At 74.7% G+C, this 55,884-nt stretch carries 52 protein-coding genes and 2 tRNA genes; 25 read left to right on the plus strand and 29 right to left on the minus strand.

Annotated features, from left to right (window positions below):
• Positions 1-154: 154 nt before the first annotated feature.
• Positions 155-568 carry an acyl-CoA thioesterase gene (locus ACI798_RS18485; protein ID WP_456940778.1) on the plus strand — a complete coding sequence of 138 codons (414 nt, stop codon included), beginning with the start codon at positions 155-157 and terminating at the stop codon, positions 566-568.
• Positions 569-577: 9 nt separating this feature from the next.
• On the opposite strand, the gene ACI798_RS18490 is transcribed toward ACI798_RS18485, so the two are convergent.
• The 5 genes from ACI798_RS18490 to ACI798_RS18510 all read right to left on the minus strand — a co-directional run bounded on the left by ACI798_RS18490 (position 578) and on the right by ACI798_RS18510 (position 3,617).
• Positions 578-1,021 (minus strand): YccF domain-containing protein, encoded by a 444-nt coding sequence (locus ACI798_RS18490; protein ID WP_456940777.1) that lies wholly within the window; start codon positions 1,019-1,021, stop codon positions 578-580.
• 109 nt (positions 1,022-1,130) lie between these two features.
• Positions 1,131-1,658: an MOSC domain-containing protein gene (locus ACI798_RS18495; protein ID WP_457048610.1), complete on the minus strand. Its 528-nt coding sequence runs from the start codon at positions 1,656-1,658 to the stop codon at positions 1,131-1,133.
• The gene (locus ACI798_RS18500) at positions 1,655-2,320 is read right to left on the minus strand and encodes an energy-coupling factor transporter transmembrane component T family protein (RefSeq protein WP_457048611.1); all 666 of its coding nucleotides are present in this window, start codon (positions 2,318-2,320) and stop codon (positions 1,655-1,657) included. Before ACI798_RS18500 ends, ACI798_RS18495 begins: the two co-directional genes overlap by 4 nt.
• The gene (locus tag ACI798_RS18505; protein WP_457048612.1) at positions 2,317-3,057 is read right to left on the minus strand and encodes an energy-coupling factor ABC transporter ATP-binding protein; all 741 of its coding nucleotides are present in this window, start codon (positions 3,055-3,057) and stop codon (positions 2,317-2,319) included. The genes ACI798_RS18500 and ACI798_RS18505 overlap by 4 nt, the downstream gene beginning before the upstream one ends.
• Positions 3,054-3,617, minus strand: a complete 564-nt coding sequence (locus ACI798_RS18510) for a biotin transporter BioY (protein ID WP_457048613.1) — start codon at positions 3,615-3,617, stop codon at positions 3,054-3,056. Before ACI798_RS18510 ends, ACI798_RS18505 begins: the two co-directional genes overlap by 4 nt.
• Positions 3,618-4,242: 625 nt before the next feature.
• Here ACI798_RS18510 and ACI798_RS18515 point away from each other — a divergent pair.
• Entirely contained in the window at positions 4,243-4,611 is a 369-nt protein-coding gene (locus ACI798_RS18515; RefSeq protein WP_456940772.1) for a hypothetical protein, read from the plus strand.
• A gap of 66 nt (positions 4,612-4,677) precedes the next feature.
• On the opposite strand, the gene ACI798_RS18520 is transcribed toward ACI798_RS18515, so the two are convergent.
• The 6 genes from ACI798_RS18520 to ACI798_RS18545 all read right to left on the minus strand — a co-directional run bounded on the left by ACI798_RS18520 (position 4,678) and on the right by ACI798_RS18545 (position 12,901).
• Positions 4,678-6,216: an ATP-binding cassette domain-containing protein gene (locus ACI798_RS18520; protein WP_457048614.1), complete on the minus strand. Its 1,539-nt coding sequence runs from the start codon at positions 6,214-6,216 to the stop codon at positions 4,678-4,680.
• Between the two features lie 151 nt (positions 6,217-6,367).
• The gene (locus tag ACI798_RS18525; protein ID WP_457048615.1) at positions 6,368-7,960 is read right to left on the minus strand and encodes a glycoside hydrolase family 13 protein; all 1,593 of its coding nucleotides are present in this window, start codon (positions 7,958-7,960) and stop codon (positions 6,368-6,370) included.
• Between the two features lie 54 nt (positions 7,961-8,014).
• Entirely contained in the window at positions 8,015-8,446 is a 432-nt protein-coding gene (locus ACI798_RS18530) for a globin (RefSeq protein WP_456940769.1), read from the minus strand.
• Entirely contained in the window at positions 8,443-9,753 is a 1,311-nt protein-coding gene (locus tag ACI798_RS18535) for an MFS transporter (protein ID WP_456940768.1), read from the minus strand. Before ACI798_RS18535 ends, ACI798_RS18530 begins: the two co-directional genes overlap by 4 nt.
• On the minus strand, positions 9,750-10,760 hold the full coding sequence (locus ACI798_RS18540) for a mechanosensitive ion channel family protein (RefSeq protein ID WP_456940767.1): 1,011 nt from the start codon (positions 10,758-10,760) through the stop codon (positions 9,750-9,752). Before ACI798_RS18540 ends, ACI798_RS18535 begins: the two co-directional genes overlap by 4 nt.
• Positions 10,761-10,813: 53 nt before the next feature.
• Positions 10,814-12,901, minus strand: coding sequence for a prolyl oligopeptidase family serine peptidase (locus ACI798_RS18545; RefSeq protein ID WP_457048616.1), 2,088 nt, complete (start codon positions 12,899-12,901; stop codon positions 10,814-10,816).
• Positions 12,902-13,128: 227 nt separating this feature from the next.
• On the opposite strand from ACI798_RS18545, the gene ACI798_RS18550 reads away from it, so the two are divergent.
• Both ACI798_RS18550 and ACI798_RS18555 read left to right on the plus strand, forming a co-directional pair.
• Positions 13,129-13,656 carry an HNH endonuclease gene (locus ACI798_RS18550; RefSeq protein ID WP_456940765.1) on the plus strand — a complete coding sequence of 176 codons (528 nt, stop codon included), beginning with the start codon at positions 13,129-13,131 and terminating at the stop codon, positions 13,654-13,656.
• Positions 13,653-14,531, plus strand: coding sequence for an SCO6745 family protein (locus ACI798_RS18555; RefSeq protein ID WP_457048617.1), 879 nt, complete (start codon positions 13,653-13,655; stop codon positions 14,529-14,531). Before ACI798_RS18550 ends, ACI798_RS18555 begins: the two co-directional genes overlap by 4 nt.
• A gap of 37 nt (positions 14,532-14,568) precedes the next feature.
• Here the strand turns inward: ACI798_RS18555 and kynU are convergent, their stop codons facing one another.
• A complete protein-coding gene (gene kynU, locus ACI798_RS18560; RefSeq protein WP_457048618.1) occupies positions 14,569-15,822 on the minus strand; it encodes a kynureninase in 1,254 nt (417 codons plus the stop codon).
• 38 nt (positions 15,823-15,860) lie between these two features.
• Between kynU and ACI798_RS18565 the strand changes: the two genes are divergently transcribed.
• Genes ACI798_RS18565 through ACI798_RS18575 form a run of 3 tightly spaced genes read left to right on the plus strand, consistent with a single transcriptional unit; the run spans position 15,861 to position 18,214 of the window.
• Positions 15,861-17,333: an amidase gene (locus ACI798_RS18565; protein WP_456940762.1), complete on the plus strand. Its 1,473-nt coding sequence runs from the start codon at positions 15,861-15,863 to the stop codon at positions 17,331-17,333.
• The gene (ctaJ, locus tag ACI798_RS18570) at positions 17,330-17,713 is read left to right on the plus strand and encodes an aa3-type cytochrome oxidase subunit CtaJ (protein WP_457048619.1); all 384 of its coding nucleotides are present in this window, start codon (positions 17,330-17,332) and stop codon (positions 17,711-17,713) included. Before ACI798_RS18565 ends, ctaJ begins: the two co-directional genes overlap by 4 nt.
• A gap of 48 nt (positions 17,714-17,761) precedes the next feature.
• Positions 17,762-18,214: a DUF5130 family protein gene (locus ACI798_RS18575; protein ID WP_456940760.1), complete on the plus strand. Its 453-nt coding sequence runs from the start codon at positions 17,762-17,764 to the stop codon at positions 18,212-18,214.
• Between the two features lie 78 nt (positions 18,215-18,292).
• Here the strand turns inward: ACI798_RS18575 and pepN are convergent, their stop codons facing one another.
• Positions 18,293-20,845, minus strand: coding sequence for an aminopeptidase N (gene pepN, locus ACI798_RS18580; protein WP_457048620.1), 2,553 nt, complete (start codon positions 20,843-20,845; stop codon positions 18,293-18,295).
• Positions 20,846-20,980: 135 nt separating this feature from the next.
• Between pepN and ACI798_RS18585 the strand changes: the two genes are divergently transcribed.
• A complete protein-coding gene (locus tag ACI798_RS18585; RefSeq protein ID WP_456940758.1) occupies positions 20,981-21,643 on the plus strand; it encodes a mycothiol-dependent nitroreductase Rv2466c family protein in 663 nt (220 codons plus the stop codon).
• A 60-nt stretch (positions 21,644-21,703) separates the two neighbouring features.
• On the opposite strand, the gene ACI798_RS18590 is transcribed toward ACI798_RS18585, so the two are convergent.
• Positions 21,704-22,189, minus strand: a complete 486-nt coding sequence (locus ACI798_RS18590) for an ester cyclase (protein WP_457048621.1) — start codon at positions 22,187-22,189, stop codon at positions 21,704-21,706.
• Between the two features lie 204 nt (positions 22,190-22,393).
• On the opposite strand from ACI798_RS18590, the gene ACI798_RS18595 reads away from it, so the two are divergent.
• Positions 22,394-23,149, plus strand: coding sequence for an SDR family oxidoreductase (locus tag ACI798_RS18595; protein ID WP_456940756.1), 756 nt, complete (start codon positions 22,394-22,396; stop codon positions 23,147-23,149).
• Between the two features lie 28 nt (positions 23,150-23,177).
• On the opposite strand, the gene ACI798_RS18600 is transcribed toward ACI798_RS18595, so the two are convergent.
• The gene (locus tag ACI798_RS18600; RefSeq protein ID WP_457048622.1) at positions 23,178-23,939 is read right to left on the minus strand and encodes an MBL fold metallo-hydrolase; all 762 of its coding nucleotides are present in this window, start codon (positions 23,937-23,939) and stop codon (positions 23,178-23,180) included.
• Positions 23,936-24,604, minus strand: coding sequence for a DUF429 domain-containing protein (locus ACI798_RS18605; RefSeq protein WP_456940754.1), 669 nt, complete (start codon positions 24,602-24,604; stop codon positions 23,936-23,938). Before ACI798_RS18605 ends, ACI798_RS18600 begins: the two co-directional genes overlap by 4 nt.
• Before the next feature lie 25 nt (positions 24,605-24,629).
• On the opposite strand from ACI798_RS18605, the gene ACI798_RS18610 reads away from it, so the two are divergent.
• On the plus strand, positions 24,630-25,121 hold the full coding sequence (locus tag ACI798_RS18610; RefSeq protein ID WP_456940753.1) for a ribose-5-phosphate isomerase: 492 nt from the start codon (positions 24,630-24,632) through the stop codon (positions 25,119-25,121).
• 3 nt (positions 25,122-25,124) lie between these two features.
• Here ACI798_RS18610 and ACI798_RS18615 read toward each other — a convergent pair whose 3' ends face one another.
• From ACI798_RS18615 to ACI798_RS18625, 3 genes are read right to left on the minus strand one after another with little or no spacing between them, the layout of a single operon-like run.
• Positions 25,125-26,366: a GNAT family N-acetyltransferase gene (locus ACI798_RS18615; RefSeq protein WP_457048623.1), complete on the minus strand. Its 1,242-nt coding sequence runs from the start codon at positions 26,364-26,366 to the stop codon at positions 25,125-25,127.
• Positions 26,367-26,408: 42 nt separating this feature from the next.
• Positions 26,409-27,080 carry a LuxR C-terminal-related transcriptional regulator gene (locus ACI798_RS18620; protein WP_457048624.1) on the minus strand — a complete coding sequence of 224 codons (672 nt, stop codon included), beginning with the start codon at positions 27,078-27,080 and terminating at the stop codon, positions 26,409-26,411.
• Positions 27,071-28,360 (minus strand): sensor histidine kinase, encoded by a 1,290-nt coding sequence (locus ACI798_RS18625; RefSeq protein WP_456940750.1) that lies wholly within the window; start codon positions 28,358-28,360, stop codon positions 27,071-27,073. Before ACI798_RS18625 ends, ACI798_RS18620 begins: the two co-directional genes overlap by 10 nt.
• 222 nt (positions 28,361-28,582) lie before the next feature.
• On the opposite strand from ACI798_RS18625, the gene ACI798_RS18630 reads away from it, so the two are divergent.
• The 4 genes from ACI798_RS18630 to ACI798_RS18645 all read left to right on the plus strand — a co-directional run bounded on the left by ACI798_RS18630 (position 28,583) and on the right by ACI798_RS18645 (position 33,867).
• The gene (locus tag ACI798_RS18630) at positions 28,583-30,220 is read left to right on the plus strand and encodes a hypothetical protein (RefSeq protein ID WP_457048625.1); all 1,638 of its coding nucleotides are present in this window, start codon (positions 28,583-28,585) and stop codon (positions 30,218-30,220) included.
• Between the two features lie 93 nt (positions 30,221-30,313).
• A complete protein-coding gene (locus ACI798_RS18635) occupies positions 30,314-32,089 on the plus strand; it encodes a bifunctional metallophosphatase/5'-nucleotidase (protein ID WP_457048626.1) in 1,776 nt (591 codons plus the stop codon).
• 160 nt (positions 32,090-32,249) lie between these two features.
• Positions 32,250-33,251: a sigma-70 family RNA polymerase sigma factor gene (locus ACI798_RS18640; RefSeq protein WP_456940747.1), complete on the plus strand. Its 1,002-nt coding sequence runs from the start codon at positions 32,250-32,252 to the stop codon at positions 33,249-33,251.
• 118 nt (positions 33,252-33,369) lie between these two features.
• A complete protein-coding gene (locus ACI798_RS18645) occupies positions 33,370-33,867 on the plus strand; it encodes a DUF4396 domain-containing protein (protein ID WP_456940746.1) in 498 nt (165 codons plus the stop codon).
• 9 nt (positions 33,868-33,876) lie between these two features.
• Here the strand turns inward: ACI798_RS18645 and ACI798_RS18650 are convergent, their stop codons facing one another.
• Both ACI798_RS18650 and ACI798_RS18655 read right to left on the minus strand, forming a co-directional pair.
• Positions 33,877-34,743, minus strand: coding sequence for a YhjD/YihY/BrkB family envelope integrity protein (locus ACI798_RS18650; RefSeq protein ID WP_456940745.1), 867 nt, complete (start codon positions 34,741-34,743; stop codon positions 33,877-33,879).
• 7 nt (positions 34,744-34,750) lie between these two features.
• On the minus strand, positions 34,751-36,406 hold the full coding sequence (locus ACI798_RS18655; RefSeq protein ID WP_456940744.1) for an MFS transporter: 1,656 nt from the start codon (positions 36,404-36,406) through the stop codon (positions 34,751-34,753).
• A gap of 87 nt (positions 36,407-36,493) precedes the next feature.
• Here ACI798_RS18655 and ACI798_RS18660 point away from each other — a divergent pair, with 87 nt between their 5' ends.
• Positions 36,494-37,318, plus strand: a complete 825-nt coding sequence (locus ACI798_RS18660) for a M55 family metallopeptidase (RefSeq protein WP_457048627.1) — start codon at positions 36,494-36,496, stop codon at positions 37,316-37,318.
• A 16-nt stretch (positions 37,319-37,334) separates the two neighbouring features.
• Here the strand turns inward: ACI798_RS18660 and ACI798_RS18665 are convergent, their stop codons facing one another.
• The 5 genes from ACI798_RS18665 to ACI798_RS18685 all read right to left on the minus strand — a co-directional run bounded on the left by ACI798_RS18665 (position 37,335) and on the right by ACI798_RS18685 (position 40,294).
• Positions 37,335-37,523, minus strand: a complete 189-nt coding sequence (locus tag ACI798_RS18665) for a hypothetical protein (protein ID WP_456940742.1) — start codon at positions 37,521-37,523, stop codon at positions 37,335-37,337.
• Positions 37,524-37,789: 266 nt separating this feature from the next.
• Entirely contained in the window at positions 37,790-38,170 is a 381-nt protein-coding gene (locus tag ACI798_RS18670; protein WP_457048628.1) for a hypothetical protein, read from the minus strand.
• Between the two features lie 258 nt (positions 38,171-38,428).
• Entirely contained in the window at positions 38,429-39,157 is a 729-nt protein-coding gene (locus tag ACI798_RS18675; protein WP_457048629.1) for a Crp/Fnr family transcriptional regulator, read from the minus strand.
• A gap of 70 nt (positions 39,158-39,227) precedes the next feature.
• Positions 39,228-39,881 (minus strand): chemotaxis protein CheB, encoded by a 654-nt coding sequence (locus tag ACI798_RS18680; RefSeq protein WP_456940739.1) that lies wholly within the window; start codon positions 39,879-39,881, stop codon positions 39,228-39,230.
• 104 nt (positions 39,882-39,985) lie between these two features.
• Positions 39,986-40,294 (minus strand): ANTAR domain-containing protein, encoded by a 309-nt coding sequence (locus ACI798_RS18685; RefSeq protein WP_457048630.1) that lies wholly within the window; start codon positions 40,292-40,294, stop codon positions 39,986-39,988.
• 618 nt (positions 40,295-40,912) lie between these two features.
• Between ACI798_RS18685 and ACI798_RS18690 the strand changes: the two genes are divergently transcribed.
• Genes ACI798_RS18690 through ACI798_RS18700 form a run of 3 tightly spaced genes read left to right on the plus strand, consistent with a single transcriptional unit; the run spans position 40,913 to position 44,522 of the window.
• Positions 40,913-43,366, plus strand: coding sequence for a molybdopterin oxidoreductase family protein (locus ACI798_RS18690; protein ID WP_457048631.1), 2,454 nt, complete (start codon positions 40,913-40,915; stop codon positions 43,364-43,366).
• Entirely contained in the window at positions 43,363-43,845 is a 483-nt protein-coding gene (locus ACI798_RS18695) for a hypothetical protein (protein WP_456940737.1), read from the plus strand. The genes ACI798_RS18690 and ACI798_RS18695 overlap by 4 nt, the downstream gene beginning before the upstream one ends.
• Positions 43,845-44,522, plus strand: coding sequence for a hypothetical protein (locus ACI798_RS18700; protein ID WP_456940736.1), 678 nt, complete (start codon positions 43,845-43,847; stop codon positions 44,520-44,522). The genes ACI798_RS18695 and ACI798_RS18700 overlap by 1 nt, the downstream gene beginning before the upstream one ends.
• A 15-nt stretch (positions 44,523-44,537) precedes the next feature.
• On the opposite strand, the gene ACI798_RS18705 is transcribed toward ACI798_RS18700, so the two are convergent.
• Complete coding sequence (locus ACI798_RS18705) at positions 44,538-44,684, minus strand: hypothetical protein (RefSeq protein WP_456940735.1); 147 nt, start codon at positions 44,682-44,684, stop codon at positions 44,538-44,540.
• Between the two features lie 3,072 nt (positions 44,685-47,756).
• Positions 47,757-47,830, minus strand: a tRNA-Gly gene (locus tag ACI798_RS18710).
• A 45-nt stretch (positions 47,831-47,875) separates the two neighbouring features.
• Here ACI798_RS18710 and ACI798_RS18715 point away from each other — a divergent pair.
• From ACI798_RS18715 to clpX, 7 genes are all read left to right on the plus strand, one after another.
• Positions 47,876-49,321, plus strand: a complete 1,446-nt coding sequence (locus ACI798_RS18715; RefSeq protein ID WP_456940734.1) for an amidase — start codon at positions 47,876-47,878, stop codon at positions 49,319-49,321.
• Positions 49,322-49,405: 84 nt separating this feature from the next.
• A complete protein-coding gene (locus ACI798_RS18720; protein ID WP_456940733.1) occupies positions 49,406-49,852 on the plus strand; it encodes a hypothetical protein in 447 nt (148 codons plus the stop codon).
• 76 nt (positions 49,853-49,928) lie between these two features.
• Positions 49,929-50,002, plus strand: a tRNA-Pro gene (locus ACI798_RS18725).
• Between the two features lie 86 nt (positions 50,003-50,088).
• On the plus strand, positions 50,089-51,558 hold the full coding sequence (gene tig, locus ACI798_RS18730; RefSeq protein ID WP_457048632.1) for a trigger factor: 1,470 nt from the start codon (positions 50,089-50,091) through the stop codon (positions 51,556-51,558).
• Positions 51,559-51,863: 305 nt separating this feature from the next.
• Positions 51,864-52,499, plus strand: coding sequence for an ATP-dependent Clp protease proteolytic subunit (locus ACI798_RS18735; RefSeq protein ID WP_456940731.1), 636 nt, complete (start codon positions 51,864-51,866; stop codon positions 52,497-52,499).
• Between the two features lie 20 nt (positions 52,500-52,519).
• Entirely contained in the window at positions 52,520-53,149 is a 630-nt protein-coding gene (locus ACI798_RS18740) for an ATP-dependent Clp protease proteolytic subunit (protein ID WP_387985431.1), read from the plus strand.
• Between the two features lie 304 nt (positions 53,150-53,453).
• Positions 53,454-54,728 carry an ATP-dependent Clp protease ATP-binding subunit ClpX gene (gene clpX / locus ACI798_RS18745; RefSeq protein ID WP_456940730.1) on the plus strand — a complete coding sequence of 425 codons (1,275 nt, stop codon included), beginning with the start codon at positions 53,454-53,456 and terminating at the stop codon, positions 54,726-54,728.
• 65 nt (positions 54,729-54,793) lie between these two features.
• On the opposite strand, the gene ACI798_RS18750 is transcribed toward clpX, so the two are convergent.
• Positions 54,794-55,714, minus strand: coding sequence for a DUF559 domain-containing protein (locus ACI798_RS18750; protein ID WP_457048633.1), 921 nt, complete (start codon positions 55,712-55,714; stop codon positions 54,794-54,796).
• Positions 55,715-55,884: the final 170 nt, after the last annotated feature.

Below are 55,884 nucleotides of genomic sequence, written 5' to 3' on the forward strand. Positions count from 1 at the left end.
GGCCCGCCGGAGCACCTGCTCCGGCCGGCCGTCGGCGTCTCGGGTGCGGTGTGCACCCGGCGTGGGTGGACGGCGGTCCAGGGCGCGGCACGTGCACACGGCGCGGGCAGCCGCGGTCGACGGGCGCGGCAGGCGTGCGGCAGGGTGTCGGACCGTGCGGTTCACGGTGCAGGTCCCCATGCGCTGGTCGGACATGGACGCCTACGGCCACGTCAACAACGTCGTCTACCTGCAGTACTTCGAGATGGCGCGGGTCGCGCTGTTCTTCGAGCGGGCGTCGCTGGAGGAGCGCACCGGACTGCGCCGCGGCACCGTCGTCGCGGCGCACGAGATCGCCTACAAGCGGCCGGTCGTCTACTCCGCCCGGCCGCTGGACGTGCAGATCTGGGTGTCGGGCGTCCGCGCGGCCGCCTTCACCTGCCACTACGAGGTCTTCGACCACGAGCGGCTCGCCGTCACCGGCAGCACGCTGCTGGTGCCCTTCGACTTCTCCATCGACCGGCCGCGCCGGCTCACGCCGGACGAGAAGGAGTTCCTCGCCCGCTGGGCCGACGAGCCGGAGGGCTGAGCCCCGGCGTCAGCGGCCGGCCGGCGCGGCCTGCACCACGCCGCTGCCGGCGTGCATCCAGTCGCGCGGGGGAGCGGTCTCGACCACCCGCTTGCCCAGCGGGAACAGCCCGACGCCGGCCAGCTTGAACGACGCGATCCCGAACGGGATCCCGATGACCGTCACGCAGAAGGCGATCCCGGCGAGCACGTGGATCAGTGCCAGCCACCACCCGGCGACGAGGAACCACAGCAGGTTCCCGATCGCCGACGCGGCGCCGGCGCCCGGCGCCCGCACCGTCGTGCGGCCGAACGGCCACAGCACGAAGCCGGCGAGCCGGAACGAGGCGATGCCGAACGGGATGGTCACCACCAGGAGGCAGGCCACCACGCCGGCGAAGGCGTAGGCCAGGGCGAGCAGCCAGCCCTGCAGGACCAGCCAGACCAGGTTCAGCAGCGTGCGGAGGGTGTCCACACACAGACGACGGACCGCGGGCGCGCCGGGTTCCGCGCCGGCGGGACGGCTCGGGGGCGGCCGACCGGCCGGGACGAGGTCCTCCGCTCCTGCCGGCTGGTCCGAGCGCTCAGCCGGCCACGATCCGCGGCACCGGCCGGTCCGCCCCGGTCGGCGCCCCGCGGCGGGCGGCCTCCTCCTCCGGCACCGGCCGGAGGACGGCGCCCTCGGCGACCTCCGCCCCCGCGAACACCGCCGCGTTGATCCCGCCGCGGTGCACCATCGCCTTCACCAGCCGGGCGCCGGTGAGCCGCTCGAGGTGCGCGCACGGCGGGCAGCGCTTCACCCCGAACAGCAGCGCGTCCCCGACGGCGAACCAGCGGCCCACCAGCGAGGGCAGGTCGACCCCGGTGGTGACCAGGTTGCGGCGGGTGTCGCCCGGCGTCAGCGGCACACCCACCTCCGCCGCGACCGCCGCGACGTCGTCGGCGTCGATCAGGGTCAGCTGCTTCTCCAGGTCCGGGTAGCGCGCCCAGGTGCCGCCGCCGAGGGCGTAGCGGTCGCCCTCCAGCCCGCGCCCGGCCAGCAGCCGCGCGGAGGGGACCCGCCGCATGGGCGCGGCGGCGGCCGGGGTCGTCCAGATCTCGAGGACGGTCATCGGGAGACCTCCGGGGCGGGGGAGCGCCGGCGGCGGCGCGGGGGCGGGACGTCGTCGGCGCCGCGGGCGTCCAGCGCCTCGCTCACGTCGTGGGCCATCTGCAGGACCTGCACCAGCAGCGGGGCGACCGTCGTCCGCAGCGCGCGCAGGCCGCGGGGGGAGCCGCCGCGGGCCGCCTGCGCCTCGCGGATGCGGTCGGCGCGCTCGACGAGGACCGGGATGAACCGCAGCGCCATGGTGACCACCAGCCCGACCCGCGCCGGCCGCACGCCGACCAGCCGCAGCGGGGTCGCCAGCCGCTCGACCACGGCCACCATCGCGCTCACCCGCGTCGTCGCCGTCACCACGGCCGCGGCCAGCACCAGCGTGAGCAGGCGCAGCGCGACGTGCGCGCCGGTCCGGAGGTCGGTGGTCAGCGCGTGCACGACCAGCAGGGCCAGCACCCACCACGTCATCGCCCGCGCCTGCCGGGCCAGCACGGCCACCGGCAGCCGGGCGACGAGCAGGCCGAGGACCAGCACCCCCGCCAGGGCCGCGCCGGCCGCGGACAGCGTGGGCAGCCAGAACAGCGCGACGGCGAGGACGGCGAGGGCGAGCAGCTTGACCCCGGCCGGCAGCCGGTGGACGACGCTGGCCCGCGGGACGTACAGCGCGAGGGTCACCGGCCGGCCATCAGCGCGCGGTAGGCGGCCACGGCCGGGCCGGGGGCGGCGTCCTCCACCACCCGGCCGCGGTCGACGACGAGCACCCGGTCGAAGCCGTCGAGCAGCTCCAGGTGGTGGGTGACGACGACGACCTGCTGCTCCAGCCCGGCGACCAGCTCGGCCACCCGCCGGGCGTTGACCAGGTCCAGCAGCGTCGTCGGCTCGTCGAACACGATGCGGGCGGGGCGCATGACCAGTACGCCGGCGATCGCCAGCAGCTGCTTCTGCCCGCCCGAGAGCAGGTGCGCGGGGTGGTCGGCGTGCCCGGCCAGGCCGTAGCGGGCCAGCACCTCGGCGACGCGGGCGGCCCGCTCGTCGGGCGGGACGCCCTGGTTCTCCAGCCCGTAGGCGACGTCCTCGGCCACCGTCGGGTGCACGATCTGCGCGTCGGGGTCCTGGAAGACGAACCCGACGCGGCGCCGCACCGCGCGCACCTGGGTGCGGGTGTCCAGCCCGTCGACCAGCACCCGCCCCTCGGTGGGCACCACCAGGCCGTTGAGCAGCCGGGCGAAGGTGCTCTTGCCCGAGCCGTTGGCGCCGATGACGCCGACCCGCGGCTCGGTCAGGGTGAGGTCGAGGCCCTCGAGCACCACCCGGTCGCCGTACCGGTGCCCGACGCCGCGCAGCTCGATGCCGCGCCCCGGCTCCGCGAGCTCGTCCGCGGCGGGCGCCGGACCGGGACGGCGGAGCCTCACCGGGTGCCGGCGGCCCGGCGGGGACGGTCGATGACGGGGTAGCTGCGCCGGACGACGTCGGCGATGGCCGCGGCGACGAAGGCCTTGAACAGGTCGCCCGGGACGAAGATGGCGGCGCCCGTCCAGAACGCCTCGGCCCACGGCAGCCCGGTCACGGCCTTGAGCACCGGGACGCCGACGGCATAGACCACGACGATGCCGCCGACCACGTTGACCGCCGTGCCGACCAGGACGTTGTAGCGGTCCCAGGTGCGCTCGGTCAGCCAGCCGATCACGAACGCGGCCACCGGCCAGCTGAACAGGTAGCCCGCCGTCGGGCCGGCGAAGGGCGCCAGGCCGCCCGCGCCGCTGGCCAGCAGCGGCAGCCCGATCGCCACCAGCACCAGGAACAGCAGGACCGCGAGGGAGCCGCGGCGGGCGCCCAGCACGCTGCCGGCGAGCATGACGCCGAGGGTCTGCGCGGTGATGGGCACCGGTCCGACGTTGATCGCCGGCAGGGTCCCCAGCACGGCGATGATCGCGGCGAACAGGGCGACGTAGGCGAGGTCCCGGGTCTTCACTGTGTCTCCTCCACAGGCAGCGGGACGGGCCCGCGCGGTCCCCGCGGAAGGTACCCGAGAGCCGGGCGGGAGCCGCCCGGCGGGCGTCCCGGGGTCCTCCCGATCCCGTCGCCGTCGGTGTCCGCGCGCTCACCTGCAGATACGTCCGCCGGTTTGCCCGGGCCGCCCGGCACGTGTTGTCTGGGGTCGCTGAGGCCTTCGGCGGAGGCGGGGACGGGGCGGTATCTGCATGGCAACCGGGTGGTGGGCGTCGCTGTGGTCGCGGGGACGTCACGAGCCACGCGGAGCCACCTCGGCTGCCACCTCGGCTGCCACCCCGGACGCCGGCCCAGAGCCGCGTCGGGACCCGTGGCCCGGGCGCGCCGGGGCCACCCGGCTCACCGCGCCGGTGCCCCTGCCGCCGCCCCCACCGCCCGCCGTCGAGGAGCCGGCGCGCCGCCCGGAGTCCCAGCACCCACCGCCCCCGGCCCCGGCCGGTGCGGCGCACGACGTCCCGCCGGCCGTGCCGCCGGAGGACGCCGTGCCTCCCCAGACGCCCGGCCCGTCCGGTCGACCCGGGTCGCCTCCCGGCCCGGTGCGCAGCCCGTCGCTGCGTCCCCCTCTCGAGACGACAGGAGCCCTTTCCGTGGCATCACTCGACAACGTCATCGCCGACCTGCTCGCGATCGAGGGCGCCAACGGCGCAGCGATCGTGGACATCGACAGCGGCATGGCCCTCGCGGCGGGCGGCACGCCCGGCTTCGACCTCAACGTGGCGGCCGCCGGCAACTCCAACGTCGTGCGCGCCAAGCTGCGCACGATCAACGACCTCGAGCTCAAGGACGAGGTCGAGGACATCCTCATCACGCTGCAGAGCCAGTACCACCTGATCAACGTGCTCAAGGGGCAGGGCAACGCCGGCCTGTTCATCTACCTCGTGCTCAACCGCGTGACCGCCAACCTGGCGCTGGCGCGGCACAAGCTGCGCGCGGTCGCGGCGACCGTCAGCGTCTGAGCCGGCGGCGTCGGCACCCGACCCGGACGGGGGCCGGGTCGGGTGCCGGCGCAGCAGCACCCGGCTTCAGGCGGCTGCGGTGGCGGCCTCGACGATGCGGTCGCGCACCGCGTCGACGGCGAGCTCACCGGTGTCGATCCACCGGGCGACGCGGCCGCCGGCGACGATGCCGACCCGGTCGCAGCACTCGGCCAGCTCGTCGGGGTCCACCGACACGACGACGACCGACGTCCCGTGCGCGGTCGCCTCGTCGAGCAGCTGGCGGACCTGCCGCCGGGCCCGCACGTCCAGGCCGCGGGTGGGCTCGTGGAGGACGACGACGTCGCGCGCGCACTCCGACATCCACCGGGCGAGCGCGAGCTTGTGCTGGTCGCCGCCGGACAGCGCGCCGAACACCGTGCGGATGCTCAGCGTCTTCACGTCCATCCGGTGCACGGTCCGGATGACCCCGCGCAGCTGGGCGATCTCCTTGCGCAGGTCCGACAGCGAGCCCCACGCCTCCTGGGTCATCGTCCGGGCGATCGTCTCGCCGGGGTCCACGCCGTAGGCGTCCTCGTCCGGGCGGTACACCGGCAGCTCCAGCCCGGGGCCGTCCCCGGAGGACCCGAGCGAGCGCTGCTCGCCGAGCAGCTGCAGCTCGTCGGTGACCGCCGGCAGCTCCCCGGACAGCGCCTCGGCGATCTCGCGGACGCCGGAGGACCGGTGCCCGGTCAGCCCGATCACCTCGCCGCGGCGCAGCAGCAGGTCGACGCCCTCGACCGCGCCGGGCACCCGCAGGTTGCGGACCCGCAGCACCACCTCGTCGGAGGGCACCAGCCGCGGGGACACGCGCACGGGGGCCTCCTCGGCCGGCGCCGGCTCCGGCGCCGAGGCCACCCGGGGCTCCGGCGGCGTCACCGGCTCGCCGACGGTCTCCGCGGCCAGCCGCGCCGGGTCCAGCGTCGCGGCCGGCGCGTCGAGGGCGATCCTCCCGTCGCGCAGGACGAGCACCCGGTCGACCACCTCGAGCATCTCGGGCAGCCGGTGGCTGATGTAGAGGACGCCGCGGCCCTGCCGGCCCAGCCGGGCGGCGACGGCGTGCAGGCGGCCGACCTCCGAGGGCAGCAGCGGCGCCGACACCTCGTCGAGCACCACCAGGCGGGTGTCCTCGGCGAGCACGCGGGCGACCTCGACGAGGCCGTGCACGAAGTGCGGCAGGTCCCCGACGGGGGTGTCGGGGTCGACGTCGAGGGCGACCTCGGCGAGCAGCACCTGGGCCTGCCGGCGCAGCTCGCGCGGCGGCAGCCCCGTCTGGGTCGTGCCGCGGAAGACCGCCTGGGCGACGGTGAGCCCGGGGTCGATGTGGACCAGCTGCTGGACGACGCCGACGCCGAGGTGGCGGGCGTCGTCGGCCGACAGCGGCGCGTAGGGGTGGCCCTGCAGCGTCATGGAGCCGGCGTCGGCGGGGGTGATGCCGGCGATGACGTCGCCGAGGGTCGACTTGCCCGCCCCGTTGGTGCCGACGAGCCCGACGATCTCGCCCTCGCCGAGGGTGAAGGAGACGTCCCGCAGGACACGGCGGGCCCCGAAGGACTTCACCAGGCCCTGGACCTGCAACAACGTCATCGGTGGGCGCGCCTCCCCCGGCACAGGGCCGCCGACACGGGTCGGTCGACCGCGGCGTCAGCGTCCCCCCGTGACGCTCTGTTCCGATACCGATGCTACCCGCGCGCGGGCGCGGCGCCTCCCGAGACGGGGAGCGCCGCGCCCACGCCGGTCAGGCGTGCAGCCAGACCGCGGCGTCGACCGGCAGGGCGCCGCCGGCGACATCGGCGCTGGCCAGCAGGACCCGGCCCTCGGGCAGCGGCACCGCCTCCGCGGACAGGTTCACCAGGCACACCAGGCCGCCGGGCCGGCGGAAGGCGAGGCACCCCTCGGGCGCGGGCAGCCACTCCAGCGACTCGCCGGAGAAGGCCGGCGACGACGCCCGCAACGCCAGCGCCGCCCGGTACAGCGACAGCACCGACGACGGGTCCGCGGCCTGCGCCTCGGCGGTCAGCGGCCCCCAGCCCTCGGGCATCGGCAGCCAGGTCTCCCGCTGCGCGGAGAAGCCGTAGGAGGGCTCGGTGCCCGACCACGGCACCGGGACGCGGCAGGCGTCGCGGCCGCGCTCGGTGTGCCCGGACCGCTCCCAGATCGGGTCCTGCAGCACCTCGTCGGGCAGGTCGACGTCGGGCATGCCGAGCTCGTCGCCGTTGTAGACGTAGGCCGCGCCGGGGAGCGCCAGCTGCAGCAGCGCCGCCGCCCGCGCCCGCCGGGTGCCGGTCTCGCCGCCGCCGTAGCGGGTCACGTGCCGGGGCCGGTCGTGGTTGGACAGCACCCAGCAGGCCGGCGCCGGGGTCCCGTCGACGGTGGCCAGCGAGTGGACGACGGCGTCGCGCAGGTCCTCGGGCGTCCAGTCGGCGGTCAGCAGCTTGAAGTTGAACGCCAGTTGCAGCTCGTCGGCGCGCAGGTAGTCGGCCAGCCGGTCGTCGTCGGAGACCCACACCTCGCCGACGGCCATGGTGCAGGGGTACTCGTCGAGGACGGCGCGGATGCGCCGGTGCACCTCGTGCACCCCGTCGTTGTCGAACCGGTGGTCGCCCGGGCCGTGGTCGTCGAGCAGCCCGGTGTCCTCCATGGGCTCCATGTCGGGCAGGCCGGCGGGCTTGGCCATGCCGTGGGCGACGTCGATGCGGAAGCCGTCGACGCCGCGGTCGAGCCAGAACCGCATGGTCTCCTCGAGGTCGGCGAGCACCTCGGGGTTGGTGAAGTCCAGGTCGGGCTGCTCGGGCGCGAAGATGTGCAGGTACCACTGGCCGTCGGGCACCCGCGACCAGGCCGGCCCGCCGAAGACCGACGGCCAGTTGTTCGGCGGCTCGGCGCCGTCGGGCCCGCGGCCGTCCCGGAACAGGTAACGCGCCCGCTCCGGCGAGCCGGGGCCGGCGGCCAGCGCCGCCTGGAACCACTCGTGCTGGTGCGAGCTGTGGTTGGGCACCAGGTCGACGGTCACCCGGATGCCGGCCGCGTGCGCCTCGGCCAGCAGCGCGTCGAACTCGGCGAGGTCACCGAACACCGGCTCCACGTCGCGCGGGTCGGCGACGTCGTAGCCGTGGTCGGCCATCGGCGAGGGGTAGAAGGGCGTGATCCACAGCGCGTCGACGCCGAGGTCGACCAGGTGCGGCAGCCGGGCGCGGATGCCGGCGAGGTCGCCGACGCCGTCGCCGCTGCCGTCGGCGAAGCTGCGGATGTAGACCTGGTAGAAGACCGCGTCCCGCCACCAGCCGGCGTCGGTGCGGCGGAACGGTCGGGCAGGGGTGAGGGAACTCACCGGGCTCCTAGGGGTGTGCGGGCGTGCGCCTCCGCCGACGGCGGGAGGACGGGCTCAGATGGAGAGGGTGCCGGGCGCGTCGTCGGGCCAGCGGTTCTGCATGCTGCGGGCGGCCATCTGCAGGTAGCCCCACAGGGTGGCGTCCTGCTCCTCGGTCAGGTCGAGGGTGTCGACGGCGTCCCGCATGTGCCGCAGCCACGCGTCGCGCTCGGCCGGGCCGATCGCGAACGGGGCGTGCCGCATGCGCAGGCGCGGGTGCCCGCGCTCCTGCGAGTAGGTGGTGGGGCCGCCCCAGTACTGCTCGAGGAAGCGGCGCAGGCGGGTCTCGGCGCCCTCCCAGTCGTCCTGGGGGTAGAGCGGCGCGAGCACCGGGTCGGCCTTGACGCCGGCGTAGAAGCGGGCGACGAGCCGCCGGAAGGTCGGCTCTCCGCCGACCTCCTCGTAGAAGGTCCGCGCCGACGGCAGGGACCGGCTCGCCTCGCTCATGACACCGATGGTCCCGCAGCCGGGCGGTCCTCTGCCACGAGGGCCCGGGTGCGCCCGTAGGCGAGCAGCGGCGGCACGACCGCGACCAGCCCGATCCCGCCGGCCAGCGCGACGACGGCGCTCGGCGGCAGCCCCTCCGCGGCCAGGCCGGCGGCCAGCGCGCCGACGCCCTGGATGCCGTAGAGCCCGCTGACCGCGACCCCGAAGGCGCGGCCCCGGTAGGCCGGCGGCACCGCCTGCACGAAGGCGACGTTGAGCGGGATGGCCCAGGACGCGCCGAGCCCGGCGACGAACACCAGCCCGACGACGACCGCGAACGCGCCCCGCCCCGGGCCCGCGGTCATGGCGACCAGGCCGGCCAGCAGCACCGGGGCCAGCGACAGGCCCACCAGCACCGGCATCAGCCGGTCGCTGCGCGCCGTCCCGAGGAAGCGGGCGACCACCAGGCCGCCGACGGTGACCCCGAGCGGGTTGGCCGCCAGCAGCACGCCCACCTGGACCGCGCCCTCGCCGAGCTCGTCGGTCAGCGGGGCGGCGATGCCCTCGGCGGCGTTGGCGAACAGGGTGCCGACCCACAGCAGCGCGATGATCGCCACCAGCCGCGGGCTGCCGCCGATCAGCCGCAGCCCCTCGCCGGCCTCCCGCCACACCGACGACGGCGCCGCGAGCTCGTCCCCCGGCGCCGGCCGCCGGTGCAGCCCGAGGGTCAGCCACACGGCGGACACGGCGAAGGTGGCGGCGTCCAGCAGCAGCACCACCGAGGGGCTGAGCACGGTGACCAGCCCGCCGGCGGCGAGGAACCCGACCACCTGGGCCACCTGGAGGCTGACGTTGGTCAGCGAGGTGGCGACGGCGTAGCGCTCGCCCTCCAGGACGTCGGCCATCAGCGCCGAGCGCGCCGACTCGAACGGCGGCGCGCACAGCGCGACCAGGAAGAGCAGGACCAGCAGCAGCGGCAGCGGCGTCCCGGGGACCGCCATGCCGGCGACCAGGACCGCGCGGACGACGTCGCTGGCGATGAGCACCCGGTGCCGCGGGAAGCGGTCGGCGATCGTCGCCAGCACCGGGCCGCCGAGCGCCCACGGCAGGAAGCCCAGCGCGAAGGTGAACGCCGACAGCAGCGGCGAGTCGGTGCGCTGGTAGACGAGGACGGTCAGGGCGACCCGCGCGAGCTCGTCGCCGATGGTCGACAGCGTGTAGGTGCCGAACAGCGGCCGGAACTCGCGGACGGCGAAGACCTCACTGAACGTGGCCCGCTGGGTGGCCTCTCCCTCGGAGGTGGCCCGCCGACCGTCCCCGGTGCTCATCGGGCGCCGGCGGCCGCGGCGCTGGAGGACGCGCCGATCAGCGGGGGCGGGGTCTTGATGCCCTCGGCGACGAACCGCTCCTTGAGCCGCATGCGCAGCTCGCGGCCGACCCGCCACTGGTCGGCGTTGGTGGAGCGCACCTGCACCCGCATGAAGACGCCCTCCGAGAGGATCTGCTCGACGCCGAGGGACTCGGGCTCGGCCAGCAGCACCGCGGCCCACTCGTCCTCGGCGTACATCGCGTCGGCGACCTCCTGCATGACGGTGCGGCACCGCTCGAGGTCGGTGTCGTGCGCGACGGGCATGTCGATGACCACCTGCGCGTAGCCCTGGCTCTTGTTGCCCACGCGCAGGATCTCCCCGTTGCGGGCGTACCAGACGACGCCGTTGACGTCGCGCAGCCGGGTGATCCGCAGGCCCACCGCCTCGACCGTCCCGCTGGCCTCGCCGAGGTCGACGACGTCGCCGACGCCGTACTGGTCCTCCAGGATGATCCCGATCCCGGCGATGAAGTCCTTGATCAGGTTCTGCGCGCCGAAGCCGAGCGCGACGCCGACGACACCCGCGCTGGCCACGATCGGTGCCAGGTTGATGCCGAGCTCGCCGAGCACGAGGACGACGGCGATGCCCATGACCACGAACGAGGCGAAGCTGCGCAGCACCGACCCGATCGCCTCGGCGCGCTGGGTGCGCCGGGCGGCCACCTGCTCGAGCGGGTCGCCGCCGCCGGCGGCCGTGCGGTTGCGCAGCGGCCGCAGGATCGTCGGCATCGACCCGGTGGCGGTGCGGTCGGTCAGCCGCCGGATCGCCCGGTGCAGCAGCAGCCGGACGACCGCGGCCATGACCACGACCAGCAGGATCTTCGCCGGCTTCTCGATCAGCGCCTCGGCGTTGTTCGCGAGCCAGTCGACGCCGAACAGCTCGTAGACCTTGGCGCACAGCGTCGTCGGGTCGGAGACGCAGTCGGGCATGGTGCCGGCGAGCCCGCTGTCAGCAGCGGCGGTCACTACGGAGGGTGGAGCAGTCATCACCCTCCATGGTGTCAGGTCGGAGCGACGGATCAGGAGTGATCCGCGCGCCATCCGGACAGGCCGGTCGCGGCGGCGAGGAAGGCCAGCTGGTCCGCGGCCAGGCCGACGGTGCGGCTGACCGCCCGGGCGCCGTGGCCCACCGACGTCTCCCGCCGCAGCAGGACCGGCGCGTCGGCGCTCGTCGCGGCCTGCAGCGCGGCGGCGAGCTTGCGGGCGTGCAGCGGGTCGACGCGGGTGTCGGACTCGAAGGTCGTGAACAGCGTCGCCGGGTAGGCGGCGCCCTCCCGGACGGCGTGGTACGGCGAGTAGCCGAGCAGCCAGCCGAGCTCCTCCGGGTCCTCGGCGGTGCCGTACTCGTCGTTCCAGGTGCGGCCCAGGCCGAAGCGCTCGTACCGGACCATGTCCAGCAGCGGGGCGCTGCAGACGACGCCGACGGCGAGGCCGGGCCGCTGGGTGAGGGTGGCGCCGACGAGCAGGCCGCCGTTGGACCCGCCCATCACCGCGAGCTGCCCGTACGTCGTCCACCCCTGGGCGACCAGGTGCTCACCGGCCGCGGCGAAGTCGTCGAAGACGTTCTGCTTGCGCTCGCGCATGCCGGCGCGGTGCCACTCCTCGCCGTGCTCGGAGCCGCCGCGCAGGTTGGCCACCGCCCACACCCCGCCCGCGGCGACCCAGGCCAGCGCCTGCGCCGAGTAGGCGGGGGTGAGCGCGACGTTGAACCCGCCGTAGCCGTAGAGGACGGTCGGCCGCGGGGCGTCGGGCGTGCCGGTGCCGGACAGCACGAACAGGTGCACCGGGGTGCCGTCCGCCGATGTCGCGTGCGTCTCGACGACCGTCACCTCCGGCACCTCGCCGGCCACGGGGGCGCGCTCGTCCTCGACGAGCGCCGTCGGCGCGGAGGCGTCCCAGCGCAGCACCGACGGCGGCGTCGCGTGGTCGGTGTACCCCACCCAGGCCGTCGTCCCGCCCTCCGGCGGGGCGCTGACGCCGGAGACGCTGCCGGCGCCCAGGCCGGTCACCTCGGCCAGCCGGCCGGAGCCGTCACCGGCCCAGACCGAGAGCCGGTCGGTGGCGTCGACCGAGTGGACGGCGAGCACCTGCAGCGAGCCGTCGGCGCCGTCGACGAGCGCGACGTCGGACAGCACGCCGTCCTCGGCCTGCGGGACGACGTCGGCCCACGCCTCCACCGCCCAGGTGGCCGGGTCCTCCGGGTCGGCGACGGCGAGCCGCCAGCGCGGGGTGCCGCGGTCGCTGAGCAGCCACAGCCGCCCGTCGCGGGCCACCCACGCCGCGGTCTGCGCGTCGACGCCGACCTGGAGCTCGCGCAGGGCGCCGTCCCCGGCCAGGTCGGCCAGCCAGACGTCGTCGCGCGGAGCGGTGCCCGCCGACGCGGAGACGACCAGCCAGCGGCCGTCGCGGCTGGTGCGCACGCCGTAGTAGTTGGTGGGGTCGAGACCCTCGCCGTGGACCAGGACGTCGCCGTCGGGGTCGGCGCCGACCCGGTGGCGCCACACCCGGCGGTGGAACGGCTCCTCGCCGGCGGGCACCTGGCCGGGTGCGAGCCGGCGGACGTAGAAGAGCTCCTCGCCGCCGGGCAGCCAGGCGACGGGGGAGTAGCGGCACCGGTCGACCGGCCCGTCCAGCCGCTCGTCGGTGGCGACGTCGAGGACGTACAGCCGCGACTCCTCGTCGCCGCCGGTGGACAGCTGGTAGGCCAGCCGGTCGCCCTCCCACGACGGCGCCCAGGCGTCGAGCGTCGTCGTCCCCGAGGGGTCGACGGCCATCGGGTCGACCAGCACGCGGACGCTGCCGTCGGCCTCGCGCACCCGCAGGACGGCGTGCTCCTGGCCGGGGTCGCGGCGGGTGGAGAAGGCGCGGCCGCCGCGGTGCACCGGGACGCCGACGGCGCCGGCGTGCACCAGCCGCTCGAGCCGGGCGGCGAGGTCGGCCCGCAGGGGGAGCGCGCCGAGGACGTCGGCGGTGAGGGCGTCCTGGGCGGCGGTCCACGCCTGCGTCCGCGGGTCGTCGGGGTCCTCGAGCCAGCGGTAGGGATCGGCCACGCGGTGGCCGTGCAGGTCCTCGACCAGGTCGAGTCTCTCGGCGTCGGGGTAGCGCACCCGCACCACCGTAACGGCGCCCTCACCGGCGCCCCGGCACCCTCCGGAGTCGTTTCCCCGCGCGCCGGAGGCCCAGGTCAGGGCAGGATGGACGCAGCCCTGTGCGGCCGCCCCGGTACGGCGGTCCGGGGCGTCGGAGGTGATCCGTGTCGCGTTCCGCGTCCGGGTCGTCGCCGGCGGGCCACCCAGGTCCGCGGCGCGACCCCGTCCCCGTCCCCCGGCTGCCCGTGCCCTCGTCCGGCACGACGGCGGCCACGCTGCTGCTCAACGCCACCTACGAACCCCTGTGCGTGGTCTCCAGCCGCCGCGCGATCGTCCTGGTCCTGGCCGAGAAGGCGGTCCCGGTGGACGACTCCGCGGAGGTGGTCCACGCCGAGCGGGTGGCCCTCGCCGTCCCGGTGGTCGTGCGGCTCACCCGCTTCGTGCGGGTGCCCTACCCCGCGCAGGTGCCCCTGTCCCGGCGGGCGGTGTTCACCCGCGACGGGCAGACCTGCGTCTACTGCGGCGGGTCGGCCACGAGCATCGACCACGTCGTCCCGCGCAGCCGCGGCGGCACGCACACCTGGGACAACGTCGTGGCCGCCTGCCGCAGGTGCAACCACACCAAGGCCGACCGGTCGCTGGCCGAGATGGGCTGGCAGCTGCCGCACCCGCCGCGGACCCCGAGCGGCGCGGCCTGGCGGCTGCTCGGCGCGCGCACCGTGGACCCCCGCTGGCGGGAGTGGCTGGGGATGCCCGAGAGCGTCTCGGCGTGACGTCGGCGGGGACCGCGCGCCGGCTCTGGGCGCTGGGCGAGCCGTACCACGCGCTCACCTACTTCGCCGACGAGGCGCGGTCCGCGGGTGAGGAGGCCGGCCTGTCCGGCTTCTGGGCCGTCTACTTCGCGCTGCGCGCCGCGCCGCTCGGGCCGGTCGGCCCCGCGGTCGTCACGGCCACCTTCTACAACTTCGCGCCGGCGTTCGTCGCCCGCCGGGTGCCCGGCGTCTGGGCGGCGGTGACGCCGGCGGACGCGCTGCGGGTCCGGCTGGCCGCCGTCGACGCCGTCACCCGCCGGGTGCTGGGGGAGTGGGCGGGCTCGGCCGAGGCCGCCGAGGCCGCCGAGTTGGCCCGGATCGCCGCCGAGGCGGTCGACCTGCCCGGCCGGCCGCTGGCGGCGGCCAACGCGGCGGTGGCCGAGCCGGACGAGCCGCACCTGGCCCTGTGGCAGGCGCTCACCACGCTGCGCGAGCACCGCGGCGACGGGCACAACGCGGCGCTGCTGGACCGCGAGGTGTCCGGTGCCGGCGCGCACGTGCTGGTGGCCGCGGCCGGCCGGGTCGACCGCGCGTGGCTGCAGAAGGCCCGCGGGTGGGACGACGACGCGTGGGCGGCCGCCGCCGAGGAGCTCGCCCGGCGCGGCTGGCTCGACGGCAGCGGGCCCGACGACGTGGAGCTGTCCGCGGAGGGCCTGGCGATGGTCGCCGCGATCGAGGCCAACACCGACCGCCTCGCGCTCGGCCCGTGGCGGACGCTCGGCGACACCCGCTGCGACCGGCTCGCCGAGCTCCTGGTGCCGCTGCGCCGCGCCGTCGTCACCGCCGGGCTCTTCCCCGACCGCAACCCGATCGGCGTCCCACCCGACCCCGACTGACCACTGGCGGCAGAGACGGCCATCTCTGCCGCACTGCTCAGGTGACGCGGGTGCGCTCCTCGGGGTAGGCGGCCCAGGCGCCGTCCTCGAGCAGGGCGCGGAACCGGTCGACGGCGTCCCAGACGTCGACGAACCGCGTGTACAGCGGCGCGATCCCGAGGCGCACGCGGTCGGGCGTGCGGAAGTCCGGCACCACGCCGCGGTCGACCAGCGCCCGGGTCAGCTGCCAGGCGTGCGGGTGGGCGAGCGTGACGTGCGACCCGCGCCGTGCCGGGTCGCGCGGGCTGGCCAGCGCCACGCCGTGCGGCGCCAGGTGCGCGTCGGCGAGGTCGGTCATCAGCCCGGTCAGCGCCCGCCCCTTGGCCGCCAGCCGGCCGATGCCGGCGTCGGCCACCAGCCGCGCGCCCACCTCGACCGCCGCGGCGGCGAGCACCGGCGGCGTCCCGGTGGCGAACCGCCCGACATCGGGCACCGGGTCATAGGCCGGGCCCATCGCGAACTGGTCGCGCTGGCCGAACCACCCCCAGATCGGCTGGCGCAGGGTCTCCTGCAGCTCCCGCCGCACGAAGAGGAACGCCGGCGCGCCGGGCCCGCCGTTGAGGTACTTGTACGTGCACCCGACGGCGAGGTCGACGCCGCTCGCGGTCAGGTCCAGCTCCACCGCCCCGGCCGCGTGCGAGAGGTCCCAGACGACCAGCGCGCCGGCGTCGCGGGCCGCCGCCGTCACCGCCGCGACGTCGGCCAGCGCGCCCGAGCGGTACGCGACCGCGGACAGCACCACGACGGCGACCCGCCCGTCCAGCGCCGCCGCGAGCACCGCCGGGTCCAGGCCCTCGTCGACGTCGGCGGGCACCTCGCGCACGGTCATCCCGCGCGCGGCGGCGACCCCGGCGACCACGTAGCGGTCGGTGGGGAAGTCGTCGGCGCAGCAGACCAGCACATCCCGGCCCGGGCGGGCGTCGGCCGCGGCGACGAGGAGCTTGTAGAGGTCGACGGTGGTCGAGTCGCCGAGCAGCACCTCGCCGGGCCGGGCGCCGAGGACACCGGTGCCGATGACGTCGCCGACCCGCGTGCCGACGTCGATCCACGACGCCCACGAGCCGACCAGCCCGCGGCCCCACTCCTGCTCCGCCACCCGCGCCAGCGCCGCCGGGGTGTCCACGGGCATCCGGCCCAGCGAGTTGCCGTCGAGGTAGAGCAGGGCGTCGTCGACGCCGGCGAAGCGGGCGCGGAACCCGGCCAGCGGGTCGGCGTCGTCGAGGGCCTCGGCGTGCGCGCGGGAGAGGTGCACGGCGACCTGTCTACCGGGCGGGGCTAGCGTCGCCGCCCGTGACCGGTACGCAGGTGCACGAGCTCACCGCGCTGGAGCAGGCGGCCGCCGTCCGGGACCGGACGGTCAGTCCCGTCGAGCTGGTGGAGGCCGCCCTCGCCCGCATCGAGGCCCTCGACGCCGGCCTGGGCGCCTTCGTCACCGTCACGCCCGAGCGCGCGCGGGCCGCGGCGGCCCGGGCCGAGGCCCGGGTGCTGCGCGGCGGCGACCTGCCGCCCCTGCTCGGCGTCCCGACGGCGATCAAGGACCTCAACAACACCGCCGGTGTGCGCACCACCTTCGGCTCCGCGGTGTTCGCCGACTTCGTGCCCACGGTGGACGACGCCGTCGTCACCAAGCTCGCCGCCGCCGGGACGATCAGCCTGGGCAAGACCAACACCCCGGAGTTCGGCTACCCCTGCTACACCGACAACGACGTCGCCGGCCCTGCCCGCTGCCCGTGGGACCCCGCCCGGCTGGCCGGGGGGTCCAGCGGCGGCGCGGCGGTGGCGGTCGCCGCCGGGATGGTGCCCTTCGCCCAGGGCAGCGACGGCGGCGGCTCGATCCGCATCCCGGCCAGCATCAACGGGCTGTTCGGCATCAAGCCGACCCGCGGGCGGATCAGCAACGGACCGCTGGGCAGCGACGTCACCGGGCTGGGCACCAACGGGCCGCTGGCCCGCACCGTCCGCGACGCCGCCGCGATGCTCGACGCCATGGCCGGCCCGGTCACCGGTGACTTCGCCTGGGCGCCGCCGCTGCCGCCGGGGGAGACCTTCCTCGCCGCCGCGGACCGGCCGACCGGGCGGCTGCGGATCGGCCGGGCGCTGGAGTCCCCGATGCCCGGCGCGGTGCTGCAGCCGGAGGTGGCCGCGGCCCTCGACGACGCCACCGCGCTGCTCACCGACCTCGGGCACGAGGTGGTCGACGTCCCGCCCGGTCTGCTCGCCCCGGACGTGCTCGGCGCCTTCGAGCGGGTGTGGTCGCTGTCGGGGACGACGCTGCCGGTGCCGCCGGACCGGGTGGGGGAGCTGCGGCCGCTCACCCGGGAGCTGCGCGCCCGCGGGCTGGCCCTGTCGGCGCAGGCGGCGATGGAGGCGCTCAACGCGCTGCGGCTGTTCGCCCGCCGCTACGTCGAGGCCACCGACGGGTTCGACGTCCTCGTCGCCCCAGTGACGACGATGACGCCGCGGCCGCTGGGCTGGTTCGACGCCGACGGCGACGGCGCCGAGGACTTCGAGCGCAACAAGCGCTACGCGGCGTTCACCGCGCTCTACAACGTCACCGGCCAGCCCGCCGTCAGCGTGCCGCTGCACTGGACCGGCGACGGCCTGCCGGTCGGGACGATGCTCGTGGGGCGGCCCGCGGACGAGGCCACCCTGATCGCCCTCGCCGCCCAGCTGGAGCAGGCCCGGCCGTGGGCGCACCGCCACCCGCCGGGCTGGGACACGCGCGCACAGCCGACCACGGACACCGGTAGATTCCGGGCGTGACCGTCGTCGAGACCCTGCTCGTCTTCCTCGTGGCTCCGCTGGCGGTGTTCGTCCTCCTGTGGGCGCTGACCTACCTGCCGGGCGGGCGCAAGCGCCAGGGCGTCCGGTACAAGCCGGGTCAGCCCTGGGAGCACGAGCCGGTCTGGTACGAGCCGCAGCCGAAGGACGCCCCGACGCACGCCGCCGGCCACGGCGACACCCAGGCCGTCGGGTCCTCGCTGTACGGCGAGCCCGCGGCGCTCGAGGGGGGCCACAGCGGGCACGGGACCACCACCGGCTCGCACGTGATCGCCGGCTCGCGCGGCGCGACCGCCGTCTCCGCCGGTGCGCCGGCCCCGTCCGCCGGCGGCCCGCTCGGCGGCGCCCGCGGCACCTGGTGACCGCCCCGTGATCCCCATCCACCTCGCGACCGCCTCAGGAGGCCGGCGATGACCCGCGTCTTGGACGCCGACGCCCACGACACCGGGACGGTCGACACCGCGCCCAACCGGGCCGACGAGGGCTACGACACGATCTTCAGCTACCGCGAGCTGGCGCGGCTCGACGAGGCGCTGACCATGTCCTCGCGCGAGACCGGCCTGCGGTTCACGCTCTGGATCGGCGACCTCGGGCCCAAGACCCGCATCCGGGCCGAGGAGCTGCACGCCCGCGGCGGCGACCCGGCCGAGTCGGTGCTGCTGGCCGTCTCGCCCGGGCAGCGGGTCATCGAGGTCGTCACCGGCGCCTCGGCCGCCCGCCGGCTGCCCGACCGGGCGTGCGCGCTCGCGGTGCTGTCGATGACCAACTCCTTCGCCTCCGGTGACCTCGTCGGCGGGATCGTCAACGGCCTGCGGCAGCTGTCCGACCAGGCCGGCCACCCGCGGGGCGCCCGGCTCCACTAGCCGCGCGGCGCACCGCGCCACGGCCGCACGCGAGAGGCCCAGGACCCGCCGGGTCCTGGGCCTCTCGCGTGCAGCGGGTCAGGCGCCGGCCGCGGCGTCCCGCGCCCGGTTGCGCAGCGCGCGGGCGATGCCGTCGCGGCCCTCGGAGACCAGCCGGCGCAGCGGCGCCGGGTGCCCTTCCCGGCCGAGCCACCTGTCGGCGGCCTGCAGCGTCCGCTCCTCGACCACCGGCGGGAACAGGTACTGCACGGCGTTCTTCGCGATCTCGCCGGGACGGCGCTCCCACATCGGGCCGATCTCGGCGAAGTACCGGTCCACGTACTCCGCGGTCAGCTCGCGTTGCGCCGGGTGCCAGAAGCCCGCGACCAGCGCCTCGTGGACGGCGTTGGGCACCGACGCGTCGTGGAACGCCTGCTGCCAGGCGTCCGCCTTGGCCTCCGCGGTCGGGCGCAGCGCCCGCGCGGTCGCCGCACGCCGGACCCCGGTGGCGGTGGCGTCCCGCTCGGCCTCGGCGTCGATCTCGGCGTCGCCGGCCGCGCCGATGGCCACCAGGCCGTGGAGGAAGGCCCAGCGGGCGTCGGCGTCGACGGCCAGCCCCTCGACGGTGCGGGAGCCGTCGAGCAGCCCGCGCAGCACCGCGGCGTGCTCGCCGGTGCGGGCGGCGGCGGCCAGGGTGCGCGACCACTGCAGCTGCTCGTCGCTGCCCGGCTCGGCCGACTCCAGCGCCTGCAGCGCCTTGTCCGCCAGCGCCGCCCAGCCGGTCTCGGCCCACGCCGGGTCGGCGTACGAGGTCAGCGCCGACTGCACCCGCGCCAGCAGCGACTGCACCACGCTGGTCTCGGTCTCGGCGTCGATGCCGGCCAGCACCAGCTCCACCCACTCGCGGGCGGGCAGCTCGGCGTCGCGGGTCATGTCCCAGGCGGCGGCCCAGCACAGCGCGCGGGCGAGGGAGTCGGGGACCGTGCCGATCGCCTCGCGCAGCGTCGCCAGCGAGCGGTCGTCCAGGCGGAGCTTGGCGTAGGTGAGGTCGTCGTCGTTGACCAGCACCAGGTCGGCCGCCGGGTGCCCGGCCAGCTCGGCCACCTCGGTGCGCTCGCCGTCGACGTCGAGCTCCACCCGGGTGGTGCGGGTCAGCCCGTCCGGCCCGCGGTCGTAGAGGCCCACGGCCAGCCGGTGGCGGCGCAGCACGGGGTGCTCGGGGACGGCGGTCTGCTCGATGGCGAACGAGGCGTAGCGGCCGTCCTCGGTGAGCTCGTACACCGGACGCAGGGTGTTGACCTGGCTGGTCTCCAGCCACTGCGCCGACCACTCGGTGAGGTCGCGGCCGGTGGCCTCCGACAGGGGATCGAGCAGGTCCGCCAGCGTGGTGTTGCCGTACTCGTGGGTGCGGAAGTAGCGGCGGATCCCCGCCAGGAACTCCTCGCGGCCGACGTAGGCCACCAGCTGCTTGAGCACCGAGGCGCCCTTGGCGTAGGTGATCCCGTCGAAGTTCACCTCGACGGCGGCCACGTCGACCATGTCCGCGGCGATCGGGTGGGTCGAGGGCAGCTGGTCCTGCGCGTAGGCCCAGGCCTTCTCGGCGTTGGCGAACGTCGTCCACGCGGTCGTGTACTCGGTGGCCTCGGCCTGGCACAGCGTGGAGATGTAGGTGGCGAAGGACTCGTTGAGCCACAGGTCGTCCCACCAGCGCATGGTCACGAGGTCGCCGAACCACATGTGCGCCAGCTCGTGCAGCACCGTCTCGGCGCGCCGCTCGTAACGCGCCCGGCTGGTCCGGGACCGGAAGACGTAGTCCTCCAGCACGGTGACCGCGCCCGCGTTCTCCATCGCGCCGGCGTTGAACTCCGGCACGAACACCTGGTCGTACTTGTCGAACGGGTACGGGTAGTCGAAGACCCGGTGGTAGAACTCGAAGCCCTGCTTGGTGACCCGGAACAGCTCCTCCGGGTCCAGGTGCTTCGCCAGCGACGCGCGGCAGAACAGGCCCAGCGGGATGTCCTCGTAGCAGTCGGTGACCCGCGCGTAGGGCCCGGCGATCAGCGCGACCAGGTAGGTCGACAGCCGCTTGGTCGGCTCGAAGTGCACCAGCTGCGAGCCCCCCGGCCCGGCCTCGATGGTGCGGCCGCCGCTGTTGGACACGACCTGCCAGTCGAACGGCGCGACGACGTGCACCTCGTAGGTGCCCTTGAGGTCGGGCTGGTCGAAGCAGGCGAACACGCGCTTGGCCTCGGCCGGCTCGAAGTGCGTGTAGAGGTAGACCTGCCCGTCCTCGGGGTCCTCGAAGCGGTGCAGGCCCTCGCCGGTGTTGGAGTACCGGCAGTCGGCGTCGACGACGAGGGTGTTGTCGGCGGCGAGGTCGGGCAGCGGCAGGCCGCCCTCCTCGGTGTAGGTGGAGACGTCGAGCTCGACCCCGTTGAGCGTGGCGGACCGGACGGTCTCGGCGACCAGGTCGACGAACGAGGCGGCGCCGGGCTCGCGGCAGGTGAAGTGCACCGTCGTCGTCGAGCGGAAGGTCCCGCTGCCCGGTCGCCCCTCACCGTCGGTGAGGTCGAACCGGAGGTCGTAGCTGTCGACGTCGAGCAGGCTGGCGCGTGCGGCGGCGTCGTCGCGGGTCAGGTTGGGTACGGCCACGCCCGGCAGCCTGCCACGGACGGCCGACACGCCCGCAGGGCACCGGGAACAACCGGCCGGACGGGGCACTTGGCAGCGGGCAGTGGCGGGGTGCGCCCCCGGCCCCGAGGACGACGGACCTGAGGAGAGCGATCGATGACCGAGGCAGTGCAGAGCGCCCCGACCAAGGCACGGGTGGACTTCTGGTTCGACCCGCTGTGCCCCTGGGCCTGGCTGACCAGCCGCTGGGTCCTGGAGGCGGCGAAGGTGCGCGACATCGACCTGCACTGGCACGTCATGTCGCTGGCGGTGCTCAACCGCGGGCGCGACCTGCCGGAGGAGTACCAGAAGATGATGGAGCAGGCGTGGGGCCCGGTGCGGGTCGCCGTCGCCGCCGCCGAGAAGCACGGCGACGAGGTCCTCGGTGACCTCTACACGGCCATGGGCACGCTGCGGCACCACGAGGGCAAGGAGCTCGACGAGCTGATCGCCCCGGCGCTCGAGCGCGTGGGACTCCCGGCCGAGCTGGCCGAGGCGGCGACCTCCACCGACTACGACGAGGCGCTGGAGAAGAGCCACCACGCGGGCATGGACCCGGTCGGTGACGACGTCGGCACGCCGGTCGTGCACATCGACGGCGTCGCGTTCTTCGGCCCGGTCATCAGCCGGGTGCCCACGGGCGAGGACGCCGGGAAGGCCTTCGACGGGGCCGTCCTGCTGGCCAACCTGCCCGACTTCTGGGAGCTCAAGCGGACCCGCACCTCCGGCCCGGACATGGACTCGGTGCCGGCCGACGCCCTAGAGCTCGAGAACAGCTGAGTCCGCCGCCCCGCCGCCGGTCGCGGGAGCGCGGCCGGCGGCGGGGCGCCCAGGGGCGGGTCAGGTGGCGGGGGTCTCGGTCACCTGCTCGATCCCGGCGGCGGCGCGGGGCTCCGGGACGGCCGTCGCGGCCCCGCCCAGCCCGAGCTGGGACGCGATGTCGAGCCGGTCGAAGTACATGTGGTGCGACGCGGCCACGCCGTCCCTGACCGTGAGCAGGTCGCACTCCCGCAGCCGTACGCTCCTGCCGGTCGGCGGCACGTCGCCGTCCGGCAGGGCCAGTACGCCGGTGTGGGTCCCGACGAGCCAGCCCTCGTCGATCGCGGTGTCGCCGGCCTCGTAGGTGGCCTTCGGCTCCCAGCTCATGTCGGGGCACGCGCGCTGGAACACCGCGAGGTAGTCGGCGATGGCCTCGTTGCCCTCGAGCCGCAGGCCCTCGGGAGTCTCGGCGACGGCGTCGGCCGCGTAGAGCTGCAGCAGGGTCTCCCGGTCACCCGCGACGGCCGCGGCGGTGATCCGGTCCATGATCTCTCGTGCCTGTCCCATGACGACTCCTCCGGTCGTCCGTCGGGTCGCCGGCCGGTCTGGCCGGCTGGTGACGTCGGCCGGCCGATCGGCCCGGGCCCGGCACGAGCGGGGCCGGGCCCGCACCTGCGGCAGGCCGACACCCCGAGACGAGTCCTGCCCGGGCCGGGGTGCCAGAGGCGAAGGCCCCGTCCGTGCACTTCCGCGGCTGGCATGCTCGCGGGCGTGCCGCGACCGACCCGCCAGCGCATCCTGATCACCGGCGCCAGCTCCGGGCTGGGCATGGGCCTGGCCCGCCGCTTCGCCGCACGCGGCCGGGACCTGGCCCTGGTCGCCCGCCGCGAGCACCTGCTGGAGGAGCTGCGCGGCGAGCTGCTCGCCGCCCACCCCGGCATCCGGGTGGTCACCGCGGCGCTCGACGTCGACGACGCCGCGGCGGTGGCCGAGGGCGTCCCGGCGCTGGCCGCCCGGCTCGGCGGCGTCGACCGGTTCGTCGCCAACGCCGGGATCGGCAACGGGTCGGCCATCGGCACCGGGGCGGCCGCGGCCAACCGCGCCATCCTGGTCACCAACGTCCTCGGCACCCACGCGCAGTGCGAGGCCGCCGTCGAGCTGTTCCGCGCGCAGGGCTCGGGCCACCTCGTCGTCATCAGCTCGGTCGCCTCGGTCCGCGGGATGCGCGGCACCCGCACCGCCTACGGCGCCAGCAAGGCCGCGCTCAACGCGCTCGCCGAGGGCATCCGGTCGGACCTGCTCGGCACCGGCGTCCGGGTCACCACGGTGCTGCCCGGCTACATCGAGACCGACATCAACGTCGGCCGCCGCGGCCCGTTCACCGTCGGCCTGGACACCGGCGTCGACGCGCTGGTCGCCGCGATCGAGCGGGAGCCGGTGCGGGCCTACGTGCCCGAGTGGCCGTGGCGGCCGGTGTCGGCGCTGCTGCGGGTGCTGCCGCTGCCGGTGGTCCGCCGCCTCACCTGATCCCGCCTCCCGCACGCGGGAGACGGGATCACCTGAGCCGGGAGGCGGCCACGCGCACGGTCGCCTCGTCGTAGGGGCCGCGGTCCGGCCGGCCGGCCCGGACGGCGGCCAGCACCGCCAGCAGCTCCTCGCGCTGGGCGCCGACGAAGTCCGCGTCCACGACCGCGCCGTGGCCGGGGACGACCGGGCCGCGGGCCAGCGCGTGCAGCCGCCCCAGGGTGGCCGGCCACTCGGCGGGGAAGGCGTCCTCGAACGCCGGCGGGGCGCCCTCCTCGACCAGGTCCCCGGCGAAGACGGTGCCGTCCTCCACCTCGACCACCAGGTCGTGCCCGGTGTGCCCGCGGCCGAGGAACCGCAGCACCACCTCGACGCCGCCCACGTCGAGCACCTCGACGTCGTCGACCAGCGCGTCGGGTGGGTCCAGCGGCGCACGCCGCACCTGCCCGGCGGCCTCGACGTCCCCGGCGGCCAGCAGCTCGGCGATCCGGGCCGCGCGCTGCGCCTCACCGGTGGCCAGCAGGTCCGCGGCGCAGCCGCGCGAGCCCCACACCGTCGCCGGGCGGAACGCGGCGTTGCCGAAGCAGTGGTCGTAGTACGCGTGGGTGTTGACGACGGTCCACGGGTGCGGGGTCACCCGCCGCACGGCGGCCGCGAGGTCCGCGGCCTCGGCCGGGGAGGACCGGGTGTCCACGACGAGGCAGGCGCCGTCGCCGACGACCAGCCCGCAGTTGAGGTCCAGGGACCGGTGCCGGCGGACGAACACGCCGTCGGCGACCTCGGCGAAGGTCACCAGCAGATCCGCATCGGCCGGCCGCGGGCGTCGAGCGACCCGTCGCCGACGCACTCGCCGGTGCCGTCGGCGACCCGCCGGGCCGACCACGCGGCGGCGCAGGCGTCGAGCGCGTCGACCGCCGGCACCCGCGGCGGCGCCGCGAGCAACGCGGCGTCGACGTCCATGACCGGGCGCAGCGCCGCGAGCCGCTGGGCCAGGCCACGGGCGGTGACCTTCGGGTCGGTCACGCCGCCCAGGCCGCGGCGGAACGCCAGCTCCGGGTGCACCTCGACGACGTGGCCGGGCGGCGGGTCGCCGAGGGCGTCGTCGAGCGCCCGGACGGACCGCACGAGCTGGAAGGCCTGCGCCGACAGCGACGTCCCGCCGGTCGCCGCGGTCGAGAGCCCACGGGCCTCGGCGTAGTCGTCGGTCGCCAGCACCGCGCGGACCGGGGCGGCGAAGACGGAGCTCCCCGCCCTCCCGAGCAGCGCCTTGGCCCGGACGTCGCAGGCCCGGGCACCGTCGTCGGACAGGCCGATGGGCATGTCGATCCCGACCACCTCGACGCCGGGGACCGCGAGGACGGCGGCCACGTCGGGCAGCGCCAGGAGGGTCACCGTGCGGCCGTCGAGCAGCGCGCCGACCCAGGCCCCGCGCCAGCCGTCCACCCCGAGCACCGCCACCTCCCGACCCTGACAGACTCGGCGCATGCGCGTCTTCGTCGGCACCGACCACGCCGGGCTGGACTTCAAGGAGCACCTCGAGCGGGCGCTCACCGAGGCCGGGCACGAGCCGGTCGACTGCGGCGCCTTCGAGTACGACCCGCAGGACGACTACCCGCCGTTCTGCTTCGAGGTGGGCGAGCGCGTGGTCACCGAGCCGGGCAGCCTCGGCGTCGTCATCGGCGGCTCGGGCAACGGCGAGCAGATCGCGGCCAACAAGGTGCCCGGCGTGCGCGCGGCGCTGGTGTGGAACACCGAGACCGCCCAGCTCGCCCGCCAGCACAACGACGCCAACGTCGTCTCGATCGGCGCCCGCCAGCACTCGATCGAGGAGGCCACCGCGCTGGTGCTGGAGTTCCTCCGGACGCCGTTCAGCCACGACGAGCGGCACGTCCGCCGGATCGGGCTCATCCACGACTACGAGCAGAACCGGCACCGTCCCGCCGGCGGGCTGCCTACCCGCGACGGCGTGGTCTGACCGTCAGAACTGGTCGGGGCAGTAGGGGCTGACCGGCCAGGAGAACGCCGTCGCGGCCTGGGTGACCGCGCCCGGGCTCACCTCGGTGACCCGCCCGGCCGCCTGCAGCGTGCCCAGCGAGACGCCGCCGAGGTAGGCCGCGGCCAGCGCCTCGACGTCCACGACCAGGTCGGGGTCGCCGTCGGTGGGGGCGCAGAACGCCCCGGCGGGGTGCCCGCGCAGCCACCAGCGCCCGTCGTTCCAGGGGCAGAACCGGTCGCGCACCTCGAGGACCATGTCGATCGGCGCCGGGTAGCGGCGCGCGGCCAGCGCCCGGCCGACGTCGACCAGCCGCAGCCACAGCCCGTCCAGCGGGCGCACCTGGAGCGCGCGCGGGTCGGCCAGCAGGTGGCGCAGCGGGTCGTCGGCGGGGGCGTAGCCGGCCTCCACCGTCCGCACCAGGTCCAGGTCGAGCAGGTACCGCCACAGCGCCGCGTGGGCGGGGGTGCTGCGCGCCCGCACGTCGTCGACGACGACCGTGCCGTCGGGCAGGCCGTCGTCGGTCCAGCGGGCGCGCACGCGGAACGCGGCGAAGCCGGTGACCTCGCCGTCGGCCTCGGTGTGCAGCACGTACCGGCGGGCGCTCGCCCCGCCGCGGCGCTCGGCCGGGTCGCGCAGCGCGCGCTCCCACCAGCGCTCGTCGCGCTCGAACGTGCCGGGCACCCCGCGGCGCAGCGCCTCGTGCACCCGCGCGGCGCCGGCCCGCCACGCCTCGGGCTCGGCCGGGGCCACCGTGCCGGTGCCCAGGTCGACGCCGGGGCGGAAGACCATGTCGCGGGTGGAGCCGCGCAGGTTGCCGCGCTGCGTCGCCGGCGCGTAGCCGAAGCGGCCGTAGATCGAGCCCTCGGAGGCCCACAGCGCGGCCAGCGGCTCGCCCTGCCGCTCGTGCAGCTCCGTCAGCTGGCGCCGCATCATCGCCGTCAGCACGCCCCGGCGGCGGTGGGTGGGGGAGACGGTCACCCAGGTGACGCCCGCGCACGGGACGACGGCGCCGGGCACGGTCACCTGCCGGCTGTAGATGCCCCCGGTGGCGGCGACCCGCCCGTCGCCCGCCCACAGCGACAGCGACCGGTCCAGCTCCGCCGTCGGCGGGACCCGCTCGGTGAAGTCGCCGATCGGCTCGTCGCCGAAGACCTCGAGCATCGCCCGGCTGAAGGCGGGCCACTCCTCGGCGGTGACGGGGCGGAGGTCAGCGGGATCGGTCACCCCTGGTGTCTACCGGGCGGGGACGACGGCCCGCGACCGCGGTCAGCCGCGGAGGTAGGCCAGGGTCGCCATCACCCGGCTGTTGCGGTCCTCGTCGGGCGCGAGGCCGAGCTTGGCGAAGATCCGCTGGGTGTGCTTCTCCACCGCGCCCGGGGTGACCACCAGCTGCCGGGCGATCGCGGTGTTGGAGTGTCCCTCGGCGATCAGGCCGAGCACCTCCCGCTCGCGCGGGGTGAGCCGGCGGACCGGGTCGTCGGCGCGGCGGCGGGCGAACAGCTGGGCGACCACCTGGGGATCGAGCACGGTGCCGCCTGCCACCACCTCGGCGAGGGCGGCGAGCAGCTGGTCGAGGTCGGTCACCCGGTCCTTGAGCAGGTAGCCGACGCCGCCGCGGCCGTCGGCCAGCAGCTCGTCGGCGTAGGCGACCTCGACGTACTGCGACAGCACCAGCACCGCCGTCCCGGGCACCGTCCGCCGCACCTCGACGGCGGCGCGCAGCCCCTCGTCGGTGTGCGTGGGCGGCATCCGCACGTCGACGACGGCCACGTGCGGCCGCTCGGCGGTCACCGCGCGCACCAGCGACGGGCCGTCGCCCACGGCGGCCGCCACGGTGGTGCCCGCCTCCTCGAGCAGCCGGACCAGCCCCTCGCGGAGCAGGACCGAGTCCTCGCCGAGCACCACGCGCAGCGGCCGGTCGCCGGGGCTCACGCCCACGGCAGCTCCGCCGTCGTCCGGGTCGGGCCGCCGCGCGGGCTGTCGACCACCAGGACGCCGTCGACGGCGCGCAGCCGGTCGGCGAGCCCGGCCAGGCCGTGCCCGGGCACCAGCAGCGCCCCGCCCTCGCCGTCGTCCTCGACGACGACCCGCAGCACCTCTCCGGCCCGCCGCACCTCGACCCGGCACACGCCGGCCCCGCTGTGCTTGGCCACGTTGGCCAGCGTCTCGCTGACGACGAAGTACGCGGTGTTCTCCGTGACCGGCGCCGGCCGCTCGGCGGGCAGGCCGACGGCGAGCTCCACCGGCACCGGCGAGCGGGCGGCCAGCGCGGCCAGCGCGGCGGGCAGGCCGCGGTCGGCGAGCACCGGCGGGGCGATGCCGCGGGACAGCGCGCGCAGCTCCTCCAGCGCCTCCTTGGCGAGGACGCCGGCCTCGGCCAGCGTCGTGCGGGCGGCGGCGGGGTCGCGCTCGAGCTGGCGCTGGGCGCGGGAGAGGTCCATGCCGAGGCGGACCAGGTGCTGCTGCGGGCCGTCGTGGATGTCGCGCTCCAGCCGGCGCAGCGCCACCGCCTCGGCGGCGACGGCGGCGTCGCGGCCGCGGGAGAGCCGGCCGATCTCGGCCTGGGTGGCGGCGCGGGAGGTCAGCATGACCCGGCCGAGCTGGGCCTGCAGCAGCGCGACCGCCCGGACGGCGAACGGGAGCACGGCCGCGGCGACCAGGCCGATCGCCGTGTAGCCGACGATCCGCAGCGGGGTGCCGCCCTCGAAACCGAGCAGCTCGAACAGGTCCTCGTTGCCCTCCTGCGGCAGGGCCCAGTCCCACAGCCCGTAGGTGATCCCGCCGAGCGCCAGCGCCCAGAACGTCACCGTGACGACGAAGGCCACGATCGCCAGCGGGAACCGGACGACGGCGTGCAGCACGTCGAGCCAGGACTGCGGGTCGCGCAGCGGGGTCAGGAGCCGGCGCACCCGGCCGCCGTCGGGGGTCAGGTAGGCCGGGCGCGGGACGGGGCGGCCGAGCACCGCGGGCAGCTGCGCCCGCTCGAGCGCGGCGAACCCGCGGGCGGCGAGCAGGGTGAGCGCCAGGACGGCCAGGCCCACCCAGATCACCAGGGTGCCGACGCCGACGGCCACGCCGGTCACGGCGACGACGAAGGCGGCGATCCCGACCGGCAGCGACAGCAGCGCGTAGCCGGAGTCGACGAGCAGCCGGCGCAGGAGGCCGGCGTGCGACGGGGCGGTCGCGGAGGAGGGCATCACGAGGGTGTCGGTGGTCATGCAGCGAGCCTGCTGGCGCGGGGGCGGCCGGCCGATCCCGTCAGCCGGTCGATCCGCTGTCGGGCTGGCCCGACACCCGCTGCGCTCCTCATGTCGGGGGGATGGTCCCGGTCACGCCGGGCCGGTGTCCAGCGCCCTGGCTAGTGTCGGATGCGATCCCGGGCACGCCTGACGGTGCCGCGCGCCCGCGCGGCCGCGTGCCCGACTGGACGGAGGTCGCCCGTGCGCCCGAGGTCGGTACCCGTCGCGCTCGGCGCGCTCCTCCTGGCCGCCGGCTGCACGGCGTCGACGGCGGCGGAGGGGGACGGGGGCGGCACCGCCCCGGTCGCGACCTCCGCACCCGACCAGCGGCTGACCGTCGTCGCCGACGCCGAGCCCGCGGCGTCCGCCGTCAGCGCCAGCCGCGCGCTGTTCGACGAGGCCGGCGTGGTCGTCGTCGCTCCCGACGGCGACCGGGCGGCCACCCTGCTCGGCGCCTCGGCCGCGGTGGGCCTGGGCGTGCCGCTGCTGCTGGACCCCGAGGGCGAGGACGCCGACGGCGCCGTCGCCGAGGAGATCGGCCGGCTGGGCGCGCGGACGGTCCTCGCCGTGGGCGCCGACACCGCGCCCGGCGACGCCGCCGTCGTCGCCGCGCCCGCGAGCGCCGAGGCGGTCGCCGCCGCCACCGGCCTCGACCTCGCCGACGCCGACCCGGTGCCCGCCGACGGCGAGGCGGCCGCCGTCGCCGCGCTCGAGGCCGAGGCGCCGGCCGCGCTGCGCCCCGAGGACGACGGCACCGCGGCAGACGGCGAGGCCGACGGCGAGCTGCCCGCGGTCACCCGCGCCGAGCCGCTCGAGGGCACCGTCGTCCTGTCCGACGGCGCGCCGGGGTCGCTGGCCGGCGTCGCCACCGCCCGGGCCGCCGGCGCGCGCGTGCAGGTCACCGGCGGGCAGACCGACCCGCGGGCGTCGGCCGACGCGGTCGAGGCGGTGTCCGGCGCGGAGACCGTCGTCGCCCTGGGCGCGGGCTTCGGCGCGGAGGACGGCCTGGACTGGAAGGTGGAGACCGCGGCCACCGGCACCCAGCTGCCCGGCGGCGGGCAGACGCTGTTCCCGCAGCACTTCATGGTGGCGCTCTACGGCCACCCGGGCACCGGCGCGCTCGGCGTGCTCGGGGAGCAGGACGTCGACGCGGCGGTCCAGCGGGCCCGCGAGCACGCCGCGCCCTACGAGTCGCTGGTCACCGACGCCACCGTCGTCCCCGCCTTCGAGATCATCGCCACGGTGGCCTCGGAGTTCCCGACCGACGGCAACGACTACTCCTACGAGGCGCCGATCGAGCAGATCCGCCCGTGGGTCGAGGCCGCGGGGGAGGCCGGGCTCTACGTCGTCCTGGACCTGCAGCCCGGGCGCACCGACTTCGTCACCCAGGCCGAGCTCTACCGGCCGCTGCTGGAGCTGCCGCACGTCGGGCTGGCGCTGGACCCGGAGTGGCGGCTCGCGCCGAACCAGGTGCACCTCACGCAGATCGGCTCGGTCGGCGTCGACGAGGTGAACCGGGTGGTGACGTGGCTGGCCGACCTCACCCGCGAGAACCGGCTGCCGCAGAAGCTGCTGGTGCTGCACCAGTTCCGGGTGGACATGATCCCCGGCCGCGAGCGGGTCGACCTGTCCCGCGACGAGGTCGCCGTCATGGTCCACGCCGACGGGCAGGGACCGCAGGGCAGCAAGCAGGACACCTGGCGGGTGCTGCACGGCATCGGCCCCGAGGGGCTGGCCTGGGGCTGGAAGAACTTCTACGACGAGGACTCCCCGATGCTCACGCCCGAGGAGACGATCGCGCAGGTCTCCCCGAGACCTCAGCTGGTCACCTACCAGTAGTTCCCCCTGTGTGACGGAGGCGTCACCCTCGGGAGTTAGCGTCGCCCCCGCGCCCGGGACGCACGGGCGGCACACCGAGGGGATCACGCACACATGCAGCGACGCAGGTACTGGGCCGCGGCCGCGGCCGTCGCGGCGGTGACCGCCGGGGCGGCGACGCCCGCGGCGGCCGCTCCGGCGGCAGCGGCCACCGACGAGCTCGACATCACCCTGCTGGCCACCACCGACCTGCACGGCCGGGTGCAGGACTGGGACTACTTCAAGGACGCGCCGTACACCGAGTCGGCGCGCTTCGCCACGGGCCTGGCCCGGGTCGGCTCGGTCGTCGACAGCGTGCGCGACGCGCGCGGCGAGGAGAGCGTGCTGGTCGTCGACAACGGCGACTTCCTGCAGGGCACGCCGCTGAGCTACTACCACGCGCGGCAGGAGCCGGTCACCGAGACCGGCGCCGAGCACCCGGTGGCCGCCGCCTACGACGCCATCGGCTACGACGCCCAGGTGGTCGGCAACCACGAGTTCAACTACGGCCTGGACCTGCTGCAGGCCTACGCCGACGACGTCGACCACCCGGTGCTCGGCGCCAACGTCCTCGACGCCGTGACCGGTGAGCCGTACCTGCCGCCGTACACCCTGCAGGAGATGGAGGTGCCCGGCCACAAGCCGGTCACCGTGGGCGTCCTCGGCCTGACCACGCCGGGCTCGGCGATCTGGGACCGCGGCAACGTCGAGGGCCGGGTCGAGTTCCAGGACATGGTCGAGGCGGCGGAGCACTGGGTGCCGATCGTCGACGAGCAGGCCGACGTCGTCGTGGTGCTCTCGCACGCCGGCGTGGGCGGCGGTTCGTCCTACGACGGGTCGCAGGCCCCGACGGAGAACCCGACCGACGTCATCGCCCGGACGGTGCCCGGCATCGACGCGATGGTGGTCGGCCACACCCACCGCAACGTGCCGAGCCAGCGGGTCCGCAACGAGGTGACCGGCGACGACGTGCTGCTGACCCAGCCCTACCGCTGGGGCGCCACGGTGTCCCAGGTCGACATCGGGCTGGAGAAGGTCCGTGGCCGGTGGGACGTCGTCAGCACCGCGGCCACGGCGCTGCGCACCGACGCGTACCCCCAGGACCCGGAGGTCCTCGCCGCGACCGACGAGGCGCACCGGACGACGGTCGACTACGTCAACCAGGTGGTCGCCACCTCCACCGAGCAGCTGACCACGGAGACCAGTCGCTACGAGGACACGCCGATCCTCGACTTCATCCAGCAGGTGCAGACCGAGACCGTCGAGGCGGCGCTGGAGGGCACGTCGCGGGCCGACCTGCCGGTGCTGTCCATCGCGGCGCCCTTCAGCCGTGAGGCGGTCTTCCCGCAGGGCGACGTCACGGTCCGCGACATCGCCGGGCTCTACGTCTACGACAACACGCTGGAGGCGGTCGAGCTCACCGGCGCCCAGGTGCGGGCCCACCTGGAGAAGTCGGCGGGCTACTTCGCCCAGGTGCCGGCGACCGGGGACGTGGACCTGGAGACCGTCACCAACGCGGGCGGCCTGCCGGACTACGACTACGACGTCCTCTCCGGGGTCGACTACGACCTCGACGTGTCCCGGCCCGCAGGCCAGCGGGTCACCCGGCTGGAGTTCGACGGCCGGCCGGTGGCCGACGGCGACCGGTTCGTCGTCGCGGTGAACAACTACCGGCGTTCCGGCGGCGGCGGCTTCCCGGGCATCTCGACCGCGCCGGTCGTCTACGACGAGCAGCGGGAGATCCGCCAGTTGCTCATCGACTGGGCCCAGGACCGCCAGGTGATCGACCCGGCGGACTTCCACGACCTGAACTGGCAGCTGGTCCGCGCCGGCGAGCCGCTGGTGCCCTGACGCACCCGTCCCATCCCACACCCGACCGCCCCGCCGGAGCCCTCCGGCGGGGCGGTCGGCGTCCGGGGTGAACAGCCCGCCGGGGACTCCCGTTCCGTCGGTCCTCCGTGGTGGACTACCGCCCGTCGACGGGGATGGCGACCGAGGAGAGGTGGTCCGCGTGACCAGCGTGCTGAGCGGGGTGTCCGACGAGCTCGACCCGCGCTTGCTCGAGCACCGGCGGGAGCTGACCGGCTACTGCTACCGGATGCTGGGGTCGTCCTTCGACGCCGACGACGCGGTGCAGGAGACGCTGGTCCGGGCGTGGAAGAGCTTCGGCTCCTTCGAGGGCCGCTCCTCGCTGCGGTCCTGGCTGTACCGGATCGCCACCAACGTCTGCCTCGACCAGCTCTCCGGGCGCCAGCGCCGGGCCCTGCCGATGGACCTCTCCGGCTCGCCGTGGTCGCCGGTGGAGGCGTCCCTGGCCGCCAAGCGGCCGGCGGAGGCCTGGGTCGAGCCGGTCCTCGACCGCGCGGTCCTGCCCGAGGACGGCGACCCGGCCGAGCGCGCGGTGGCCCGCGAGTCGGTGCGGCTGGCCTTCGTGGCCGCGCTGCAGCACCTGCCGCCACGGCAGCGGGCCGTCCTCCTGCTGCGCGACGTGCTGCGCTGGCACGCCGACGAGGTCGCCGCCCTGCTCGAGACCACCGTCGCCTCGGTCAACAGCGCGCTGCAGCGGGCCCGCGCCACGCTGGCGGCGATGGGCGGCACCCCGGAGGAGCGGCCGCTGGACGCCGACCACCGCGAGCTGCTGGACCGCTACCTCGACGCCTTCGAGCGCTACGACATCGACGCCTTCGTCACCCTGCTGCACGAGGACGCCACCCAGCACATGCCGCCGTTCGAGATGTGGCTGGGCAGCGCCGCCGACATCGGCACCTGGATGCTCGGCCCGGGCAGCGGCTGCCGGAACTCCCGGCTGCTGCTGACCGAGGCCAACGGCAGCCCGGCGGTCGCGCAGTGGCGTCCCACGGACGACGGCGGCCACGCGCCGTGGGCGCTGCACGTGCTGGAGGTCGAGGACGGCCGGATCCGGCACATCACGAGCTTCCTCGACCTGGACAACGACCTGTTCGCCCGGCTCGGCCTGCCGCCGACCCCGGACGCGGCTCCCGCCGCCGGCTGACCTCCCGCCCTCCTCCGCCGCCTCCCACCCCGACCGGGGTCGGGAGGCGGCGGCGCATCAAGGGGTTGTGCTAAATACCCCCTGGGGGTATACAGGTGGCATCGGAGGAGGAGGGGACATGCACACGGACCACACCCGGCAGGCACCCACGACGGACCGGCACGCGGACCACGGCAGGGGCGCCGTTCCCTGGGCCGCGGCGGTGCAGGCCACGCTGCACTGCCTCACCGGCTGTGCCGTCGGGGAGGTGCTCGGGATGGTCATCGGGACCACCCTGGGGCTGTCCACCTGGGCCACGGTCGCGCTGGCCGTCGCGCTGGCGTTCGTCTTCGGCTACGCGCTCACGATGCGCGGCGTGCTGCGCGCGGGCCTCACGTTCCGCCGGGCGCTGCGGGTGGCGCTGGCGGCCGACACCGTCTCCATCGCGGTCATGGAGCTGGTCGACAACGCCGTCCTGGTCGGCGTCCCGGGCGCGATGGAGGCCGGCCTGGGCTCGGCGTTCTTCTGGCTGTCGCTGGCCGCCGCCCTCGCGGTGGCGTTCGTCGTCACCCTGCCGGTCAACCGCTGGCTGATGGGGCGCGGCCTCGGCCACGCCGTCGTCCACGCCCACCACTGACCGCCGCGGTCAGCGACCGCCTCCTCCGTCGGCGGTCGCCGGGTCGGTCGCCAGGTGCAGCCTGCCCCGGAGCCGGCGGGCCCACGGCTCCGGGGCACGGTCGAACTCGGCACCGGCGATCGTCGTCACCACGGCGATGACCGCGATGCAGAGCAGCCAGCCCACCAGCGCGAGCGTCACGCCGAAGAGGCCGTACCGGCGGCTGTAGGACTCCATGAGCAGCGGCATGTAGACCGCGGTGGCCACGGCGTAGAGCGCGGAGCAGACGGCCGCCAGCACGCCCGTGGGCAGCAGCCGCCGCCAGGGGAGGCGGCCCCCGAGCAGCAGCCAGGGGATCGAGGTCCACAGCAGGCAGCTCGCCAGCACGTGGCCCGTCCAGCCCAGCACCCGTGGGACGGAGCCGGGCGCCACCAGCCCGTGCAGGAACGACAGCAGCACGATCATGAGCAGCAGGGCGGCGATGCCCAGCAGCGCGTCGACCGAGCCGCGGAGGCCGGTGCGCGGCGGGAGCCCCCAGGCCTGCTGGTACATCCGCTGCAGCCGGCGGGCCAGCGAGACGGCGGAGAACACGAGCAGGACGACGCTCAGCACGCCGATGCCGGCGTCCCCGGCCGACGCGAACAGCTTCTGCACGTCCGCGGCGGCCGCGCCGGTCAACCGGAACCGGTCGATCACGATGTCGGCGACCAGGGGCCCGTCGCCGCCCGGGGCCAGCAGGGACACGAGCAGGAGCAGCGGGATCAGCGCGGTGAACGCCTGCGCGGAGACGGCCATGGCCCGGTCGATGCCGCGCTGCTCCAGGAAGGCGGCGACGCACCGGCCCGGGAACGTCGTCGCCAGCCGCCCGGTGACCGCCCCGAGCCCGCGGACGACCATGCCGGTCTCACCTCCGCACGGCGGCCGGCGCCACCTCCGCCGGCGTGGGCGACGGTGCGAGGCGCGTGGCGGGGAGGGAGCGGGTCAGGAACAGGCTCAGCAGGGCGACGGCGGCCGCCGCGAGGAGCGCCGTCCTCAGGCCGAGCAGCTGCGCGTCGGCGTAGGTCGCCACCAGGGCGTCGACCTCAGCGGCGGAGATCCCCGCCTGGTCGAGGGCGGCCCGCGCCTGGTCGACCGGGACGAAGCTGGCGCCGCCGCCGATCGCCACCCCCACCTGGTCGGCGACGGCGTCGCTGACCTGCGGGTCGCTGGAGATCCCGCGCAGGGCGGCGGCGGTCAGCGTGCCGATGAGGACCGAGCCGACGAACGCCGTCCCGAGCGACGACCCGAGGTTCTGCGCCGTGTACTGCAGGCCACCGACCTCGCTGCGGTCGGCCTCCCCGGCGCTGGACTGGGCGACGTTGCCGAGCTGGGCGGCCAGCAGGCCCATCCCGATCCCCAGCAGCGCCATCGCCATCCCGAAGGAGAGGTCGTCGAGCTCCGGCCGGACCGTCGCGAGCAGCCACAGGGACGCCGCGACCAGGACCGCGAAGCCGACCCGCACCACCGCGCGCGGGCTGGCGACCCGGTTCAGCAGCGGTGCGCTCATCGCCGTGACCAGCATGAGCACCGAGACCGGGAGCAGCCGCAGGCCGGTCTGGAACGCGTCGAGCCCCAGCACGACCTGCAGGTACAGCGGCACGGTGAAGAAGACGCCGAGCAGGACGAGGTTCTGCGCGACGAGCGTCTGCACGGCCGCGCGCAGCGGTGGGACGGAGAACAGCCGCCAGTGCAGCAGCGGCTCCTCGCCGCGGGCCTCCCGGTGGCGCAGCCACGACCGCAGCAGGCCCAGCAGCGCCAGGCCGGCGCCGATGACGAACGGCGTCAGCGCGAAGCCGAGGACGGTGACCGGCGAGTTGCGCGGCTGCAGCCAGCCCCACGTGGTGCTCTGCAGCACCCCGAGGACGACGAGCGCCAACCCGAGCGCGGAGAGCGCCGCCCCGACGGCGTCGATGCGGGGACGCGGGCCCGGCGTCGGCGCGTCCTCGACCCAGCGGAGCCCCGCGAGGACGGCCACCACCACGACGACCTCGCCGGCGAAGACCAGCCGCCAGCTGAGGTAGGTCGTCACCCAGCCGCCGAGCAACGGGCCGACGGCGATCCCCGCCCCGGCCAGCCCGCCGATGACCCCGTACGCCATGGCCCGGTCCCGGCCCCGGTAGTTGCCGCCCACCAGGGCGGCGAGCGCGGGCAGGACGAGAGCCGCGCCCAGTCCCTCGATGACCGACCAGCCCAGGGCGAGGACCAGCACGGTGGGGGCCAGGGCGGTGATCAGGGACCCCACCGCGTAGACGACGAGCCCCACGGCGAAGGCGCGCCGCCGGCCGATCCGGTCACCGATCTTCCCTCCGGTGACCATGAACGCGGCCATGACGAGCGTGTACACGGTGATGACCGCCTGGATGGTGGTGACGGTCGTGTCGAAGTCCTCGACCAGCTGGCTGATGGACACGTTCATCACCGCGGTGTCGAGGACGGCGAGGAACTGCGCGGCCCCCAGGACCGCGAGCGGCTTCCAGCGCGTCACCGTTCGACGCTGACCGCTGCAGCGACGGCGGCGCATCGTCCCGGTCGCATGATCGCGGTGGTCCGGAGCGCCGGTGGCACCTCACCTGCAGGCGACCGGGGACGACCGCCGAGGATGGGGCGCGTGAAGGTCTACGTGTCGTCGGACATGGAGGGCACCGCAGGTGTCGTCGACTGGGCGCAGTGCCGCGGCCCGGGCGGGGAGTACGAGCACTACCGGCGGCTGCTGCAGGACGAGGTGAACGCCGCGATCGCGGGGGCGGTGGACGCCGGCGCCACGGCGTTCCTCGTCAACGACTCGCACTCGACGATGCAGAACCTGCGCCCCGGCGAGCTGCTCGGCAACGCCCGCTACCTCGCCGGCCGGCACAAGCCGATGTACATGATGGAGGGGCTGGACGGCTCCTTCGACGCCGTCTTCCTCGTCAGCTACCACGGCTCGGCGTCCGGGCCGTCGTCCGTGCTGTCGCACACCTACAACCCGGCGGCGATCGCCCGGGTGCGGCTGAACGGCGTCGAGGTGGGGGAGTCGGGCATCAACGCGCTGGTCGCCCTCGGCCACGGCGTGCCGGTCGTGCTGGTCACCGGCGACGGGACGACGGCCGAGGAGGCGCGCGCGGTGTGCCCGGGGATCGAGGCCGCCGTCGTCAAGCGGTCGGTGACGCGGTTCGCGGCCGAGAGCCTGCACCCGGACGAGGCGTGCGCGCTGATCCGCGAGAAGGCGGCCGCCGCCGTGCGGGGCCTGTCCGCCGCCCGGCTGCCGGCGATCGCGCTGCCGGCGACGCTGGAGGTCACCTTCCGCAACGCGGACCTGGCCGAGCTGGCCACGCGGATCGTCGGGGTCGAGCGCGCCGGGACCCTCGACGTCCGGATCCCCGACGACGACCCGGTCGCCCTCTACCGGACGTTCGTCACCGTCGTGCTGCTCACCCGCGGGTTCACCGACTGAGGCCGGCCCGGCGGGGCTAGATGCGGGTCAGCCAGACCACCGGCGGCCGGGCGCGCCGGGCGGCGAACGCCTCCAACTGCGTCTCGCTCGGGCGGCAGCCGCCCGGGCAGTCGAACTCCACGGCCCGCCCGTCGACCCACCCGACGGCCGCCGGCCGCCGGCAGTTCGGGCAGTCCTCCCACGTGACCCGCTCGCTGGCTTCCATCGTCTCGCCTCCCCGGTCCCGGGAGACTGCCCGGGAACGGGAGAGGACCTGGGCGCGCTGTTCGATCCAGGGACCCCTCGTCGGGAGAACGGTAGCCCCGTGTCCCGCGCACAAACCCGGGGCGAACGGACGGCCTGTTCCGGTTCGCCGGGGTGCCGATCGGGGCGAGCGGGTGACGGGAACCGGACCCGCACAGCCGGCTGGGAGGCTGAGTTCCCGGCGTCCCCACCCGCTGGTCAGCGGGCTGTCCGCTGTGCACCGTGCCGTCAGCGGGCCTCTGCCGACCGACAGGTGACCGACCCACGGCCGGGAGCCCGGGACCGCCGGGAGCGGCGGCCGCTCAGCGCCCCGGGCCCGCGGGCGTCCCGTCGGCGCTGGCCGGCCCGCTGCACGGCGGGCCGGGGGGCGCGATGAGGGGCCAGGCTCGGGATGCCCAGCTCCCACAGGGCCTCGTTGAGCACCTGGGCGAGGACGTCGTGCTCGGTGTCCGGCCAGGCGGCACTGCCGTCGAGGTAGGCGGCCAGCGCGGCCTGGGGGTGGTCCCCGCCGACGGTGAGGTAGCGCCACCACAGGTCGCTCAGCGTCGAGCCACCCAGTCGCCAGGCGATGACGGTCAGCGGGCAGACGGGTGCGGAGCAGGGGGACACCGGGTTCCTTCGCGCCGGACACCGGCCGGCCGTGGGGACCGAACGGCGGATGGCGGCGGCTGAGAGGGCGATCCGCGGCCGGTTGCTCGACGCGACCGCTCCATCATGCCCGGTGTCCGTCCCGGTCAGCCGCCACGCGTGCCCGTCGGTGCCGGCGTGGCCTCGGCCGGCGCCGCGACACCTGCGCTGCCGGCAGGTCCGTGCCGGCCCGGATCGGGACGGCGGCCGGCACGGTCAGGTGGCCGTCGGTGCCCCCGGTCAGGTGCCGGGGGCTGCGGCGGCGCTCCGGTACGCGGCCTGCACGATGCCGTAGCAGTCGCAGGACGCCTCGTGCAGGGCGTCGGGGTCCAGGACGGTGATCCGGCCGCGGGTGTAGCGGATGACGCCCGCCTGCTGCAGCACGCCGGCAGTGAGCGACACGGTGCCCCGGCGCACACCGAGCATCTGGGCGAGGAACTCCTGAGTGAGGGTGAACTCGTCGGCGCCGACGCGGTCGCGGGTCTGCAGCAGCCAGCGGGCGCACCGCTCCTCGGTGGTGTGCAGCCGGTTGCAGGCCACGTTCTGCGACAGCTGGACCATCGTGGCCTGGGTGTAGCGGTGCAGCAGGGTGTGCAGCGCGCCGTCGGTCGACAGGAACCGGCGCAGCTCACCGACCGGCAGGCGCAGCGCCGTGCCGGCGATCTGGCAGACGGTGTCGTGCGGGCTCTCGCTCGTGCCGAGGAAGGCCGGCAGGCCCGCCATGCCCTCGAAGCCGATGGTGGCGACCTCGACCGCCGCCTCCCCCTGGACGGTGGCGAGCACCGACAGCACGGAGTCGACGGGGAACCAGACCTGGTCGATGTTCTTGCCGGGCTCGTAGAGCTGCTCGCGGACGTCGAGCTGCACCGGCTCGAGAGCAGGCCGCAGCCGGTCGAACTCCTCGTCGGGGAGGTGGTCGAGCAGCAGGTTGCGGCGCGGGTCCGGCTGTGTGCGGGTGGGCGTGGACACGTGCCGCTCCTCCCGGGACGGGACCCCTCTGTGCTCCGGGCCCGGGAGGGTTACCCGCGGGCGCCGGGCCTCATGCCGGCACGGTCGGACGCGCACCCAGCCGCGCCCACGGCGCCACGGGCACGGCGAACAGGTCCGCGGCGCCCGGTGCCATCACGTAGGCCACCAGCGCCGGCGCCACCAGGGGCAGCGGCAGGACGTGCTCGACGCAGCCGGTGGCCAGAGCCGCGCTGGGCATGCCCGGCGCCTCCGCGTCGTCCGGGTCCTGGACCAGCACCCGCCCGCCGGCCCGCCGGACCGCGCGCACCCCGGCGGCCCCGTCGGACAGCCGACCGGTCAGCACGACGGCCAGCACCCCCCGACCGAAGGCAGCGGCGGCGCCGGTGAGCAGCTCGTCCGCCGTGCGGGCCGTCGCGCAGGGGCGCAGCGACAGGCGACCGTGCGGCTGCAGGTCCGCCGTCATCCCGGCCGGCAGCACGGTCACCCCGCGCGGCAGGGCACCGGGCGTGGCGGTGTGCACCGGGAGGTCCCCGCGGGCCCGCAGCAGATCGGCGAGCACGTCCGGCGTGCCGGACCCGCGGTGCTGCACCACCAGGACCGGCACCGGGAAGTCCGCCGGCAGCCCGGACACGACGGTGCCCAGGGCGCGCACCCCGCCGGCGCTGGCGGCCAGCACGACGACCGAGAAACCGGGGCGCCGGCCGGGAAGGGATGCCGTCGCCACCCGATCGACGGTACTCCTGTGTCGGGTACCTGACACAGTGCGCGCGGCGTGTCCCGCCTCGACCCGCCCGGCTCCGGCGACCCGGTGGAGCCGCCCGGCGGTCGCTACCGTCCGCGCGCGGTGGGCTGGAGTTCGCCGGTGCGGGCGACGTCGTCGGCCACCACCGCCAGCTCGACGTCGTGGCGGTTGCTGCACTGCCGCAGCAGGTCGAAGGCCTGGTCCTCGGTCACCCCGTGACGGGCCACGAGGATGCCGATGGCCTGGCCGATGCGCCGGTTGCTCACCGGCGCGACCTCGAGGTCCGCGGCATGGCGCTCGGCTGCGGCCAGTCGGCGGCGCAGCCCGGCGGGGCCGGTGACCGTGGCCTGCCGCGCGTGGACGGCGACCTGGAGAGTCACGCTGCGGGCGCGCATCTCGGCTGCCTCCCGGCGGACCCTCTGTGCCAGCGCGCGCTGCACCTGGGCCCGGGCCCGCACGGTCGTGCCGCCGTCCGGCGGCGCACTCGCCCCGGTGGGCTCCGCGTCCTGCACGGTCGTGGTGCCCTCGTCCGCCTGCTCGCGGTCGATCCGGTGGCACGTGGTCGGACCACCCGGTGCCCCGATTCCCCAGGGAGTGGCGCCCAGCGTGCCACCGGCCGATCCGGGCGCGCAAAGGCGTCCCGACGGCAACCGTGTCGCGGCCGCCGGCTGTGGTGAGCACGTGTGCTGCAGTCGGGCCGGGAGCCGACGTCGAGCTCCGCTCGCCGGCGCTGAGGCGTGCCGGCCGCGGAGGGGCACGGCCCGATGACCGGCACGGTTTCGGCCGTCGGGCGGCCGGGGTAGCGGAGGCGGGCGCCGGCCGGGTCCCCGCACCGGGCCGTGAGCGTCCAGCGGGTCGGGATCCCGCAGGAGGATGCCGGTGGCCTCGCGCTCGCGGACGACGTCACCGACGCTGGAGCGGCCGATCGGCCCTCCCGCACACGCACAGACGAGACACGGCGGTCACCAGGGCCGCGCCCGGCAGGGCGACGTGCACCGAACCGAGGAGTCAGGATGCCGCGGATCGACCGGATCGCCGAGCCGTGGGGGACCCGTACGCCGTACGGCCCGGGCGAGACCTGGCCGGCGCGGGTCGACCAGCACCTCGCCGAGGGCGTCTCCGAGGGCGCCGTGGACCGCTGGGTGCAGGCGGCGTCGATCCTGCACTCCAACGGCGACGCGATGGACCTCGCGGTGAAGGACGGCCGGGTGGTCGGCGTCCGGGGACGGGCGGGGGACCGGGTCAACCGCGGCCGGCTGGACCCCAAGGACCTCTACGGCTGGCAGGCGAACGGCTCCCGGCAACGGCTGACCCGCCCGCTGGTCCGCCGGGACGGCCGGCTGGTCGAGACCGACTGGGACACCGCCATGGACCTGGTCGTGCAGCGGACGAGGGAGCTGCTGGAGGAGCAGGGACCCAGCGCCATCGGCTTCTACAACACCGGCCAGCTGTTCCTCGAGGACTACTACACGCTCGGGCTCATCGCGCACGGCGGCATCGGGACGATCCACGTCGACGGCAACACCCGGCTGTGCACCGCGACGGCGGCCGCAGCGCTCAAGGAGTCCTTCGGCACCGACGGGCAGCCCGGCTCCTACGCCGACGTCGACTCCGCCGACGTCATCTGCCTCTACGGGCACAACATGGCCGAGACCCAGGTGGTGACCTGGAGCCGTGTCCTCGACCGGCTCGCCGGCCCGCACCCGCCGAAGATCGTCTGCGTCGACCCGCGGATGACCCCGGTGGCGCGCGCGGCCACCGTCCACCTCGCGCCGAAGCCGGGGACCAACGTGGCGCTGATGAACGGCCTGCTGCACGAGATCCTCGGCAACGGGTGGATCGACCGGGACTACCTCGACGCCCACGTCGTCGGCTTCGAGGAGCTGGCCGAGCGGGTCGCCGAGTACCCGCCCGACGAGGTCGCCCGGATCTGCGACGTCCCGGCCGCGCAGATCCGCGAGGCCGCCCGGGTCATCGGCACCGCCGAGCGGCTGCTGTCCACGGTGCTGCAGGGCTTCTACCAGTCCCACCAGGCCACCGCGGCCGCCGTCCAGGTCAACAACGTGCACCTGGTCCGCGGCATGCTCGGGCGCCCCGGCTGCGGGATCCTGCAGATGAACGGCCAGCCGACCGCGGAGAACACCCGCGAGGCCGGTGCCGACGGCGACCTGCCGGCCTTCCGGAACTGGTCGAACGAGGCGCACGTCGAGGACCTGGCCCGGATCTGGAACGTCGAGCCGGAGCACGTCCCGCACTACGCGCCGCCGACGCACGTCATGCAGCAGCTCCGGTACCTCGAAGAGGGCTCGCTCCGGATGTTCTGGGTCATCTGCACCAACCCGGCGGTGTCCCTGCCCGAGCTGGCCCGGATCCGGTCGATCCTGACCCAGCAGCGGCTCTTCCTCGTCGTGCAGGACATCTTCCTCACCGAGACCGCACAGCTGGCCGACGTCGTCCTGCCCGCGGCCACCTGGGGCGAGAAGACCGGCACCTTCACCAACGCCGACCGCACCGTGCACCTGTCGGAGAAGGCGGTGGACCCGCCGGGGGAGGCCCGGCCGGACATGGACATCCTCGTCGACTTCGCGCACCGGCTCGGGCTGCAGGACAAGGACGGCGCCCCGCTGGTGAAGTGGTCGGATCCGGAGGGCGCGTTCGAGGCGTGGAAGGAGTGCAGCCGCGGCCGGCCGTGCGACTACACCGGCCTCACCTACGAGAAGCTGCGCGGCGGCAGCGGCATCCAGTGGCCGTGCACCGACGAGGCACCCGAGGGCACCGAGCGGCTCTATGCCGACGGCCGGTTCTCCAGCGACCCGCAGTACTGCGAGAGCTACGGCCGCGACCTGCTCACCGGGGCACCGCTCGAGCCCGACGAGTACAGGAGCCTCAACCCGTCCGGCAAGGCCGTGATCAAGGCGGCGGAGTACGTCCCGCCGCACGAGGAACCCTCGCCGGACTTCCCGTTCTCCCTCATCACCGGTCGCACCCTGTACCAGTTCCACACCCGCACCAAGACCGGCCGGGCCCCGCAGCTGCAGGCCGCCGCCCGCGACGTCTGGGTGGAGATGTCGGTCGGTGACGCCCAGCGGCTGAGGGTCCGGGAGGGCGACCTGCTGGAGGTCTCGACGCCGCGCGGGCGGGTGCGGGCCCGGCTGCGGATCAGCGGCATCCGCGACGGCGTCCTCTTCCTGCCCTTCCACTACGGCTACTGGGACGACGGGGGGCGGAGGGGACACCGGCGGGCGGCCAACGAGCTCACCCTCACCGACTGGGACGCCGCCTCCAAGCAGCCGATCTTCAAGACCGCGGCCGCCCGGGTGCGCAAGGTCCGCTGGTCGCGGCGCGGCAGGTCTCCGGCACCGACCACCACCGGCTCCGCCCCGGCCCTCGGCACCCTCCCGCCGACCCGAGGCGGCACGGCGGCCCTCGTCGAGGAGACGATGCCGGCCGGGGGAGGACGAGCGTGAAGATCGGGCTGGCGCTCGAGGAGCTGCACCGCTCGGAGAACTCCCTGGCGCACCGACTGCTGGCCGTGGCCGAGCGGCACAAGGTCGAGCACGAGGTCTTCCACGTGGGCCGCGACCTCGCCCGCTGGTCGCAGGACCACGTGCGCCGGCTGGCCGCGTTCGGGGACCGGTACGGCGTCGAGCTGGACCCGGAGCCCGCCGGTGAGCCGCGCTTGCGCGCGCGACTGACCGAGGCGGTGAGCGACCGGCTCGGCCGGCGGTCGGCCCCGGCGTTGCTGCTGCTGCGTGACCTGCGCAGCATCCACATCCACGCGGTCGGGGTCTCGGTCGACTGGGAGATGGTCGCCCAGGTGGCGCAGGGCGTCGAGGACACCGAGCTGCTCGCTCTCGCCCGGCGTTGCCATCCCCAGAACCTGCGTCAGGCCCGCTGGGCCAACAGCAGGATCAAGGAGTCCGCGACCCAGATCCTGGTGAGCTGATGAGCACCCACGGCGCCGCGCCCGGACCGGCCACCCGGCTCGTGCTGCGGCCGATCGCCACGCCGCTGCCGCTGGGGTTCCTCGCCCTCGCGCTGGCGACCACCGTCTTCAGCGCCGTCCAGCTGGCGTGGATCCCGCCGACGGAGGGCCGGGTCGCGGCCCTGACCGCCCTGGCCGCGACCGTCCTGCTGCAGACGATCGCGTCCGTCGTGGGGTTCCTCGCGCGCGATCCGGTGGCGGCCACGGGCATGGGTGTGCTCGCCGGGACCTGGGGCACGGTGGGCCTGACCACGCTCACCTCGCCGCCCGGCACGGCCAGCAAGGGCCTGGGCGTCCTGCTGCTGACCGCGGGCGTGGCGATGTCCGTGCCGGCGGTCGCCGGCGCGGCCAAGCTCGTCCCGGCGAGCGTCATGGGGCTGGCCGGCGTCCGGTTCGTCGTCACCGGCGCCTACGAGCTGACCGGGTCCACCACATGGATGACCGTGGCCGGATGGGTCGGCCTCGCGCTCGCCGTCCTGGCCCTCTACGCCGCCATGGCGCTCGAACTGGAGAGCGTCGAGGCGCGGACCGTGCTCCCAGCCGGGCGGCGGGGCCCGGCCGAGGCCGCCGTCCGCGGTCAGGGCTCCCTCGACGTGGACGACCTCGCCCGGGAGCCGGGGATCCGGCCGCAGCTCTGACCACGCCGCGGCCCGTCAGGGCGCCCTCGCGGTCGGGCTCTCCAGGCGGAAGGAGGTGCCCTGGTCCCCGTCCCTGCGCTCCGGGTGGACGACGTTCGGCTTGTCGGCGCCGAAGGTCTCGACCCCGTACGGCGTGACCATCGCCGTGGTGGCGGTGGCCATCGGGGGCCGGTGCGTGGCTCTGGCGGGTGCGCGGCCGCCACGGGAGCTCGTCGCGCTGGGACAGACGGCTGGGACAGGGGCAGCCGGGGAGCGGCCCTGAGCACGGCGATGCCGGTGAGCGCCCGGATCCTGATCTCCTGCACGGCGCCACGACGGATGGCTTCGGTGACGGACTCGGACGCCGGCGTCGTACAGCCGACGGTCGACGGCCGGAAGCGCTCGGCTGTGTCGGCGGACCGGGACCCCGTTGGGTCGTGCCTCCACCCTCTCTCGAGCACCGGTCGGATCGGGTGGTCAGCGGCCAACAGGGGGCGGCACGACCGAGGCACGAGGGCAACACCGACGCCCTGGTGAGCCGGACGACGCGCACACGCCCTGGTCAGTACGTGGAGCGGGTGACGGAACCGAACCCGCGTGGCCAGCTTGGAAGGCGGGGTCTCGTAACCGTATCTGCGCTGGTCAGTGGCTCATTCCAACCGCCGGGCGAGGGCTCATGACCACATGTGACCCAGCGGTCCGGCGTGATCCACGCGTGACCCACCGTCCCTTGGGCGTATTAGCCGTCCCGGTCCGGATCGTCGTCCGATGGCGGGCATCTCCCGTCACCGCGCCTCTGAGCCACTCCGGTCGTGGAGGCTCAGGGTCAAGGGATCAGGGCAAACGATCTTGAGCAAGCGCCAGCGTCCCCGTAGGGGTGGTCAAGATGGTTTGCGCCCCTCGACGCTGAGGGCGGCCGGATCAACCTCAGGGCGGCAGGACGAGACAGTCTCCGCGAAGCGGAGGCGTACAAGGCTCCCAGCCCGCGCCGGCTGTGAGGCGCAAACGAAGCACCTACGCCAGGCAAGCCCACAAACGTGGCAGGCCATCGGAGGCGCTCATATGGCGCAGTCGCTAGGCATCCCCCACCGCGACAATGCCGTAGGCGCGGTACTCGTGGAACACATCGCCCAGCGAGCTGTGAAGGATGCTCGTGCGCCAGTCCCAATTGTACCCAGTCCAGAAGTGCCAGTCGTAAGTCGCCCCAGTGGTCGGAGCCGGGAACATCACCTCTAGAGCATTACCCCACGTTGTACTGCCGGGTGCTCGGTACTGGCTGAACAGCCACGGCCCGAGTGTGTCGCCCGGGAGGTCCTGATAGGCATGATAACCCTTACCGCAGACCACAATCCGGCAGAAGAATCGGTCGACATTGTGCGCTTCGGTAGAGACTCGCTTCCATCCTGGGTGGGATGCGGGCCATCCACCACCACCCCATTCCCAGTCCCAGGGGTTATGGCGAGGACCGATATGCAGTTCGATCACCTCCCCGGCCTGACCTGTAGTGCTTTGAGCCCAGAAGAATGAAGGAAGAGTAGCAATGAATCCCGGGCGGCTACAAATCCCCAGGCTGCTTTGTGGTTCCCCCGCTAGGTGACGAGCCCACCCTCGCGGTCGATCTTGGCTCTGTTCATGACTTCTGAGCTCCTCGGGGACAGCGAGCTCGTGATCGGCGAAGGCTTCGAAGATGTCCCGTGCCGTCATCTGAGCGACGCTCAACGCGTCCAGTGGGCTGACATTGGGCGGAGTACGTATTTGCACTCCTAGATTTGAAGCCTCCAAGGCATCGTCGCTGGGAAGAGCAACGAACGTCACTTGCCGTCCATCGGAAACGGTGAAATCCGCGATGGGGGGTGGCGGCTCGGGGCCTAGATCCCGCCTAGTGTCGGCCGGAAGAGAACTGAGTACCTGCTCCCTAGTGATGGATGACATCTGCCTTCCTTCCGCATCGATCATCAAGAAGACTGCGGAGTGGCGTTGCCCCCGAGGGCAGTAACGACGGTATCCCCAGGGTGAAGGACTCGGAAGAGGGTCCCTGAGCGGCACATCTCGGCCGCGAAAGCTCAGGGCGAAAAATTAGGGCAAACGACTCTAGGCAAGCGTCAGCATTCCTGGAGAGGTGGTCAAGATCGTCTGCACCTCCTGCCGCTCAGGGCAGACGGAAGCGGCGCAGGTTGAGGTCGCGTTAAGACCTGGGCTTGGTTGGACCGCCGACTTGGAGGTCCACGACGATCCGGGGTCCCGGGGACGGATGGACGTTCGGTTCGCCGTTCACCACGTCCGGGAGCTCCAGGCCTGACATGCCCCTCGACGAGCTGCCTGTCGACGAGTTGGCCGAGCTGCTCGGAGAGTGGTGGGCGGCTGACGGCGGGACCTCCGACAAGTGGGGACGGCTGTGGCGGTACGCACCCACGTCGCGTTGGTCCGACTTCTATTACGGGGACCTCGACGACCATCGGGCCCTATCGAGCTGGTTCCACTGGTGTGGCTTCACCGATGTGCAACCGCAGAAGGCCGGCAGGGGCGTTCAGCGCAGCGGCAAGCACCTGCTGGTCCATCTGCATTCTGCTTCTTCCGGCGCGGGGCTCTCCGGTGTCCAGCGTGTGCAGGGACAGGCGAGTGTGATTGCCAGCCGCGCTGCGGTGATCTCCCCAGCGGGCTTCACCCGCCAGGCGCGCCGCTGGGCCGACGACGCCGGTGTCGCTCTGTTCGGACTCGCCGGCGGCTCCGTCCCCCGTCCGGTCAACGAGGCGGCCGCACATCTCATGCCGGAGCCGGGAGAGCTGCTAGCGGACTGCACGGACTCCAGCTGCAGGCACTTGGGTTGCGTGCTGGACAGTTCTGTGGGCTGCCCCCCCGGGCATCGGCAGAGAATGGTCCGCCCCCCACTCCTACCCGTGGCGGCAGTCGGCACCCCCAAGCGACTAGGAACGGCGCAGGGGACTGCCCCGGTTCAGTGACCTGGACCCGCGCCGAGCAAGACGGACTGGACGGCGCTCAAGCGGCTGGCGCCGTCCTCCGGGTAGTCCCTGTGCAGGTCATGGCGGGTCATCGTGTCGTTGACAGTCGGCCCGGAAGTGGGCTCTCCACGAGATGCCTATCCAGCTGTGTCGACTGGATCGTGCCTCAACCGTGCCTTAAGCACCGGCCAAACCCGGTGGTCAGCGGTCAGCAGGGGGCAGCACCCTCAAGGCAAGGAAGGAGCGGCGCTGCCCGGCTGACATGCGCAGACAGGCAACCGCCCTGGTTAGGACGTGGAGCGGGTGACCGGGATCGAACCGGCATGGCCAGCTTGGAAGGCTGGGGCTCTGCCATTGAGCTACACCCGCGAGGTGCCCGCCCAGCGTAGCGGGCCCGGCCGATAGCGTCCGGGCGTGACCGAGCCCACACAGTTGGACGCCACCGCGCAAGCCGACCGGGTGCGCCGGGGGGAGGTGAGCCCCGCCGAGCTCGTCGACGCCGCGATCGCCCGGATCGAGGCGACGAACCCGCAGCTCAACGCCGTCATCCGGGACCGGTTCGACGCCGCCCGCGCCGAGGCCGCCGGCAGGCTGCCCGACGGGCCCTTCCGCGGCGTGCCGCTGCTGCTCAAGGACATGGGCGCGCACATGGCGGGGGAGGAGACCTGCTACGGCCTCGCCCCGCTGCGCGACGCAGGGGTCCGCTGGCGGCGTGACAGCCACCTGGCCGAGGCCTTCCGTGCTGCTGGGTTCGTCGTCCTCGGCCGGACCAACGTCCCCGAGCTCGGGACGACGGTCACCACCGAGCCCGCCGCCAACGCCGCGGCCCGAAACCCGTGGGACCCCACCCGCTCCACCGGCGGCTCCAGCGGCGGGTCGGCCGCGGCCGTGGCGGCCGGGTACGTCCCGATCGCGCACGCCAGCGACGGCGGCGGGTCGATCCGCGTCCCCGCCAGCGAGTGCGGACTGGTCGGGCTCAAGCCCAGCCGGGCCCGGGTCAGCCAGGGCCCCGACGTCGGCGAGGGCTGGGCAGGCGCCACCATCGACGGCGTCGTCACCCGCACCGTCCGCGACACCGCCGCCGTCCTCGACGCCATCGGCGGCCCGATGCCCGGCGACCCCTACGCCGCCCCGCCGCTGCCGCGCCCGCTGGTCGAGGAGGTCGGCGCCCCGGTCGGCCGGCTGCGGGTCGGCCTGCTCGACGCCCCGCCGCACGAGCGCTGGCTCGACAGCCCCGAGTGCCGGGCCGCCGTCGCCCACGCCGGCCGGCTGCTCGAGGACCTCGGCTGCGACGTCGAGCCCGCCGCGCCCGCCGCCTTCTTCGACGACGGCTTCTCCCGGCACTTCAACGCCACCATCGCCGCCGACACCGCCCGCATGCTCGCCGACCTCGAGCGGGTCCTCGGCCGGGAGATCGCCGACGACGAGCTCGAGCCGCGCAACGCCCACTACCGGGCGGCCGGTCACCGGACGACCGCGGCCGAGTACCTCGGCGCTCGGGCCTGGCTGGGCTCCTGGTGCCGTCGGATGGCCCGCTTCTGGACCCCGGCCGCGGACGGCGGGCAGGGCTTCGACCTGTTGGTCACCCCGACCGTGGGCGCGCCGCCGCCGGAGCTCGGCTGGTTCACCGCCGCGGGCCCGCGCGAGGAGGGGCGGCGGATCGGGGCGTTCATCCCGTACACGGCCCAGGCCAACGTCACCGGCCAGCCGGCGGTCAGCCTGCCGCTGCACACCACCGACGCCGGCCTGCCGGTCGGCGTCCAGGTGATCGCGGGCGCCGGCCGGGAGGACCTGCTCGTGCGGGTCGCCGCCGCACTGGAGGAGGCGGCCCCGTGGGCCGGCCGCCGTCCGGCCGTCTGACCCGAGCGCCGGCATGCAGACGGCGAGGTGAGCGGCGCACCGGAGGAGCCCGGGGACCGGCCTCCGCCGATACCGTGAGGGGGCATGGGAACGAGGACGGCACGACGCGCCGGGCTGGTCGCCGGTGTCCTCTCCGGGACCCTCCTGCTGCTGCCACTGGCCGGCTGCGGGGACGGCTCGGACACCGCCGACACCGGGACGGCCGCGACCGAGACCACCGAGGACACCGGCGGTGCCACGGAGACCAGCGCCGGCGGCAGCGCCACCGCGAGCGGGACGGGCGGGGCCGACGCCGACCTGAGTTGCTCGGGCACCACGTGCAGGCTGCAGCTGTCGGGACCGGGCCGGCAGGCCGAGGTGCTCGGGGTGACGGTCGAGCTCGGCGCCGTCGAGGGCGGTCAGGCCATGCTGCGGGTGGGGGACCGGGAGCTGTCCTGCGCCCAGGGCGACAGCGTCTCGGCGGGCCCCCTGCAGCTGACCTGCGAGACGGTCGCGGAGGACTCGGTCACCCTCACCGCCTCCCTGGGCTGAACCACGGGGCCCGCGCCGCCGCGGGCGGTGACGCGCGGTCGGGCGTCTCCGGCTGCACCTAGACTCGCAGCCGCCACGGGGTGTGGCGCAGCTTGGTAGCGCACCCGCTTTGGGAGCGGGGGGCCGTGGGTTCGAATCCCGCCACCCCGACCCCGCCCCCGGCGTCTCTAGACTCGGGGGTCGACCCGGCGCCGGTCCCGGCGTCCCCTTCCGTCGTACCGAGGAGCACTGCCGCTGTGAAGAGCACCATCGAGGAACTGGGCCCCACGCGGGTCCGGATGGCGATCGAGGTGCCGTGGGGAGACCTGGACCACGCCTTCGGCGAGGTCTACAAGGAGCTCAAGCGGCAGGTGCGCGTCCCCGGGTTCCGTCCGGGCAAGGTGCCCAACCGGATCCTCGACCAGCGCATCGGCCGTCCGGTCGTCCTCGAGCAGGTCGTCCAGCACGCCATCCCGGAGGTCTACTCCGAGGTCGTCCGCGACAACCAGGTCCGCGTCATCGGCCAGCCCGACATCGAGGTCACCCGCCTCGACGACAACGACACCCTGGCGTTCACCGCCGAGGTCGACGTCGCCCCGAAGATCGAGCTGCCGGCCCTCGACGACCTGAACGTGACCGTCGACGACGTCGAGGTCACCGACGAGGAGATCGACCAGCAGGTCTCGGTCATGCGCGAGCGCTTCGCCATGCTGACCGGCGTCGAGCGCGCCGCCCAGGACGGCGACTACGTCTCCATCGACCTCGAGGCCCGCGTCGGCGACGAGGTGCTCGAGGACGGCACGACCAGCGGCATGTCCTACGAGGTCGGCTCCGGCTCGCTCATGGAGGGCCTCGACGACGCTGTCCGCGGGCTGTCCGCCGACGAGTCGGCCACCTTCGAGACCGCACTGCAGCAGGGCCCGCACGCCGGCGAGCAGGCCCAGGTCACCGTCACCGTCCGCTCGGTGAAGGCCAAGGAGCTGCCCGAGCTCGACGACGAGTTCGCCTCCACCGCCAGCGAGTTCGACACCCTCGAGGAGCTGCGCGACGACGTCCGCACCCGGCTGTCGCGGGTGAAGGTCATGCAGCAGGGCGCGCAGGCCCGCGACAAGCTGGTCGAGCACCTGCTCGAGGTCACCGAGGTCCCGATCCCCGAGGGCCTGGTCGACCGCGAGCTGGAGTTCCGCAACAACGCGCTGACCAACGAGCTCACCGGCGCCGGGATGGACTGGGACACCTTCCTGTCCATGTCCGGCAGCGAGAGCCGCGAGGCCTACGACGCCGAGCAGAAGAAGAACATCGAGGAGGCGGTCCGCACCCAGTTCGTCCTCGACGCGATCGCCGACGCCCGCGAGATCACCGTCGACAACGACGACCTGTCGGCGCAGATCATGGCCCAGGCCTCGCGCAACCGGATGAGCCCGGAGCAGTACGCCCAGCAGCTCCAGCAGAGCGGCAACATCGCCGAGTTCGTCGCCGACGTGCGCCGCACCAAGGCGCTGGCCCAGCTGCTCGAGCAGACGACGATCACCGACGCGTCGGGCAACGTCGTCGACCTGGAGGCCGCCCGCCCGCAGACGGTGCGCGCCGCCGAGGCCGCCCCCGCGGCTGACGACACCGCCGCCGAGGAGGCCGACGAGGCCCCCGACGCCGAGGTCGCCGACGCGGCCGCCGTCGAGGCGACCGAGGGTGCCACCGAGGACAGCGAGGACGTCGCCAAGGGCTGACGAAGGACCCCGTCCTCTCACCCCGAGCGAGCTCGGGCGAGCCTCGGACGGGGCCGCCCGGACGCTCACCACGGACGCCGTCCTGCCCCCGCGCACGCGGGGGAGGGCGGCGTCCGTCGTCTTCCCGGGGGCGCGCTGCGCCGTCGGCGAACAGGCCCCGCGCCGGGACTGCGGGCCCAGGGGTGCGCGTTAGGGTCGACGTGACTCGGGGCGGAGGCCGGGGGTACGGCCCGCCAGGGTCGCCGGCCCCGCTCCCCGCCCACCGAGACCGACTCGATCCACCGCCAACGGAGGTCACACCACCCGTGAGCACCCACCCGAACCCGGCCAGCAGCCCGCTCATGCGGGGCGGCGCCGGGGGGATGAACCTCAACGACTCGGTCTACGAGCGCCTGCTGCGCGAGCGCATCATCTTCCTGGGCACCCAGGTCGACGACGTCATCGCCAACCAGCTGGCCGCGCAGATGCTGCTGCTGTCCGCCGAGGACCCCAAGCAGGACATCCACCTGTACATCAACTCGCCGGGCGGCTCGGTCAGCGCCGGCATGGCCATCTACGACACGATGCAGTTCATCGACTGCGACGTCGCCACCTACGGCATGGGCCTGGCCGCCTCCATGGGGCAGTTCCTGCTGACCGCGGGCACCAAGGGCAAGCGCTACGCCCTGCCGCACGCGCGGATCATGATGCACCAGCCCTCGGCCGGCGTCGGCGGCACCGCCGCGGACATCGCCATCCAGGCCGACCTGTTCCGCCGCACCAAGCGCGAGCTCAACGAGCTGCAGTCGTTCCACACCGGCCAGTCCATCGAGCAGATCGAGCGGGACTCCGACCGCGACCGCTGGTTCACCGCGCAGGAGGCCCTCGAGTACGGCTTCGTCGACCACGTCGTCAGCCGCGCCGCGATGACCGACAGCGCCAACCCGGTCTCCGACAACTGAGCAGCGAGGACTGACAGACGATGAGCGACTTCCAGCTGCCCTCCAGCCGGTACGTGCTGCCCTCCTTCGTGGAGCGGACCAGCTACGGCATGAAGGAGAGCAACCCGTACAACAAGCTCTTCGAGGAGCGGATCATCTTCCTCGGGGTGCAGATCGACGACGCGTCGGCCAACGACGTGATGGCCCAGCTGATCACGCTGGAGTCGGCCGACCCCGACCGCGACATCACGATCTACATCAACTCGCCCGGTGGCTCGTTCACGTCGCTGATGGCCATCTACGACACGATGATGTTCGTCCGCCCGGACATCCAGACCGTGTGCATGGGCCAGGCCGCCTCGGCCGCCGCCGTCCTGCTCGCGGCCGGCACCCCGGGCAAGCGGCTGGCGCTGCCGTACTCGCGCGTGCTGATCCACCAGCCCTCCGGCGAGGCCGGCGGCCAGGTCTCGGACCTCGAGATCCACGCCGCCGAGATTGCCCGGGTGCGGGCCCAGATGGAGGAGATCCTGGCCCGCCACACCGGCCGCTCGGTGGAGCAGGTCCGCGCCGACATCGACCGCGACAAGATCCTAACGGCCCCCGAGGCCAAGGAGTACGGGATCGTCGACCAGGTCATCCAGAGCCGCAAGCTCAACGCGCTGCCGGTCTGATCCCGTGATCGCCCGATCGGTGCGGGTCGAGTTCGCGCGTGTCGCGCGCTCGACCCGTACCGTTCGGGGTGCAGTGCCGGGAGTGACGCGCGAGTCGGGCGCCCCCGGCGCACCGGGGCGTCGAACCCCCGCGGCGTCGGCGGCGACAGGTACCGTCGGCGAACGCCCCAAGCCCGGCCGGCAGCGCCGGGAGGTCACCCTCGCGGCACCCGCTCCCGCGGAGCCAGCACGGGCAGCAAGCGACACACGATCCGCAGGTCCGCACCCCCGGGATCTGCAAACCCCCTGAGGTGGAGGTCAGCAGGTGGCACGAATCGGTGAGAGCGGTGACCTGCTCAAGTGCTCGTTCTGCGGGAAGAGCCAGAAGCAGGTCAAGAAGCTCATCGCGGGCCCCGGCGTCTACATCTGCGACGAGTGCATCGACCTCTGCAACGAGATCATCGAGGAGGAGCTCTCGGAGTCGTCGGACCTGAAGTTCGACGAGCTGCCGAAGCCCCGCGAGATCCACGACTTCCTCGAGCAGTACGTCATCGGCCAGGAGAAGGCCAAGCGCACCCTCGCCGTCGCGGTCTACAACCACTACAAGCGGGTGCAGGCCGGCGGTGAGCGCTCCAGCCGGGACGACTCGGTCGAGCTCGCCAAGTCCAACATCCTGTTGATGGGCCCGACCGGGTGCGGCAAGACGCACCTGGCGCAGACGCTGGCCCGGATGCTCAACGTCCCGTTCGCGATCGCCGACGCCACGGCGCTGACCGAGGCCGGTTACGTCGGCGAGGACGTCGAGAACATCCTGCTCAAGCTGATCCAGGCGGCGGACTACGACGTCAAGCGGGCCGAGACCGGGATCATCTACATCGACGAGGTCGACAAGATCGCCCGCAAGAGCGAGAACCCGTCGATCACCCGCGACGTCTCCGGTGAGGGCGTGCAGCAGGCGCTGCTGAAGATCCTCGAGGGGACGACGGCGTCGGTGCCCCCGCAGGGCGGCCGCAAGCACCCGCACCAGGAGTTCATCCAGATCGACACGACGAACGTGCTGTTCATCGTGGGCGGTGCCTTCGCCGGCCTGGAGAAGGTCATCGAGCAGCGGGTCGGCAAGCAGGGGATCGGCTTCGGCGCGGAGATCCGCGGCAAGAAGGAGATCGAGGAGGCCAACGCCTTCGCCGAGGTCATGCCCGAGGACCTGCTGAAGTTCGGCATGATCCCCGAGTTCATCGGCCGGCTCCCGGTGATCACCAGCGTGCAGGCCCTCGACCGGGACGCGCTGATCCAGATCCTCACCGAGCCGAAGAACGCGCTGGTGCGCCAGTACCGGCGGCTGTTCGAGCTCGACGGCGTGGAGCTGGAGTTCACCGAGGACGCCCTCGAGGCGATCGCCGACCAGGCCATCCTCCGCGGCACCGGCGCCCGCGGGCTCCGGGCGATCATGGAGGAGGTGCTGCAGTCGGTGATGTACGAGGTGCCCAGCCGCGAGGACGTCGCCTCCGTGGTGATCACCAAGGAGGTCGTGCTGGAGCACGTCAACCCGACCATCGTGCCGCGCAAGCCCAACCGCGAGCGCCGCGAGAAGAGCGCCTGACGCTCGGCTGACACACCGCTGTACCCCGGTGGCCCAGGACTCGGTGAGTCCTGGGCCACCGGCGTTCAGAGGGCCGCAAGCCGCCGGCGCAGGACCGCCTTGATCTCGCGCCGGCAGCCGTCCGGGTCCGTGGTCAGCCGCCGGTAGCTGAACCGGAGCACGACCCAGCCGAGCGCCGCCAGGGCCGTGTCGCGGCGCAGGTCGCGCTCCCGCTGCTCGCGGCTGCCGTGGAAGGCGGCGCCGTCGAGCTCCACCGCCACCCGCAGCCCGGGCCACGCGACGTCGAGGTAGACGGTGCGGCCCCTGGCGAGCACGATCCGGTGCTGCTGCACGAACGGCGGGATGCCGGGTGTGCAGAGCACGTGCAGGACGCCGAACACCTCGAGCTCGCTCCGGCAGCCGCCCGCGACGAGACCGAGGAGGTCGGTCAGCTCCGCCCGGCCGGCGTGCACCCGCTGCTCCGCGGACTCCTCCAGCAGGTCCTCGACGTCGACCGCCCGCGTGCGGACGGCCTCGACGACCGCCTGCCGGACCACCGGGACGTCGACGGCCGCCTGCGGGTTGCGCCGTGGGCTGGCGGCCCAGCTCCACGCGTCGACGAGGCTGCGGGCGGCGCCGAGCACGGGCAGGCCGGACACCCGGACGGGACGCATCGGCAGCGTCGTCCGGTGGGCGACGACTCCTGCGGATCCGCGGGGCCAGCGGTCGGCCGGCACGGTGACGTGCACCGGCCCGGAGGGCGCGGGCGCCAGCCCGTGCACGCCCAGGGCGGACAGGTGGCTCAGCGGACCGCGGGTCCACAGCACCGCGGCGAGCGCGCGGACCGGCCACTCGTCCTTCCGGTGGGTGAGGGCGAGCACGCCCGGATGCAGCAGGACGACGTCACCGCGGGTCAGCCACCGGCTGACGCTGCTGGAGCTCGTGGCGAGGGTGACCCGGTCCCGGCGGGCGGCGCCGTGGGGGAGGAGGGCGGCGAGTTCGTGCACGGGCCGGGAGCCTGGCCCAGAGGAGTGCTCCGCCGCCGGGGCCCTGTGGACATCCCGACCTCTGTACGCCGGGGGGGGGGGGGGGGGGGGGGGGGGGGGGGGGGGGGGGGGGGGGGGGGGGGGGGGGGGGGGGGGGGGGGGGGGGGGGGGGGGGGGGGGGGGCGGGGGGG

It is taken from the genome of Geodermatophilus sp. SYSU D01045 (assembly GCF_054050295.1).

What these genes read in the sequence shown, in the direction of transcription:
- ACI798_RS18645 (WP_456940746.1), top strand. Translation starts at nt 33,370, where the DNA reads ATGCACACGGACCACACCCGGCAGGCACCCACGACGGACCGGCACGCG.
- ACI798_RS18590 (WP_457048621.1), bottom strand. Translation starts at nt 22,189, where the DNA reads ATGGGACAGGCACGAGAGATCATGGACCGGATCACCGCCGCGGCCGTC.
- ACI798_RS18495 (WP_457048610.1), bottom strand. Translation starts at nt 1,658, where the DNA reads ATGACCGTCCTCGAGATCTGGACGACCCCGGCCGCCGCCGCGCCCATG.
- ACI798_RS18585 (WP_456940758.1), top strand. Translation starts at nt 20,981, where the DNA reads ATGACCGAGGCAGTGCAGAGCGCCCCGACCAAGGCACGGGTGGACTTC.
- ACI798_RS18690 (WP_457048631.1), top strand. Translation starts at nt 40,913, where the DNA reads ATGCCGCGGATCGACCGGATCGCCGAGCCGTGGGGGACCCGTACGCCG.
- ACI798_RS18655 (WP_456940744.1), bottom strand. Translation starts at nt 36,406, where the DNA reads ATGCGCCGCCGTCGCTGCAGCGGTCAGCGTCGAACGGTGACGCGCTGG.
- ACI798_RS18530 (WP_456940769.1), bottom strand. Translation starts at nt 8,446, where the DNA reads ATGAGCGAGGCGAGCCGGTCCCTGCCGTCGGCGCGGACCTTCTACGAG.
- ACI798_RS18740 (WP_387985431.1), top strand. Translation starts at nt 52,520, where the DNA reads ATGAGCGACTTCCAGCTGCCCTCCAGCCGGTACGTGCTGCCCTCCTTC.
- ACI798_RS18575 (WP_456940760.1), top strand. Translation starts at nt 17,762, where the DNA reads ATGACCCGCGTCTTGGACGCCGACGCCCACGACACCGGGACGGTCGAC.
- ACI798_RS18665 (WP_456940742.1), bottom strand. Translation starts at nt 37,523, where the DNA reads ATGGAAGCCAGCGAGCGGGTCACGTGGGAGGACTGCCCGAACTGCCGG.
- ACI798_RS18700 (WP_456940736.1), top strand. Translation starts at nt 43,845, where the DNA reads ATGAGCACCCACGGCGCCGCGCCCGGACCGGCCACCCGGCTCGTGCTG.
- ACI798_RS18720 (WP_456940733.1), top strand. Translation starts at nt 49,406, where the DNA reads ATGGGAACGAGGACGGCACGACGCGCCGGGCTGGTCGCCGGTGTCCTC.
- ACI798_RS18685 (WP_457048630.1), bottom strand. Translation starts at nt 40,294, where the DNA reads ATGCGCGCCCGCAGCGTGACTCTCCAGGTCGCCGTCCACGCGCGGCAG.
- ACI798_RS18535 (WP_456940768.1), bottom strand. Translation starts at nt 9,753, where the DNA reads ATGAGCACCGGGGACGGTCGGCGGGCCACCTCCGAGGGAGAGGCCACC.
- ACI798_RS18610 (WP_456940753.1), top strand. Translation starts at nt 24,630, where the DNA reads ATGCGCGTCTTCGTCGGCACCGACCACGCCGGGCTGGACTTCAAGGAG.
- ACI798_RS18520 (WP_457048614.1), bottom strand. Translation starts at nt 6,216, where the DNA reads ATGACGTTGTTGCAGGTCCAGGGCCTGGTGAAGTCCTTCGGGGCCCGC.
- ACI798_RS18625 (WP_456940750.1), bottom strand. Translation starts at nt 28,360, where the DNA reads ATGACCACCGACACCCTCGTGATGCCCTCCTCCGCGACCGCCCCGTCG.
- ACI798_RS18650 (WP_456940745.1), bottom strand. Translation starts at nt 34,743, where the DNA reads ATGGTCGTCCGCGGGCTCGGGGCGGTCACCGGGCGGCTGGCGACGACG.
- ACI798_RS18635 (WP_457048626.1), top strand. Translation starts at nt 30,314, where the DNA reads ATGCAGCGACGCAGGTACTGGGCCGCGGCCGCGGCCGTCGCGGCGGTG.
- ACI798_RS18705 (WP_456940735.1), bottom strand. Translation starts at nt 44,684, where the DNA reads ATGGCCACCGCCACCACGGCGATGGTCACGCCGTACGGGGTCGAGACC.